The sequence below is a fragment of the Arcticibacter eurypsychrophilus genome, assembly GCF_001730525.1.
Taxonomy (GTDB): domain Bacteria; phylum Bacteroidota; class Bacteroidia; order Sphingobacteriales; family Sphingobacteriaceae; genus Arcticibacter; species Arcticibacter eurypsychrophilus.
Genome location: NZ_MDFN01000035.1, coordinates 1 through 51,683, shown reverse-complemented (window position 1 = coordinate 51,683; position 51,683 = coordinate 1). Strand labels below are relative to the sequence as shown.

General features: G+C 40.3%; 36 protein-coding genes. 5 read left to right on the top strand and 31 right to left on the bottom strand.

Translation table 11 applies throughout. The features are described from left to right. Positions 1-509 precede the first annotated feature (509 nt). The 4 genes from BFL47_RS16745 to BFL47_RS16730 form a co-directional block, all read right to left on the bottom strand. The gene (locus BFL47_RS16745; RefSeq protein ID WP_069660945.1) at positions 510-842 is read right to left on the bottom strand and encodes a heavy-metal-associated domain-containing protein; all 333 of its coding nucleotides are present in this window, start codon (positions 840-842) and stop codon (positions 510-512) included. A 188-nt stretch (positions 843-1,030) separates the two neighbouring features. After that, positions 1,031-1,246 carry a hypothetical protein gene (locus BFL47_RS19845; protein WP_069660944.1) on the bottom strand — a complete coding sequence of 72 codons (216 nt, stop codon included), beginning with the start codon at positions 1,244-1,246 and terminating at the stop codon, positions 1,031-1,033. Positions 1,247-1,581: 335 nt separating this feature from the next. After that, positions 1,582-2,565 (bottom strand): hypothetical protein, encoded by a 984-nt coding sequence (locus tag BFL47_RS16735; protein ID WP_069660943.1) that lies wholly within the window; start codon positions 2,563-2,565, stop codon positions 1,582-1,584. A gap of 268 nt (positions 2,566-2,833) precedes the next feature. Then, positions 2,834-3,607 (bottom strand): trypsin-like serine peptidase, encoded by a 774-nt coding sequence (locus tag BFL47_RS16730; RefSeq protein ID WP_069660942.1) that lies wholly within the window; start codon positions 3,605-3,607, stop codon positions 2,834-2,836. 140 nt (positions 3,608-3,747) lie between these two features. On the opposite strand from BFL47_RS16730, the gene BFL47_RS16725 reads away from it, so the two are divergent. Continuing rightward, positions 3,748-4,878, top strand: coding sequence for a metallophosphoesterase family protein (locus BFL47_RS16725; protein ID WP_069660941.1), 1,131 nt, complete (start codon positions 3,748-3,750; stop codon positions 4,876-4,878). 2 nt (positions 4,879-4,880) lie between these two features. Here the strand turns inward: BFL47_RS16725 and BFL47_RS16720 are convergent, their stop codons facing one another. From BFL47_RS16720 to BFL47_RS16625, 20 genes are all read right to left on the bottom strand, one after another. Next, positions 4,881-6,950, bottom strand: coding sequence for a beta-galactosidase trimerization domain-containing protein (locus tag BFL47_RS16720; RefSeq protein ID WP_069660940.1), 2,070 nt, complete (start codon positions 6,948-6,950; stop codon positions 4,881-4,883). An 18-nt stretch (positions 6,951-6,968) separates the two neighbouring features. Further along, complete coding sequence (gene rhaM, locus BFL47_RS16715) at positions 6,969-7,283, bottom strand: L-rhamnose mutarotase (protein ID WP_069660939.1); 315 nt, start codon at positions 7,281-7,283, stop codon at positions 6,969-6,971. Positions 7,284-7,285: 2 nt separating this feature from the next. Beyond that, positions 7,286-10,297 carry a glycoside hydrolase family 2 protein gene (locus BFL47_RS16710; protein ID WP_069660938.1) on the bottom strand — a complete coding sequence of 1,004 codons (3,012 nt, stop codon included), beginning with the start codon at positions 10,295-10,297 and terminating at the stop codon, positions 7,286-7,288. A gap of 6 nt (positions 10,298-10,303) precedes the next feature. Next, on the bottom strand, positions 10,304-12,769 hold the full coding sequence (locus BFL47_RS16705) for a glycoside hydrolase family 31 protein (protein WP_069660937.1): 2,466 nt from the start codon (positions 12,767-12,769) through the stop codon (positions 10,304-10,306). A gap of 50 nt (positions 12,770-12,819) precedes the next feature. Beyond that, positions 12,820-13,968, bottom strand: a complete 1,149-nt coding sequence (locus tag BFL47_RS16700; protein WP_069660936.1) for a glycoside hydrolase family 88/105 protein — start codon at positions 13,966-13,968, stop codon at positions 12,820-12,822. 210 nt (positions 13,969-14,178) lie between these two features. Continuing rightward, positions 14,179-14,946: a rhamnogalacturonan acetylesterase gene (locus BFL47_RS16695; protein ID WP_069660935.1), complete on the bottom strand. Its 768-nt coding sequence runs from the start codon at positions 14,944-14,946 to the stop codon at positions 14,179-14,181. A gap of 126 nt (positions 14,947-15,072) precedes the next feature. Continuing rightward, complete coding sequence (locus tag BFL47_RS16690; protein ID WP_069660934.1) at positions 15,073-16,935, bottom strand: rhamnogalacturonan lyase; 1,863 nt, start codon at positions 16,933-16,935, stop codon at positions 15,073-15,075. Between the two features lie 86 nt (positions 16,936-17,021). Then, positions 17,022-19,178 carry a hypothetical protein gene (locus BFL47_RS16685; RefSeq protein ID WP_069660933.1) on the bottom strand — a complete coding sequence of 719 codons (2,157 nt, stop codon included), beginning with the start codon at positions 19,176-19,178 and terminating at the stop codon, positions 17,022-17,024. A gap of 96 nt (positions 19,179-19,274) precedes the next feature. Further along, on the bottom strand, positions 19,275-20,345 hold the full coding sequence (locus BFL47_RS16680) for a glycoside hydrolase family protein (RefSeq protein ID WP_069660932.1): 1,071 nt from the start codon (positions 20,343-20,345) through the stop codon (positions 19,275-19,277). 18 nt (positions 20,346-20,363) lie between these two features. Beyond that, on the bottom strand, positions 20,364-20,543 hold the full coding sequence (locus tag BFL47_RS16675; protein WP_069660931.1) for a hypothetical protein: 180 nt from the start codon (positions 20,541-20,543) through the stop codon (positions 20,364-20,366). A 24-nt stretch (positions 20,544-20,567) separates the two neighbouring features. Then, positions 20,568-23,447, bottom strand: a complete 2,880-nt coding sequence (locus BFL47_RS16670) for a glycoside hydrolase family 2 protein (RefSeq protein WP_069660930.1) — start codon at positions 23,445-23,447, stop codon at positions 20,568-20,570. An 18-nt stretch (positions 23,448-23,465) separates the two neighbouring features. Continuing rightward, positions 23,466-24,488: a family 43 glycosylhydrolase gene (locus BFL47_RS16665; protein ID WP_139125856.1), complete on the bottom strand. Its 1,023-nt coding sequence runs from the start codon at positions 24,486-24,488 to the stop codon at positions 23,466-23,468. A gap of 109 nt (positions 24,489-24,597) precedes the next feature. Then, the gene (locus tag BFL47_RS16660) at positions 24,598-26,133 is read right to left on the bottom strand and encodes a rhamnogalacturonidase (protein ID WP_069660946.1); all 1,536 of its coding nucleotides are present in this window, start codon (positions 26,131-26,133) and stop codon (positions 24,598-24,600) included. Positions 26,134-26,137: 4 nt separating this feature from the next. Then, positions 26,138-27,442 (bottom strand): rhamnogalacturonan acetylesterase, encoded by a 1,305-nt coding sequence (locus tag BFL47_RS16655; protein ID WP_069660929.1) that lies wholly within the window; start codon positions 27,440-27,442, stop codon positions 26,138-26,140. 18 nt (positions 27,443-27,460) lie between these two features. Beyond that, positions 27,461-29,878: a glycoside hydrolase family 95 protein gene (locus BFL47_RS16650; RefSeq protein ID WP_069660928.1), complete on the bottom strand. Its 2,418-nt coding sequence runs from the start codon at positions 29,876-29,878 to the stop codon at positions 27,461-27,463. A gap of 9 nt (positions 29,879-29,887) precedes the next feature. Next, complete coding sequence (locus BFL47_RS16645; RefSeq protein ID WP_069660927.1) at positions 29,888-31,234, bottom strand: glycoside hydrolase family 88/105 protein; 1,347 nt, start codon at positions 31,232-31,234, stop codon at positions 29,888-29,890. Positions 31,235-31,710: 476 nt separating this feature from the next. Continuing rightward, a complete protein-coding gene (locus BFL47_RS16640) occupies positions 31,711-33,240 on the bottom strand; it encodes a RagB/SusD family nutrient uptake outer membrane protein (protein ID WP_069660926.1) in 1,530 nt (509 codons plus the stop codon). Between the two features lie 22 nt (positions 33,241-33,262). Then, a complete protein-coding gene (locus BFL47_RS16635; RefSeq protein WP_069660925.1) occupies positions 33,263-36,451 on the bottom strand; it encodes a SusC/RagA family TonB-linked outer membrane protein in 3,189 nt (1,062 codons plus the stop codon). 383 nt (positions 36,452-36,834) lie between these two features. Then, positions 36,835-38,517, bottom strand: a complete 1,683-nt coding sequence (locus BFL47_RS16630) for an IPT/TIG domain-containing protein (RefSeq protein ID WP_069660924.1) — start codon at positions 38,515-38,517, stop codon at positions 36,835-36,837. 14 nt (positions 38,518-38,531) lie between these two features. Further along, positions 38,532-39,284 (bottom strand): hypothetical protein, encoded by a 753-nt coding sequence (locus tag BFL47_RS16625; protein ID WP_069660923.1) that lies wholly within the window; start codon positions 39,282-39,284, stop codon positions 38,532-38,534. A 370-nt stretch (positions 39,285-39,654) separates the two neighbouring features. On the opposite strand from BFL47_RS16625, the gene BFL47_RS16620 reads away from it, so the two are divergent. Further along, a complete protein-coding gene (locus tag BFL47_RS16620) occupies positions 39,655-40,785 on the top strand; it encodes an alpha/beta hydrolase (RefSeq protein WP_069660922.1) in 1,131 nt (376 codons plus the stop codon). Positions 40,786-40,931: 146 nt separating this feature from the next. Here the strand turns inward: BFL47_RS16620 and BFL47_RS16615 are convergent, their stop codons facing one another. Next, positions 40,932-42,098 carry a helix-turn-helix domain-containing protein gene (locus tag BFL47_RS16615; RefSeq protein WP_069660921.1) on the bottom strand — a complete coding sequence of 389 codons (1,167 nt, stop codon included), beginning with the start codon at positions 42,096-42,098 and terminating at the stop codon, positions 40,932-40,934. Between the two features lie 267 nt (positions 42,099-42,365). Here BFL47_RS16615 and BFL47_RS16610 point away from each other — a divergent pair, with 267 nt between their 5' ends. Then, the gene (locus tag BFL47_RS16610) at positions 42,366-42,620 is read left to right on the top strand and encodes a hypothetical protein (protein ID WP_069660920.1); all 255 of its coding nucleotides are present in this window, start codon (positions 42,366-42,368) and stop codon (positions 42,618-42,620) included. On the opposite strand, the gene BFL47_RS16605 is transcribed toward BFL47_RS16610, so the two are convergent. The 6 genes from BFL47_RS16605 to BFL47_RS16580 form a co-directional block, all read right to left on the bottom strand. Continuing rightward, positions 42,610-43,665 (bottom strand): glycosyltransferase, encoded by a 1,056-nt coding sequence (locus BFL47_RS16605; RefSeq protein ID WP_069660919.1) that lies wholly within the window; start codon positions 43,663-43,665, stop codon positions 42,610-42,612. The two genes, BFL47_RS16610 and BFL47_RS16605, sit on opposite strands and share 11 nt — an antisense overlap. Before the next feature lie 7 nt (positions 43,666-43,672). Further along, the gene (locus BFL47_RS16600; protein ID WP_069660918.1) at positions 43,673-44,800 is read right to left on the bottom strand and encodes a polysaccharide pyruvyl transferase family protein; all 1,128 of its coding nucleotides are present in this window, start codon (positions 44,798-44,800) and stop codon (positions 43,673-43,675) included. Between the two features lie 194 nt (positions 44,801-44,994). Next, positions 44,995-45,255: a hypothetical protein gene (locus tag BFL47_RS16595; RefSeq protein WP_069660917.1), complete on the bottom strand. Its 261-nt coding sequence runs from the start codon at positions 45,253-45,255 to the stop codon at positions 44,995-44,997. Positions 45,256-46,764: 1,509 nt separating this feature from the next. After that, positions 46,765-47,400, bottom strand: coding sequence for a DUF6266 family protein (locus BFL47_RS16590; protein WP_069660916.1), 636 nt, complete (start codon positions 47,398-47,400; stop codon positions 46,765-46,767). Positions 47,401-47,914: 514 nt separating this feature from the next. Continuing rightward, a complete protein-coding gene (locus BFL47_RS16585; RefSeq protein ID WP_069660915.1) occupies positions 47,915-48,481 on the bottom strand; it encodes a WcaF family extracellular polysaccharide biosynthesis acetyltransferase in 567 nt (188 codons plus the stop codon). A gap of 119 nt (positions 48,482-48,600) precedes the next feature. Further along, positions 48,601-48,867, bottom strand: coding sequence for a hypothetical protein (locus BFL47_RS16580; protein ID WP_069660914.1), 267 nt, complete (start codon positions 48,865-48,867; stop codon positions 48,601-48,603). Between the two features lie 232 nt (positions 48,868-49,099). Here BFL47_RS16580 and BFL47_RS16575 point away from each other — a divergent pair, with 232 nt between their 5' ends. Together BFL47_RS16575 and BFL47_RS16570 are read left to right on the top strand one after the other, a co-directional pair. Then, positions 49,100-49,927 carry a polysaccharide lyase gene (locus tag BFL47_RS16575; RefSeq protein ID WP_069660913.1) on the top strand — a complete coding sequence of 276 codons (828 nt, stop codon included), beginning with the start codon at positions 49,100-49,102 and terminating at the stop codon, positions 49,925-49,927. A 116-nt stretch (positions 49,928-50,043) separates the two neighbouring features. Beyond that, positions 50,044-51,606 (top strand): capsule assembly Wzi family protein, encoded by a 1,563-nt coding sequence (locus tag BFL47_RS16570; protein ID WP_069660912.1) that lies wholly within the window; start codon positions 50,044-50,046, stop codon positions 51,604-51,606. The last annotated feature ends 77 nt before the right edge of the window (positions 51,607-51,683 follow it).

Below are 51,683 nucleotides of genomic sequence, written 5' to 3'. Positions count from 1 at the left end.
TCCTGCAATATGGGTTGGTAGGGCGGATACGGCACAACGCACTTCAGACATAACCGCCGATCAAAAGTGAGTAATTAAAGAGATAGAGCCAAACTGTGATACGACAAAAAATAAATATACGTTCATGGCTATTTCTTATCCCTATTTTGGTAATCAGCCGGCCTTGAACGACTCCATTTAAAGTCGGATCACGAAAGTACACCTAACTAAAAAATCCTCCCTCCTCTATAAAAGAATTAACGAAAGTCATTATGGATGACTACCTTAAATTCAAGAAAGAACGTTATGCCGTGGTCGCACCTACGAATTTATAAGTACCACCAAGGTATTAACTAACGGACCATTACTAAGCACTTTCCAATTTGATAGTTACATGTATAACGGTGGCGCACATGGTGCATCGTTAACCACCTTCATCAATTGGGACAATAAAGCTATGAGGAATTTAATTTAAGATGAATGCAACCTCCCATAACAGAAAATTAATTCAAATCCGTAACCATTTAACTTTAAATTACTCCAGGTTCATGATCTATTCCAAAAGGCTTTTCATGCCTTTCGGTATGAGTGTCGGTAAAACTATGAGTGCGCTGTATGTCGGGAGTATCTTCGTTAACACCATTTCCATCACCATGCGAGTTCAAAATGGTATAGCTTCCGGCCTTATGAATCTGGGCTTGCAATACATTCGTATCAATGGATTCGTTCAAAGTAAGTAGAACCCCTTGCGGCTTCAGTTTAACTTCTGCCTCTACAACATCCGGCAATTCCATCAATGCTTTCTTTACATTTTCAACACAGTCGTCACAACTCATTCCAGTTATTTCATAATACTTTTTCATCTTGCTTATTTTTATATTTACCAATTTTTATTCTATTATCAAGAAAATATCATATCAACCTGTAATACAGGTTGATATATCGACCAATAATAAAAGTTTGCAAAAGCCCTGTTGATCATTCAATAGGGGTAATATTTATTATAACTATTCATGCAACATCCATGCCATGAAAAAACGAGGAAAAAAATTCACTGTGCAAGCAAAATAAGTACAGTTATTCGATTTTTATACTGATGCGTCCGTTTTATTTCTGTTCTGGGAACAAACTGTCCTTTATTCAGTTCTTTTTGCGTGACTAAAGCAATCCACTGTACATCTTTTACATCACGCTTACCGTCAGGAAGCTGCCGAATAAAATATGGGTAGACCAACTTAACATTAAAATCAAGGTCCAATCCCGCCAAACGGAGATCAAATAGATGCTGGTGCTTTCCATAGCTACCCTCCCAACGTTTAGTTTAACGAACAAATCCCGTAGTCAATCAAACTGAAGCAACCTCCTCCGCTAAAAACGCCATTCTTGGCGGCAGTAGATAATCCAAATCTATTATCAAAGTTTGAAGAGCACCAAATCAAAGCCCGATCATTTCACCATTCTATTGACATTATTGAAAGAAAAAAAAATGGGGGCAAGAGTAGTTGGGAACGCAAAGTAAGGGCATACTTCAATAGCGTTATAGTTCAATAGAAATGAGAATTTATAACTTTCCAGGCATTCTAGTCGCAAAGTTATAAATCATTATTTCGCGAATGAAGTACGTTTGCCCAGTGTAATACCCGAATTCGTTTCCTTAAGCCTTGTTTCTATATTGACCTTTTTTGGTATCTTACTTGCCGTACTTAGATGCAGGTTTATCCGCTCACCAAGTTTTAGCATCAATGCATTCCCAACATATCCCATATGATGCAGGTTCCCCTGCTCTACCGGATAACTTGCAGCACATTGATTCACAGCTACTTTCGGACGATCTGAGGCAGCCGTACTTTGAAATGCTCCGATAAGCGCGCAGGGACTAAAAGCCTTAGAATTAATTAATATCGCTTCCTCATCCAGTCCAATTGCGCTATAAACCAGCAAGGACATGCTCAACATCAGTATGCTCGAAGGACTTGCAATGCTGTCAAAACTAACAACCTGCTCATCCAGCGTTTCATAACTTCCAAAGTCAACATCCTTCACTTCCAGGTGTTCGTAATATTCTTCCCGGAAGTTAAATGCCACCAGCATCAGGCGAACCCGGTATTTCAGCTTTCCTGCGGATAGCCCTTTAGGCCTTTTGATGCCGCTTTGGGTATTTAAACTCCCCAGTTTAACACGTACACGACCATCCAGGTCCTGCTCCACCTGATGACTCATCTGAAGCACTTCCGACAGCTTGCTGTCCACATTAAACTCCATGCCGTTTAAATGACTCAGGTCTGCATCATGCAGATCGCGTTCCCCAACACTTCCACTAAAACTATTACGGATGCTGCGGTATACCAACTGGGTACTGCGGCTCACAGCCGTTCCATCCCGGTGCAGATAAGCAGGCTCAAATGCCTGACGGATAACCGCGGCCGTAGAACTCGATAAACCGAATTCTGTGGAGGTTTTGATACTTTCCTGGGTCTGTTTAAATTTCGCGGGTTTTCCCTGAATAATGTTCTTATCCCGATACGTACGGTAGACGACCGACCCTGCGGTTCCCCGTACTCTTCCTTTATTGTCAATTGTGGCCATAATATATTTGTTATTCGGGTAAGGTAATCATTTCAAGAACCTTAGCAGCGAAATTTCTCTTATATTTTGGGGTAAAAAAGAGAAAGCGGCTCTAAACAATCTGGAGGGGGATTACAAAATATCCTGCATACTCATTGAAAATCAAACGATAAACAAACAGTTTATAACCTATGATAAGTCCCATAAATCAACTTGCAAGTCGGACTTATCATGGCACCAACGCTGGTTCTTATCAGGAGATATGACAATAATGCCATAACTATACCTATTAATTCAAATATATCCCATGTGCCCTGCACCATTCATTGATCTGTTTTTTTATCTGAGGAGTAATTGGCGTTCCTATATTACAAACGTTTGGTTTATCAAAACCACCAGTATGTATAGCAATCAACTGATTGGCATTGGTATATATAGGCGATCCACTTGAGCCATCCAGCGTATAAAAATCATACCGCAGAAGCCGATCTAAAAAGTAATAGTTCTTCGTTTTGTCAGTCCACAATTTCATCCCGGTGATCGGGTCGGGATAACCGGACATAAAAACTTCCCTCGTTGGTTTAGCCGCAGCATAACTGGTTAGTTTGAAATACCCACCTGCATACTGGTATAAAGAAGCATCCGGAAGAATGATAATTCCATAATCATCCTCAAAAGTCGGTGCGCTATTGTAAGATGGAAGTACATATATATTTTTATACATCGCTGTTGCGAAATGCTGTTGAGCCCGATAGGTGTTATTAGTAGTATACCCTACTGTAACTGTCATTTTTGCAACTGGATCAAACCGATTTGTGAGGTTATGACCTGCCGTAATGAGCACCCTGGGGTGAATAAAGGCGGCTGTGGCATTGTACCGATCATTCCATAACCACGCTTTTCTACGGATATCCAGTTGAACGACCTTTAACAGTTCTTTATTTAATTGTCCCGATTGGATTTGAACTCTGCGATTTTTACTCACTTGTTCATTACATTCCTGAGCGCCTACAGGGGAAGCAATAAATAGAATATAGCAAACGATAAGGTAAATGTTCTTCATGAATAAGTTCTTCCCCACCCTTACTTAACGTATTTTTACTTGCGCTGTTTATAACGAATCGAATTAAACATGGAAAAACAGCTATTCTTTCTAATTCGGTTAATTTTGCAGTACATTTAAACGGACAAATACTTGTTATCATGCCCCATCCTGATCAACTCATACGGACTACACCGATTTTTAAATTAAACCAACCTGACGACAGCTACAAATTCCAGCCACTACCTATACCTTCTGGAAAATATCCATACCGATTAAATCTGGATACCATTCTAAAAGAAACGAATAATCAGAAGATGGTATTTCACATGGTTGGGGATACGGGTACGATCCGCAGTCATGATTTCCAAAAAGTGGTGGCTGATAAAATGATCAGTCAGTTTGAGGATTTAAAGGATGAAAACGATCAACCTCAGTTCCTCTATCATTTGGGCGATATTGTGTATAATTTTGGAGAGTCGAACTTATATGCAAAGCAATTTTTTGAGCCTTATTCGAAATATCCGGCTCCAATAGTGGCTATTGCCGGAAATCATGATAGTGATGTAAACGTAGAAAACCCTCATCCTTATAACAGTCTGGAACCTTTTAAACAGGTATTTTGTGATACCAAGCCACACCAAATTCCATTTTCAGGGGGTGATCCACGAAAAAGCATGACGCAACCCAACATTTACTGGACGTTGGAAAGTCCTCTTGCTACGATTATTGGATTACACAGCAATGTGACCAAATATGGGATTATTACGGAAGCGCAAAAGGAATGGTTTATTGAAGAATTGAAACATGCAGCTCAGTTTACTGATAAAGCTTTGTTGGTTTGTTTGCACCATGCACCCTACTCTTCTGATACCAATCATGGATCAAGTCAGCCAATGATTGAGTTTCTTAAAAATGCTTTTCAGGAAGCTAATGTGATGCCAGACCTGGTTTTCAGCGGCCATGTACATAATTACCAGCGGTTTATTAAAAAATACGAGAACGGAAAAGAGCTAACATTCGTGGTTGCAGGGGCTGGTGGGTATGATGAATTACATCCTATAGCACAGCCTGATAACATGGCTTACTCAGATGTGAGTCCCCTATTTCAAAATATTGAGCTGCAGAATTATTGCTTTGCACATCATGGATTTTTAAAAATAACGATTGTTAAAGAAAACACAGGTCTCATTGTGCAAGGAGATTATTATAGTATTCCGCATGAGGACCCTGATGATATAAGCTTGCCTATGTCACATTTTGAATCTTTTGAGGTAAAAATCGCGCGCTAAGATCAGCTTACATCTAAATCCCATTTCAAGACCATTGTTTCCTCCGAATGGATCTCTATTTCATTCTGGGCTGATACCCGGCCGTTTTGATCTGCATAAATGATAAGTGGGTCCTTTGAGAGATTATTGGTTTTTAGTTTGATCCAGCGGATAGTTGTCGATTTATTGATAATTACAAAAAGGTAAGAATTTCCGGAACGCATGGTTTTCATGATTACATCCTGTTGGATATGATCAAATAATGCAGGCTGATTTTTTAATAAAGGAGCGAGTTCCTGGTACAACAGATCGGTTAATGCTGTATAATCATTCGTGATTCTTGCTCCCATCCCGATTAAACTGGGAATCCATAATACCTCTCCTTTGCCATAGGCATTCCAGGAAGCAATCACTTGATTTCCGGATCTGTTTGAAGAAACAATCACTTCATTTTCATGCCCTTTCAGGGAAGCAATCACTTCATTTTCGTATGTATTTTGGGAAGCTACGGCTTCGTTTACAGAGGTTCCCATAACTTTTGCAGTCGTTAAATTCAGTGTTCCCTGCCAAAGATGGGCCTTGAGTTTTAGGTCCGGACTGCTCAGATGAAGATCAAACAAAGGTGCTACTACTTTAAATTCCTTTATTTCTCCGCCAAACAATTCTTTGAAAGGAAAACCTGCTCTCAACAAGCAGTAGGCATTTTCGTCATAATAGCCAGTCAGACCTTCTACAATGAGTTTACCACCCTGTGATACAAACCTGTGGATCTTTTCCCAATACCTGGAGGGGACACTGATTTGATGTGCTAAAATAATGGCCTGTTTGGAGTAGTCATCCTGGTCGAAATCAAACTCGCTCATTTCTTTAAAAGAGGCATGGATCCCCATATCGCTCAGTGCTTCAAAATAGCTCAGTGCCGATTTGATTACGCCACCTATTGACCTGCCTTCATGTAGGTCTCCTGGTATTTGGAGCTTCTGCTCGATCCACATGGATTCGCGGGTATAAACGACATGAATTCCAGAATCAATAGGATTGGCTCCGGCAAATAGTGTGTGATTGGCTGTTATGGTATTTGCTACTGCTGATGCGGCTAGTAGGCGGTCTGATGGCTGATCCTGAAAGTCTAACATGGCCCATTCACCAGCTTCAAATCCGGATAAACGGGGGTTCAGGCACCAGAAAATGGAGCCTTTACTTCCTGAACCGATGGTGGTCCAGAGCCACTGGGCTGTTTCGAAACGAGTAGGACACATGGGCGAAATGCCGCTATACGTATTATTTCCTCCCTGCAGTTCCGTCATCATCCAGGGGATGACGCCACCTGCACCCGAGCGTAACATTTCACTATTTGCGGACATCGCCAGCGCGTATTTCTGCCTTGTAAAATACCCGTAATGCCAGCTGGCATGAGCGGAACCTCCTAAACTGCTTAAGAAGTTACGCCATTGCGGGAAGTCATATTCGGCCGCATTTTTAAAGATCGCATGGTTATTGACATGGATGGGACGTTCGGAATCGTAGCGTCTGATTTCATCTATTAACCATTTCAAAAACCATGAATTGTATTCGAGCAGGAACCGCTGCTCTTCAAAGTTAAAATGGGTATATCCTTTGCTGTTGTATTGAGCAGGAGTTTGTTGCGCTTTCCAAGTAACGAACCGGTCCTGAGTAAAGGTATCATCGGGCAGTTCGCCTGATCCGGGTTCATTAATCGGCACCCAACCGTATAATGCAGGGAAGGCACTGAAATGAGTAACCAGATGTTTGATATAATCGGCTATCTGATGGAGGTTTTCTTCGGTTTTAGGAAACTTAAATCCCCCTACATCATCGAAGGTTGTGGCAGGAAACAAGTTAGCATAGATCGCAATTCCATACTTTTCTCCGGCAAGGAACGCTTTGTCAAACAGGCTAAAATCCCAACTGCCATCCGGTTGATGCATGTAATTTTCAAACATCCGGATACGCGTAATGCTCAGTCCAAGATCTTTCATCTGCCTGAACCAGGTATCAATTTCCTGATCGGTTTGTCCGGGTTCTATAAATATTTCTGCGCCGATTTCAGGAGCGGTCAACAAACTATCCATGGATACAAATTAGGAATTTTAATCCATATGAAATACTTTTAAAAGTGGAATACTTATCGGTGAATGGTCGGCATGGGTATCCATGATATCGGCCATATAGGTCCACCACTTTTGTACAATTGCTGTGGTACCAAGATCCTGCGAGGACTGGCCTTCCTGCTGGAGTTGTACTGCAAAAAGGGTATCTGTTTCTTCGTCCAGGAAAATGGTATAATCGCTTACACCATTTTCCTTTAACAATTTTTTGAGTTCCGGCCATATTTCATCATGGCGTTTTTTATATTCATCTTTGAAGCCAGGCTTCAGTTTCATCTTAAAAGCAACTTTATCCATTACTATTTTTGTTTTATATCGTTTACCAGTAACCCCGAATTTTCAGCTACACGTTCATAGATCTCCAACTCGACAATGCTGAAGGTTCCTTTAGATTTACTATCATCCCTGCTTACACCATCATCCAGTTTTTTACCTGTGATCTCTACTCCGACAGCGGCATTGTTAGTTTCAGTCGTTGCCTTATACATTTCAATCTTCAGAGTTTTTCCCGTTTGAGGTTTAAATTTAGCTGTGAAGTAACCCAGACTTCTTTGTGTAGAATCCCTAAACACTTCTTTTCCATCAATCGTAATCCGGATAGGATAACTGCGGGAACGGAAGTTATTCACCTTCATAGTCACCTCAGATATTGGAGCTGATCGTTCAAGCGTATAATTGACCCATGCGGTAGAAAGCTGACCATCATTTACCCAGTCAGACAGTTCATTATCATCATAACTTGCACCAGCCTGATCATTATTAGCACCGGCAGCAGCGCTTGTAATTTTTACAGCAACGCGGGACACCTTGTAAGATGGAGATAAAGGAGTAGGTCCCCTTTTCAAGTAGGATGACAAGCCATAAGAGGGCAATTGAAGTGAGAGTCCGTCCGTCTGTTTCACCGGTTTAGAGGCGAAAGCGATGGTTGCACTCTTTAGGCCTTCGGCATTGGCACTAACAACGATCTTTCCGGCTTTTGTATTTGAACGGATGATGACACGGTTCACGCCACCTTCTACCGGCAGACTCTTGGCAAGAATATAGTTCTCAGGTCCTTGAGCAATTCCACCACGCCATTCTGCGGCACCTTCTAATTTGAAGTTAATCATGTTTAAAGCGGTTGGGCAACGATTGCCTTTTGCATCAACTACCTCTACATCAACCAGGGCCATATCTGCACCATCTGCTTGAAGTCCAATAGGGCTCTGATGCAGTGTTAAACGTATTCCGTTTGGTTTACCTGCTGTCTTGATTTCTTCTGCACACAATTTCTTACCCTGTGCGTCATAAGCCACAGCAGATAACGTACCTGGTTGCCATTGAATATTTTTAAAGGTATATAGGAAGCGGCTACTTTGTTCGCCAAATCCCTTTGATTCGTTATTTATAAAAAGCTCCACTTTCTCGCCACTTGAAATGACATGAATATCTTTTTTTGTTTCTGGCTGATAGTTCCAATGACCAATAATATGAATGCGGGGGTTTTCAATATCGACCCATCCATCCCACATCACTTGATGAGCATAGTATCCATCTTTTAAGATGCGCATGGCATCTACTTCGCCACTCCTACGGTAATTTTCTGCCCCTCTGAAATGGGTGTTGGAATCAGAAAAGATAATGTTTACGCCACCTGCGCTAGAGCGTTCACCTGTACCGGGACGTTCTCTCCAATAGTCATACCAACGTGCCACATTTTCCATAGCGTGGGTATCCTGGTTGCGGTTGTAGATACTTGCGTCCGCTCCCTTGTATAAAGGACCCTCTCCATTTTTGTGAAAAGGGGGTGAAAACTCATCCCAATATTTACGGAGTCCTTCATCTCTGGAATACTCCATTGCCCACATAGGGATATGAGCACTTTTATTGATGTATAACATTTCGCCACCGTATTCGGCTACTTTGCTATTCAGCATTTCCCTTGAACCTATGGCTCTTCCTCCATTGGGATCGTATTGATCCCTGATATCTTTCATGGCTTGCATATGTGGCTCGGAGATAGACTCATTGCCACACTCATAAAATAGGATACTTGGATTGTTGCGGTTATAAATTATGGCATCACGCATCAACCTTGTACGCTGATCCCATCGTACACCTTCTACATCTTTTTCAGCGTCACCTGCCTGCATAGATTGAATTAAACCCAAACGGTCGCATGATTCGACATCCTGCTTCCAAGGGGTGATGTGCATCCAGCGAACCAGGTTAGCATTACTTTCGAGCATCAGCTGATTGCTGAAATCACTCATCCAGGCGGGAACAGACATGCCGACAGCTGGCCATTCATTGCTCGTACGTTGTGCATACCCTTTCATTTGAAGTACACGGTCGTTTAAGGTAACCATTCCCTTGGTGAATTCGGTTTTGCGAAAGCCTGTTTTGGTTTGTACCACATCTACCGGTTTACCATCCACTTTTAACGTGGTTGATACGGTGTATAAATAGCCGTATCCCCAACTCCAGAAGTTTAGATTGTCTATCTTAGCGCTCGCTTTTACGATCTTAGTTTCCTGAGGTGCAAGGGTGGTTGCTTCGGAATTAAATACTTGAATAGTTTTGCCTTGCATGTCTACAACAGCCACTTCAAAGGTAAAGGTCTTCGGTGTAGTATATTCGTTTTTAACTTCTGACTCAGCAGTAACAGTGGCCGATTTAGCAGTTATATTGTAGTCTTTAGCATAGATATAGGTTCCTGTGGTCTTTAACATGGAGTACAACGGGAGGGTTTGAAAGAGCTTGCCGGCAGTATGGAGGAATACATTTTTGGGAATACCACCATAGTTTGCATTGAAGTTTTTATTGCTCCACTGAAAGGTGGAATTTGTTGCCACCTCTCTATAATCCCATGAATTGTCAATGCGGACAGAGAGCACATTCTCTTGAAAGCCATATTTCATTTGATCTGTAATATCAAAGCCAAAGGCCATTACACCATTTTCATGTTTTCCGATAAACTTTCCATTGAGGTAGAAATCGCCCGCCTGTTTAATTCCTTCAAATTCAAGAAAAACCTTTTGTCCGGTGTATTCTTTGGGAAGTTTAAAATGTTTCCGATACCAGACGATGCCGGTAGTATGCAGGTCAATAGCCACTTTAAAGGCGTCATCCTCATTGAAGGCATGAGGCAGAGAAATGGATTTCCATTGTGAATCGTCAAATTGAATGCTTCCCGCATCTTTCTGGTCGCCTACAAAGAGCTTCCATCCTGAATTAAAATTATACTTCATGCGCTGGGCAAAAACTTGGTTAAATCCTGAGGCTAAGCCTGAAATCAGAATAAATAGTGTTACAATTTTTAATCGGTTCATTAGAAGTTATTTAACACCTACTGCTATGGATATACTTTCTTTGTTCGTTGTATTGGCTTTCAACCAAAGGATGTTTTCTTTAACATCGTAATACCAGCCAGCTGCCTTTTGTAAGGCATCAGCACTGGATGCTTCCTTCAATATTAGTCCATTTTCAGTGATCGAGGATGGGCCTTTTGCATTATCCCAATGTATTTTGGCTAGGTATTGATGCATTGAAGGTGCAAATTTTCCAACTGGTTTATCAATAGTTAGTTTGAAGGAACTCTGAAGCAAAGATGCCGTTATTTTAGTCAGTGCATGAACATCCTGCTGATACTTTAAACTTACACCATCGTCTTCATAAAAGTTAAATTCTGAATTTGCGGAAGGGAAGATATCAAGCGTGATTACATCCACCGCTTTTTCAGCAAAATAACTCATTTCGGGTTGCATTGGAATAATGGCTCCCGCTTTAACGAATAAAGGAATCGTATCCAGAGGCGCTACAACATGTACGTATTCTTTACCATTGTATTTTTTTCCGGTCCAGTAGTCAAACCAGGTTCCTTCAGGGAGATATACACTTCGGGTAACGGCCCCTTTGGTTGTGACCGGACATACCATCATATCTGTACCAAACATATACTGATCGCCTATGTCATACACATTTTCATCATTTTGATGTTCCAATACCAGCGCGCGCATAAGAGGCAGACCGGTTTTATAGCTGACATAAAAGTTGCTGTAGATGTAAGGAATTAAACGGTAACGGAGCAGATCGTACTTTTTAAAGTTGGCAAGAGCTTGCTCACCGTAGTTCCAAGGTTCTTTATATCCGGGATGATCCATACCGAATACCATGGCTACGGGGCTGAACATGCCAAACTGTACCCAACGAATATATAATTCGGGGTCTGCTGCACGTTCAAATCCACCCATGCAATGAGACCAGTAACTTACACCGGATAAACCAATATTTAATCCTGCTTTAATAACAGGAGCGAAATATTGCCATTCGCTAGGCCAGTCACCAGCAAAAATATAAGGGTATCGTTGGATCCCGGCATAACCTTCGCGCGTTTGGTTAAGTCCACGTACTTTATTAAACTCTTGGAACTTCTCATAAGGGGCTTTCGCGTAGGCGATTGGAAACACATTATGAAGTTTCTGAGCCACCTTATCGGTAGGACCAGTCTTATTACTTTCATTAGCAAGGCCACCAAAAGCGCTGCCTTCATCTGTTTTGAGGAACATAGCTCCCTGGGAAGCCACTTTCATTACCCCATTATTCCACCACCAGTTTACTGACTTCTGATCAAAAAAGTTAACGAATTCACCTTTGCTATTTGGTTCGGGATATACAAAACCTTTCTTCCTCGCCTGATCCAGAAGGTCAAGTTTAATTCCATTGTCTAAACGAGGACGTAAATGCAGACCAACCATCTTATAATTCATGGCATATACACTGTCGAACATTTTCTTGGGATCTTTGAACGAATCTCTCCATTCAAAAGAGGTAGCCCCGTTGCCTCCAACTTTTCCAAAGATCCGCCAGGTAGAATCCAGCCATAAGAGATCAGCTGGAATTCCGAGTTCTCTAAACTTCTTCGCTAATGCGACCACATAGTTTTGAGAAGTTAGTTTATCGTGTCCCCATGTCCCCCCACTATACGTACCGACATGTAAGCCAAGGGCATATTGAGGAAGCAATGGAGGTTTTCCGGTTAGGCTGGTATATTGAGCAAGAATAGTAGGAAAATCTGGACCATACATGAAATAGTAATCCAGTTCGCCATCGACGGCTTTAAAGCTGTACCTATCATTTTGTGATAATCCCATGTCCCATTCTGTAGCAAAGGAGTTATGCAGGAAAATACCATACCCTCTGGTACTCATAAAAAAGGGCACAGGGGAATAATTTGCTTCCTGAATATTGTATGCACCGATGGCATGAGGTCTCCCTTTGCCCCTGCCTACATTAAGACGTATCTTTTTATTCCGTTGATCGGTAAAATCCATCCGCTCGCCAAAGCCAAAGAAATGTTCATCTGGCAACATCTGTTTGGTAGAAATAACTGCGTTTGCCTCTGTTGTTGCTCCACCGTTAACGGCAGACTCTGAAGAAAGCATCTTTCCTTCTTTAGTCAGTACATCAATGCGAAAGGGTGTTTTGTAAACTTTTATATCTAAACTGGCTGTTTGAATAAGGAAATGGTCGCTTTTTTCGGCTGTTTGTAAAGGAAATGCGGCCCAGTTATATTTGATAACCATCCAGGGTTCATTTTCCTCAAATACTCTGCTCCAACTGGTTCGTACTCTAAACATAGAGGGCGTGCAAAACTCCAGTTTTATATCGGCATTTTGATTGGAGAAATATACCGTTTGCCCTTGTTTTTTGAAACCGGATCGATAGTTTCCTATGGAGGTCTGCGCCGAGGCAGTCGCCATTAATGCAATTACTAAAAATATTGTACTCAATAATTTAGACATGGTTATTATCTGGAGAAAAGAAGGGCCGTTAGAAGACCCTTCTTTTTATATTATTTCAATTTGTAAACCTCGCTTCCGGCCAGAAGAAAGCATCCTAAACCATAATCTTCGAAATCGGGTTTGGAGGTATAACTTACAGGCTGACCGTCTTTAGGTTCTTTTCCTGTACCCTGAAGATACCCGATAAATCCATCGGAATGAATGGCTTCTTTTGCCATTGCATTCCATGCATGGATCACAACAGGAAGATATATTTCCCGGCTGAGTATTCCATTATTGATGCCCCATGCCATACCATAGGCAAATAAAGCTGTTCCTGAAGTTTCTTTTCCACCAAAATTGGTTGAATCGTGTAGACTTACGTTCCAGAAACCGTCTGACCGCTGGATAGGAAGCAATGCCTTCACCATGTCTTTGTAATCCTGCATATATTCATTATAGTGAGGATCAGATTTAGGAAGTTGTTGTAATGTGCGTACCAGTGCTGCTACAACCCATCCGTTCCCTCTGGACCAGTAACAATCTTCCCCATTGGGTTCCTTATATGGTGGCACAAAGTCCTTGTCTCTCCACCATAATTTGTCTGCCTGGTTGTATAGCCCGTTTCCACCATGTTTGTATTTGGAGTAGCTGTATATTTCATACATCTTATCAAAGTACTTGGTGTCTTTGTATACCACGCCTAAACGGGTAAACACCGGCATCGCCATCTGAAGGGCATCGATCCAGTGCCAGTCGTCCACTTTGGGACTGTTCACCATGTGATCTATAGATGATTTTATCTTGGCAATACGTTCAGGTTTGGGGTCGATCATATAAAGATCAATATAGGTCTGTCCGCAAGTCTGGTCATCGGCGTTATGTGTAGTATCGCCGGTTCTTAATCCCCAATTATGCTTTTCTCCAAATTGAACTGCATAATCATAGTATTTTTTTTGCTTGTCAACCCTGTAAAGTTCCATAAGTCCTTCATAATACACGCCACGGGTCCAGATATTACTGGGTCTTGTTTTGTTCGTTACAATTTCCTTCCCTGCATCAGGCCATTTTTTCATAAAGTATTCATTGGCAAGACGCATTTTTTTGAGCACCTGTTTTTTCTTAGGCAGTTGCTGTGCAGATAAGTTCAAGGATAAGAATCCCAAAAACAGAATTGCGGTGATTGATTTTGTAAGAAAATCAGACGTGTATTTAATCATATGATGAAGAATTGGTTCATTTATAACAGGGGTTTAATCTGGGATAAATAGGTTTCTGGGACTATTTTACTATTATTTTTCCCCATTTGCAACCTGTAGCATCCTGTTTTGACTTAACATATTGCCTCAATTGTCTCCAATGGCATATTTATTTCAATCAGGTGGTGTAAAATTACGGTTACTGTGGGGAATTGATACTGCTTCCCTTCGTTATTTACGATAGGCGTTTAATGAAATTTTTCTTTGTTTTTTTAATCCTTTGACAACAGATTCAGCATTAATTTTTGCTCCTATGGAATCGGTATGTGTATGATCAGATGGAAACAAGGCTTTTACTTTCACCGGACCCATTTTATCATATTTATCTGCAGTTATTGCGTTCAGGTCAATAAAACAGGCACCTTCTTGTTGTGCTACCTCTTTAGCCCATTTTCCGTAATCGTTGTTGGCACGAATGACTTTATTATCTTTCCATTCATTTCTGGGGATCATAGAAAGCACAATTGGAATGGCACCTTTCGCTTTTGCATCATGAATAAATTGGCGGATGTACCAACCGTAGGTATGTACGGTTTCGGGCTTACCATCAGGCCAGATGAGTTCTTTTGTTTCTTCTCCGGTTCCTTTTAATACCCCTCTGTATCCGGCTTTGTTGGTATCAGGGGTACTTCCTTCATTATGTCCGAATTGCATCATAACATAATCTCCCGGTTTAAGCATGGAATCTACCTTTGCCCAACGGCCCTCTTTTATGAATGTTCGGGTACTTCTGCCTGCCATAGCATGATTGGTGACATTGATTTTTGTTGTATCGAAAAGCTCAGCGATTGCTGTCCCCCAACCCATATAAGATGGATTTGTATTCCTTACCGTTGAGTCTCCAATAATAAATAACGTTGGTTTCTCTTTATTTATAAAGGCAAGGGATACTGCAAATAAAACAATCAGCAGGAATATTGATCTCTTTTTATTGAACATTTTTTAATATTTTATCTAGTATTTATTATTTATTCAAACTGGACCTTAACTAAAATCTACATTTCCACCAGTAACACTTTCCGCATTCGTTGGACACCAAGGAAGTTATTATTGAATTCATTGTCGCTATTTGTGAGTCAGAATAATATTAGGTTTTGGCGCTTTTTGCATGCCTGTTCCAAGGAGAAAACTGGTATGTGGTGGTTGATTATACCCTACATTCTGCCAGGCAACACTTAAACGGTATTGCGGATCATGCATCAGGGTATACAGCCGGTGCTCAGTAGGGATAGTTGTGGTAAAAATTCGAAGTTCCTTATTATCCTGGGTACGGAATATAACTTCCTCTCTCCAGTCACCAAAAAGATCAGCACTTAATACGGGATTGGATTTTGTCCCGTTATTCGAAACGCACCCCTCAGCTGTAAAGATTCTTCCCTTTTTATACTTATCGATATAGTTTCCATTCAGAAGCTCCCGGGACAAGTCACCGTCCCACCAGATCAGGAAGTTAGTGGAGGAAGGATTTTCTCCTATGCGCGTTCCTTTCATATTGAATAAACCGTTTGAGCCGGACCACCACATCTCTGCACCAGGATTCTCAGGATCAATATCATCAGCAACTCCTCTGCCTACGTCCTGATCCATGGAACCTTTCCAATAGATCTCCCCAGTTTTAGCATTATATAATGCTACACCAGCTCCTTTGGTACGTTCTTCTATTTCATGGACACCAAAGACTTCAAGTCCAGGCTTGGAGGGATCGAGATCGGTAACATGCAAGGCATCACCATGCCTTAATCCGGTCGAAAACAGCCCTTTACCATTATCGTCAACCACCATAGATCCATATATGATCTCATCTTTACCATCCTGATCTACATCTGCGACACTTACCGTATGGTACCCTTGTCCGGAGAAAGGATTATCTGCATTTTTGGAATCAAACACCCAGCGTGATGTGAGTTTACCATCTCTCCAATCCCATGCGGCTAATACGCTACGACCATAATAGCCACGACACATCACCACACTAGGCAGTTTGCCATCGAGATAAGCGATACAAGCAGTAAAACGATCTACACGATTTCCGTTATTGTCTGTTCCACCGTTTCCGCCATGTCCTCCCCAACCAGCTGTTGGATATCGGGACGGAATATAATCCGTAGTAGCAAGAATTTCACCTGTTTGTCCGCTAAAAATGGTAAAATATTCAGGTCCATCCAAGATTTTGCCATCTTTATTCCGGTAATCTTTCGTTGAATCGCCAATAACTTTACCCTTTGCATCAACTGTTCCATCGGCAGTTTTACATGCGAATTCCGCTTTTCCATCTCCGTCCAGATCATAAACCATAAACTGGGTATAATGAGCTCCTTCTCTGATATTCTTCCCCAGATTTATAGACCACAATAGTGTTCCATCCATCTTATAAGCCTGAAAAATCGGAGGATCTGTAAAACCTTTGAAACTATTATCCGCTCCTTTTCCGGTTTGATGCAGCACAATTTCGTAATCACCATCACCGTCCAGGTCAGCCGTAGAGGCATCATTGGGGCTATAACCAAGAGGGGTTTGTAGAGGGATAGAAAGATACTGCTGAACCGCTGAGTTGGCAGGCAAAGTAAAAGATTTACTTGCTACACCCTCTGCCCCATTAAGCACAGGCTTTATAAAATAGTCGTTTTGCTGTTTGGTATCAACTGTTTCATCTACATAATTTGTACTTACTAAAATTGGCTCCTTATTAATCTTGATTGGTGCCTTAGCCGCAGATGAACGGTATAAGTTGAAGGATATATCCTCCTGATCGGTGCCAAACAAGCGCCACCCGATATAAACTTTCCCTTCCCCCTGGTTAACAGCTATTAGCCCACGGCTTAGATTTTCCATCACTCTTTGGGAGTAAATTCTCTCTGTACTGATGAGCAATAAGGCTAGTGCTAGAGATAGGCGATAAAAATACTTTACATTTCGTATTGGTGTCATTTACGTTCGATGATTTATTTCAGTTTTTTTTAATGGGCACTTGAAAGGATCTGTTTTATGGGTGTAAAGGTATTAGACTAGCTTTTTTAGGGCATTTTTTTGAATCCTTCAGCACGTACTTTCCATTTCCCGTTTTTAGGAAAGCCTTGTTCTTGAAGGGTGCTTCCATCCCAACCTCCGGCCATCATTGCTACGGCAGCCAGCACGCCACCGTTTCCGGGAAGGTAAATACGTAATCGTCCGTCCTGATAGTTATGTCCATTCTTCAGATAAGTGTTTGTTTTGACATTCATAAACAAAGCATCGATCGCTTTATCGGGGTGTCCAAGACGTTCTGCAGTCATAGCTGTCATCGGAAAATCCCATCCCCAGGTATCATCCCAGGACCATACCTTATTCACAAGATCAAATGTACGCTGCATAGTTGCTTTATCTAGCTTTTCTGATGCGGGTACCATACCCAGAGCACCTAAAACAGAAGGGTGGTCAATGCGCCAGCGTGGGTTCGTATAACTGTCCTTTGCACTTTCTGTTGATAAATAAACCCCATTCAATGTGGGTAAGGGAGATAATTTAACCAGTATTTTATCCCATTCTGTATTCCGGGGCATCCCTAAGCGTTCACGCCATTTCTGTGCAGTTTTTAAAGCCCAATCCCAATAAGCAACCTCATACGTTGGGTTGAACGTGTCTTTTGCCGGAAAACATTCCTGTGCAGGAATAACTCCTTTTCCCAATGTATAGCGGTCATTTTCCTTGTCATAGGTTGGGAAAGAGGCCATAAAATCGGCTGTTGCAAAAACAAGATCTTTATATTTATTCAGGATTGCAGTATCCTCTTTATCCCTGAAACACAACTCAGCCAGATAGATAAAGTGAGGTTGTTGCCAGATTAGGAAGGCTGCGACAGAGGAAGGACTTTCATTTCCTTCGTTATCAGTCATCTTTTGCCAACGTACACCCTTATAACCCTGACGCTCGGCAAGTAACTTTGCTTTATCTTCCACTTTGGCGTAATAGCCCAAGCTTTTTTCCATTAAATCAACCCGGTTCCATAAAGCAAAGTGAACTGCATGCCACCAATGCATTTCCAGATGTGGCTTTCCAAACCAGCTGTTAAAGGTTAGGCCTGTCTCCTGTGGAGGATAATTACCGGCACATTGCATTTTAGTCAGGTATTGAGAAAGCACCACACGGCGTTCCAGTTCTTTTGCCCTTGGATCAGTACTTCCCGCAAAATCAATTGCTGCACCTCTTGACCAAAAAGCTTTCCATTGCTGCTGATTTTCAATTCTTGTTGCAGCAAAAGCAGGCAAAGAGGAAGGTGATACCACTTCGGGCGTAAAAAGACAACTTAGTTCAAATACACTAGTACTTTTATCAGGTGTAACAGTAAAATAATGTGGAGTAGTGTTTTTTATAAGAGAGGCCTTGTTGAGCCATTTTAAAGAAACAAAATAATTAGACCCTTGCAATTGATGCTGGATGGAAGCTCCATCACCGCTTTGGTTCAGGATTGTAGAGGAATGGCTCTCTGGACTATTCCAGTTATTCCCCCCATCTGCAAACTCACCTGTCGGATAAGGAAAGCGAAGTCTTATTTTTAATCTCCCCATTTGGATCAGCTTCGAGGTTACCCGTACCGCAACCAGATCCTGCTCCTGATGAGAAACAGTGACAACATCCACCGGGATTCCCTCTACAGTAAAATGACTGATCAATTCGCCTGTCCATAAATTCAATTTCTGATTTATGCCCTTGACATCAGTGACCTTAATTAAAGATCCGTCTTTCTTGTATATATCGAATCCAAGGTTCCCCAATTGTAAACGATGGGAGTTTTGTCTGAACCAATTAGAGGCATTCCTGTTTCTTAAGGGTTCGGACCATTGGACAGCATAAGTAGCCTTATGTCCATTGAACGTATATTCTTTCAGCGTTTCTTCAAATTTATAACCAATAGTATCTTTAAAGCTATCCCAGCCCCATTCCGATTGGGTACCTAAACATACACCTTTTTCATACGAGTCCGGAAAGGTCTGTAATCCGGTTACATCAGCCGTAAAAGCAAATTTTCCGTTTCCCAGGGAAAGTGATGATAAGGAATCAACACTGGTATTGATTACATCATGGCGCGATACTACTGCCTGGCGGTTTATGGGTTGAGCATGGGCAGAAAACCCTGACATAAGGACAAAAAAAGTTGATACTAATGCCGGTATTTTCTTAAACTGTATTTTCATTCCAACTAATTTATATTATACAAAGTACTGTGTTTAATTCTTGTTCAATTTCTCACAAAAAAAATTAAAAGCATGAGCTAAAGGCTTTCCTCTCCATTAATTTATTTTAAAAATAAATGACGATGCGGTTGAATATTTGCCACCTTGAGCAGCGGTAAACAGATAAGCTAGTTTATTATCGATGAACAGGATTTGGGGCCTTTCCAATCTCCCGTAACGGGTTAAATTAGATGGAACGGGAGCCTCCTGAATATATTCTTTAAGAGGTTTATAGGCTATCAGTGGCTCATCCCATTTAATTCCATTTTCTGATTTCAAATAAAGACCTACTTCCTGACTATAAACGCCCATATCTCTGGCGAGCATATTAAACTTGCCGTTCTCCCGCCATACAAATGCATCCTCAAACTGCCTGTTATTTCCTTTTTTTGAAAAATCAATAACTGGGTTATTGTGGTATTTTAAATAAGGACCTTCCAGTTTATCTGCAATGGCCAGACCATATTTGCGGTTACCTCTAATTTTAGGGTCTTTCGAATTCACATAATCGGCTGTATTCCACGATTTATAATACAACCAATACTGTCCATTAGGGTGTTTTACAAAAGCAGGATTGGTCGTACAATGGTCATCCCATTCGCCCGCTGCCCCTGGTTCAAGTAAAGGCTGATCCGGTCGTTTCCAGGGTCCGTTTACAGATTTAGCAGTAGCTAACCCAATTCGTTTGGTATTCGTTTTACCATTGGAATTTCCCATAAAGAACAGGCAATAGAGCCCGTCTACATAAGTAATATGGGGATTATGACAAGTCGTTGCATCCCAAAAGCCTGCACCCCGTGGGTTAAGTACGGTTTCTAAATAATTGAATGGACCTTCAGGCCGATCCGCTATAGCATGGGCTATTTCACTGCTGTTTATCCAACCTCCCATTCCCTTTGACTTAGGCCAACGGGAAAAAAACACATGAACCTTTCCATCTTCACCCATTATCGGGCTGTTACACCAAACAAACCAGTCCTCCATTTCAAGTGCCCGTCCAATAGGTTTCAGCCGCTTTGCGAATGCAGACACATGATCTTCTTCCAATAATCCAGCATTTGCTAACCCAGGCAAGAGACTTAGTGCTGTCATGTAAGCCAGATTTGAAATAAAATTCCTACGTTCCATCTGATTAACGTTTATTTATTAGCTACCTGAATATTTAATTTCTTGCATTTTCTGCGAGTTTTTTATCTCCAAAACAGACTGATCTGTTGGTTTGAAGTTAACCCGATCAAAGGTCCAGCCATTTGCATAGGAAAGAGATCCTGAGGTATTTGCGATGATTTCCATATTTCCCAAATGAAAGTTTTCAATATGTTTCATTTTATAGAATCGTAACTATTTCTATTACTTTATTTTTTCGTCAGTCAAAATATTCTCCTTCGGCATAATGAACTGATTATTGTCCGTAGCCGGTTTTGGAATTCCAAAATAGAAGTAAAGTGTCCTTTTCGTTGTACCATTGATCTTATTCGGTTCGCTTAACGGACCTAAAGAAGCGGTGTTATAATTAACATTTAAGGCAAGTTTTCCTGCAACCGGAGGTATCTTATCAAGAAAGGAGATATCACCTGAAGGAAGGGATGGAGTTGGCCTTGGACCCGATAGCGCATAAAAGGCAAACAACCGCACGAAAAGGTCATTATCCCTACTGGCGATAGTGAATTTACCTTGCACCGTATTCATTTCCATCCATGCGATATCCGCGTAATAACCTTCAAATTCAGGATAGATCCATGGAGCACTTCCCGTTTGTGTATTGTTATTTCTATTTTCCCAGACGTCGTAGGTTACGCCCTGAAGCCTATTTTTCCACACACGATAAGGTCCTTTACCTAACCATTTTGCCCCCAAAACATAATTTTCAGGATAGCTAAAACTTACACCGGCAAAGGGATAGGTTCCACTAAGCGTATACTCATAAGTCATCTCCAGCCATCCGCTACCGAACATTTTCCATCTGACATATTTCATATCACCAGTATATGAGGCTTCCACGACATAGCCGTCATTCTCCTTATACTGTTTCATTCCCGCAAAAACAGCGTTTCCGCTAACAAGAATAGGTCCGTTACCAAAAGATAATTTTGCACTGAAGTCATTAGCCAGATCCATCAGTTTTCCAGTCTTTTTATTAAAAAAAACAGAAATACCATTTGCTTTTAGCGTGATGATACTATCAGATTCGGTCATATTTACCGCGTCACTACCTGCTGTAATTAAAATACTATCCAGCAGTTGGGTATTCGTTTTTATTTTCCAAACCCATTTATACAGTTCATTTTTGAACGGATCATATGCGCAAAGGGTAAGGGCGTCATACTTTTTCCAATCGGATGGCAAGTTTAATTTTAAATTACCCTTCGCTACTGGTGCAATCGAAGGTGCAGCCGCAGCGCCACTTTTCACAGTAGTATATCCATTGACCTTATCTCCCGGATTATTAAAATTAACCAGTTCCCACCTAAACGTACATTGATTTACATTGGTAAAATGATACCGGTTTTCAATTGGTATTTCACCTTTAAAATTTGCTGGCAGCTCTTTTAATGTAATTTTTACCGGGGAATAAATCTCGCGAATGGCATTAAAACTTCCTTCCTTCTCCCGGTGAGGACCAACAAGACCATCCGGAGCATTGACCCCATTTACATCAATAATATTATTTTGATCCGTACGCACAATTCCTTCGTCTACCAAATCCCAGATAAAGCCACCTGCACCTTTTTTAGAATTCCAATGAAGATCCCAGAAATCTGATAATGCCGCTGCTCCTCCCCCATCATCCTGAGCATGAAGAAATTCAGTAGTCATATAAATATTTGTATCGGCCAGTATTTTTCGTGTACTATAATAATCCTCATAATGATTACAATCAATACCATTAAATGCATTACCCGGACGGTGATGTGCATGAATCACAGGCCGGTTGGAAAGATCATATTTCCCATAGTCGTCATCCAGATCAAAATTATGACCTCCTTCATTACCGTTACTCCAAAAAATAATAGATGGATGATTCATATCCCGAATCACCATTTCCTTAACCAAAGGCATACCCACTTTAGTACTATATGCTTTTTGCCATCCTGCCAGCTCATCAAGGACATACAATCCCAATGAATCACAATAATTAAGAAAGGTTTGATCCGGAGGATAATGGGAACAACGAATCGCATTCATATTCATTTCCTTGATCAGTTTCACATCATCCAAATCTATCTTGGGATTAATAGAACGACCAGTTTCGGGCCACCATACATGGCGGTTAACCCCTTTCATTTTAATCTTTGTTCCATTTACATAAATCCCGTCACCCTTTCGTACTTCAATAGTTCTGAAACCAAATTTATTTGTAGTCTGGTATACCGTTTTTCCTGCATTTAGTACCGATACATTCACCTTGTACAGATTAGGAGTTTCTGCAGTCCAGGCTAAAGGCTTATTTACTTTAGTTTTCAGGTTAATTACAGAGTCATTCCCCTGTGTGGCTGCTTGAGCTGTTCCTACAACTTTCCCTTTTGAATCAACTATCTCCGCCAATATTTCTCTTCCGGATGGTATATTTTTAAGGAAAACATTCATCGCAAAGGAACCATCTGCCTTTGCATCTATTGCAGTATAATCAATATGTTCCTGAGGATAAACTTCCAGATACACCGGACGAAATATTCCTCCAAAGATCCAATAGTCAGCTAATCGTTCTGCATTATTGACCGAGTTATCAGCGGACATTTTGCTTACAGTGACCTCCAGTTTATTGGGCTTATTATATAAAAGTTTATCTCCTATGTTATATTTAAAACGATAAAAAGCCCCCTGATGAATCGCCCCGGCTGACTGACCATTTATCTTCACTTCAGTATCCGTCATTGATCCTTCAAAAACGATAAACACCTCTTTCCCCCGCCAGTTTGAAGGAATAGTAAACTCATGTTTATAAATTCCTTTTTCATCAGCAAAACGGAAGTTCTTGCCATATGTTACATAATCACGACCGTAATTATATGCTCCAAAACCTTGTTGCTCCCATTGTGAAGGCACCTGTATCTTTGACCAGACGCCACTATTTCTTCCACCGGTACACCAGAAATCCCAGGCTACTGTATGCTCATTATCTGTTCCTGAAAGATATTGTATTTCTTTTTTTATGGCGGATTGTGCCCAGCCCTGAAACACAAAAAATGTCATCAGTACGATTGTGAATAGTCCTTTTTTAAAACTCATTATTTATTCAATTGATGTTTACTTCTTTTTTAAATTAACATATACAGGCTTATCCCGGTCACACGTGATAAAACCGTCCTTATTGTACTCCAGTTCTGCAACATAAATCAGACTGCGACGCGAATCAATAGAATTCTCAGGTGCAGGTTTTGCTTTCGACCGGCCCGGGTGTGTAAAATAATAGACAAACGCCCGGTCCCCTTGAATCACAACATCTGCATGTCCACCGATTGCCTGATCTTCCAATCCTTTACCAGGAAATTCAAGAAGACGCTCCGGCTGTTTAGTCCACTTCAACAGGTCATTCGAATAATACAATCCCATTCCAGCCCAATTATCTACCAGCATCCAATACTTACCCTTCCAATAAAAGACTTTTGGCCCCTCACCTCCACGGTCGGATACGGCTTTACCTTTAGTCTCCCAATTATTCAGGTCTTTGCTATCCGCATAATAAATTGACTTACTGTCTCTTTCGTTGTTATACCACATTCTCCAGGTAGCATCAGGCCTTTTAATTACGCAGGCATCTATTACCTTGTCTGATGCTAACTTTAAAGTGCTGACATAATCCCAATTCAACAAGTCCTTACTCGTCAGATGAATAATATCCCGGGGATGTCCCCAGTCCTTAAATACGCCAGGAACATAGGTTAAATACATATGATAAGTCCCTTCATGCTCAATTACTTCAGGAGCCCAATGCGTATAATCAGGTGTAGGACGATATTTAATATTTGCAGTATCTCTGTATTTCCAGGTTGCACCCCCGTCTTTCGATTCAGCAATTCCTATTCGTGTTCCATGTACCCAGGTTACACCTGTTGCCAGAGTATCACTGGCTCTTCTGTTCGTATAAAACAGAAACCATTTCTTTTCTTTTTTATTCCAAATCACCACAGGATCTGCAGCACCATCATAAATAGGATCCCTGAACAAGGGCTTGTTTGCCAGTTTTCCTACATGCTGCTGAGCAGAAAGAGATTCCATACCGAACAATCCAAATAAGGCAAGAACAAATACACTCATTAACTTTTTCATTTATTGGATGTAAAAGAAGGTTTAATATATTTTAAGGGAGTCAATGATACGGGACCAACTATTTCAACCATTCTGTTTCCTTTAAATACGCTGCTCATCATGCTGATTCTTAAAACCGTTTAGACTTTGTCGCTTTTAAAGACCTGTCTTTTATATTTTTACTACTCCTAAGTGTAAAATCCTGTACATCCTGAAGATTAAAAAGTGATGCCTGACCAGCCTTAGCCGCTTTCAGATTATTAATTGCGATCCCTTTGACGTCCACTAAAACAAAGGCAGAGCGAGTTTCCTTTCCAAGAAAACTTACTTGAATATCATTCATCTCGATATTCTTCACATGGCGGATAAAAAATCCGTAAGCAGGAAGCACTCCAAACTTTTCAGGCTCCGGATACATCTTTTCAATTTCAGGTACATTAACCTGAATTTTTGACTCAGCAGAATCAATCTGTCGATAATAAATATTGATATTACTTAATTTAACATCTTCGATATCATGCCCCGGAATGCCGCTAATAATAGAGGCAAAATGTGAATCGGCATTATAAACCGTCACATTACTGATTAGTATGCGACGAAGTTCACCAACAGGAGTCCCTTCCGGACCACGCATACGCGAACCCAAACGAAGAAACAGAGGAGAATTCACAATATCACGCATCGTAATATTGCTGATGGTCACATCTTCCAGCAAACCACCGTCAACCGTTTCCAAGGCCAATCCCCTACAATATTCAAAAACACAATTAGAAATCGTAATATTTTTAAACCCTCCGTTTGATTCTGTTCCAAATTTTATCCGGCCAGTAGGACCTTCATGATCAGGAACCAAATGAGCCTCTTTCCTTTGGTAAGTGCCATCGATGAACGTTCCCCGGTCATAACCGCTAACCTGACAATTGGTAATTGTTACGTTTTGTGTTGGCTTGGAATAACCAAGTGCATACGAACTTTTTAAACAGATCCCATCATCCCATGGCGAATTTATAGTACAATTTGAAATCCGAACATTAAAACAGCAATCCACATCAATGCCATCCCGGTTAGTATCCATCTTTAAATTATCAATGGTCATGTTATCCACTCCCGTTGCTAATATTCCAAAATGACCTCCATAAAGAAGCGTAAAATCTTTCAGAATCACATTCCGGCATAACTTCAGCGCAATCGCCTTATTGCCCATTCCACTTTCAGGAAAACTGCCTCTGGTCAAACCCTTTCCATAAATAGTACCAGGACCGAGGATAGAAATATTTTCCAGATTCTCTCCCCAGATCAGGCTATTATGCCAATGACTGTGTCCGAAATCCTGAAACTTATCCGAAACCGACGGCTCAGCCACATCATAACCTTTTCCATCTGCCGCTAAGAGTGTAGCCCCTTGATCCAAATACAACGAAATATTACTTTTAAGATGGATGGAATTACTCAAGTAGGTACCCGCTGGAACATATACCGTACCACCACCAGCCGAAGCTGCTTTGTCAATTGCCGAATTAATAGCAATATGATCCAGATTTATGCCGTCCCCCTTTGCTCCAAAATCCTTTACATTATACGTTACAGGCGTCGCAGCAAACGAACCTTGTAGCAGGAACAGCAGTACAGCGAATACAGGGAGACTTTTCCAAAATGATCCTTTCATGCCGTTAATTTCCATCAGGTTTTACCAAACTAGCTTTAGGACTAACCGGCCAGCTAAAAGTTTGAAATGCATCTGGTTGAGCAGGATTAAATACTGGTAGCTCCACCAGGTATTTGGCTAAACCAAGCTTATTATCCTTGATACCCTGCACAATAATCTTTGCGATCTCATAAGCGCCATACGGATTGAAATGGGTATTATCATTCAAATTCTGTTCCGGGTAAATCACGAAAGCTTTTTTAGAACCCTCTACACCCAGCGTTTCATACATTATAGTAGAAAGAGAAGTTAAATCAATCAAAGCAACATTTTCATCCAGTGCTACCTTTTTCGCAGCATCAGGATAATCACCATGAGAATTCATCATCAAACCCGCTTCATTGAATGACCTTCTTGCAGTTGGCGTAACAATCACTAAAGTTCCACCCTTACCCTTTACCTCTTTTGCAAATACATGCAACCGTTCAGAATATGATTTATAAGGACCATCATTCAGGCCTTTTTCTTTTTCATCATTATGACCAAACTCCACAAAAACATAATCACCAGGCTTCATAATGCTTAAAATCTTTTCCAACCGTTTACTGCCAATGAAACTACCCAGAGACAACCCTGATTCAGCATGATTAGAAATAGCCACACCCGGTTTAAAAAAACGAGGTATCATTTGTCCCCAGGAAGCCCAGGGCTCTTCATCCTGATTCACCACCGTAGAGTTTCCTGCCAGAAAAACAGTAATCTGATCTTCAACCTTACTGATTTCTATCGCATCAACCGCAGTTTTAAGATCGAATTCCAAAGTCAGTTTATCATCCCAATCCAGCTTAGTGAGCTCTCTTGGCTTTAACCCAACCACTCCATTCCCTTTTATCTGACGATCCTTAATATTGACAATGAAAGTTTTAGTAACAAATTTTCCTGGAGCGGTTTGCACATTTTCCAGCATCAAACGACGGGACTCCGCTTTGATGGTCGTACTACTCCCCCCTTTTAAATCACCTAGCGTTATCGTCACTTTATAATTCCCTTCCGGAACTTTTACCGAAAAGTAAAAAGGTTTCTCAGCAGTAATAAAATCGCCCTTTAACAAATCTTTGCCCTTTCTGTCTATGGCCACTGGTACCGATTCCAGATCAAAACCATACCCTGAAGCAGAAGAATACACGTTCGCAGGAGTAACCCGGGTGTATCCACTAGCGGCTTTACCCGTTCCAAAGTCAAATTTAAACGACGTCTGCACTACCTGACCATACACGTTCACTCCTGTAAGAAAGGCGATTAAAAAAGCCAAGCCCTGAATACTTTTCATTTCTTTATTTATACAAATTTAATTTACAACCAACTCGTAAGTCTGACCCTTACTTGTATTAAACGTAGTAAGATACTGCGTCTCATTATATAATTTAGCAGTTGAACTTACCGCTTTAAAATCCTTAAGCACTACCTTTTGATTCGTTCTTAACTTGCAAACATTACCCATTTTTGAAGTAATCAAAGCCTTCGTCAGCTTTCCATTTTTCCAAAATAGCTCCACTTCAAAAGCACCCCTTGCAATCAATCCCTTCACATGTCCTTCCGCCCATTTAGAAGGCAAAGCAGGCAATAACTGAATTTCCGAAAGGTGACTCTGCAACAGCATTTCAGCAATTCCTGATGTAGCACCAAAGTTCCCGTCTATCTGAAAAGGAGGATGTGTGTCAAAAAGGTTATTCATCGTAGAGCCTTTCAATAACTCCTGATATACCTTATAAGCATGATCACCATCAAGCAAACGAGCCCAGAAGTTAATTTTCCAAGCCTTACTCCAGCCTGTACCTTCATCCCCTCGAATCTCCAGGGTCTTACGACTAGCATCCGCAAACTTAGGATCAATTAAAGGCGAAATCTCACGTCCGGGATGCAAGCCAAATAAATGAGAAACATGGCGATGTTGCGGATCCTGATCTTCCCAATCGCCGTTCCATTCTACCAGATTTCCCTTTTTACCAATTTTCAAAGGACTCAACTTACTCCGTTTTTGCTCCAGCATTGATGCATAATCACGATCAATACCCAATACTTTACTCGCCTCAATAATATTGGTAAACAAATCCCAGATGATCTCCATATCCATTGCCGAAGCAATCGTTACCGTCCCCTGCGTACCATCAGGCATGATATATACATTTTCAGGTGAAGTTGATGGAGCCGTTACCAGGTAACCGTCTTTTTCAACCAGCCAATCCAGACAAAAATCAGCAGCCCCTTTCATTAAAGGATAAGCAGTCTCTTTCAAATATTTTTTATCCCCTGTAAAACGATAATGCTCATACAAATGCTGACTCAACCAGGGACTTCCCAACGACCAGTTTGCCCATTTAGGATCACCCGAACCTTCACCAACAGGATTAGTCTGAGCCCAGATATCCGAATTATGATGCACAACCCAGCCCTTCATATTATAATAATTCTTCGCTGTAGCTGTACCATTTACCGCCAGATGTTTAATATGCGTAATCAAAGGCTCAGTCAGCTCCGAAAGATTAGTCATTTCTGCCGGCCAGTAATTCATCTGCAAATTAATGTTGGTTGTAAAATTACTTCTCCAGGGAGGGCTAAGCTGATTATTCCAAATTCCCTGTAAATTGGCAGGAATACCACCCGGGCGCGAACATGAGATCAACAGATACCGTCCAAACTGAAAATACAATTCTTCCAGTGCCACGTCATCCTTACCCGCTTTATATTCCAGCAAACGCTGGTCTATCGGTAAATTGAGGGCAGGGAGATTAGTCAATGAAAGATTTAACCGGTTAAAATAGTGTTGGTAATCTTTAATATGTGCCGCCAAAAGCGTCGTATAATTCTTATTTAGCGCCGCATGTAAATCACGTACCGCGTTCTTTTGTTCATCCTTCCCATCCTTATCCGGGTAACGATCAAAGCCATTATAACTTGTTGCCGCAGAAACATAAAGCGTCGCTTCCGTTGCGCTGGAAATCACTAATAAACTATCCGTGTTACTAATTATTCCATCAGGAGAAAGTGCTTTTACTCTGAATTGAAACCGCATTCCATCCTGATGAAGGCTGTCCGAATAAACTACCGGTTTAGGATTTCTTCGCTCATCACTCCCTGTTCTCGCTTTACCCGTTAATACCAGCTCTTTATTGGCCGTTACCATTTTCTTATATTCCAACGCATGATTCACCCCCACAGAAAAATTTAATGTTTTAGCTTTACTCGCTTTCAAATGGATGATAATCACCTGGTCAGGTGCCGATGAAAATAATTCTCTCGTATATTCAACACCATCAGCCGTAAAACGAGTAGTCGATGTTGCATTCGAAATATTAAGATCACGGTAATATTTGGTAGGCGTACCCTTAAACAATTGTTTAATGATGATATCACCCAATGGCTGATACATCTCCGTATTCGGACCTTGTATTTTCTTCAATAATTTAACAGCTTGCCCAATACTGTCCTTAAATAAGGCATCCCGCACAGGCTGCAGATATTTAGGCGCATCCGGATTAGGGTTTAGATCCACCGGTCCGCCGGTCCACAAAGTCTCTTCATTCAGCTGGATCAGTTCTTCCCCGGGTCTGCCAAATATCATCGCACCCAAACGACCATTACCAATTGGTAGCGCTTCATTCCAGTCTTTAGCTGGCTGGTTATACCAAAGCACCAGATTCTTCTGCTGTGCAAATGTCACCTGCGCGAAAAATAACAGGAAAATCAAAAACCGTATATGTTTCATGCGTCTGTCTTATTTAAGAAATTGAACTGCACTATCGTTAATCACATAAGGATGATCCTGAAGCAAGCGGAACATCTCTGCGCCAGCCATCAATGCAGGACCATATCCATGGGCAGCAAAATTGTTTACTGGTCTGTAATAATAAAAAGCAGGATCAAAACCCATCCCCGTTCCTACACAAGTCCCTTCCACCTGACCCTTATCGTTCACTTTCGAGCTTACTGCATTCCAGGCCAGCAGTGCCACAGGGCCATATGCTTTCGCATCAATCCAACCTTTATTAATCGCACGGGCTATGCAATAACTATAAATCGCAGTAGCTGATGTTTCCAGATAACTATCATTTTTATTTAAAAGCTGATGCCAGAAACCCGTTCCATGTTGCAGTGCAGTCAGACCTTTAATATGCGCAATCAGCTCATCCATGATCTCTTTTCTACCCGGATAATTTTCAGGAAGCACATCCAGAATCTCTATTTTAGTCAATAAAGCCCAGCCATTAGCCCTAGCCCAATGAAACTGAGGGTGAGGCTCCATGTCCTGAACCCAGCCATGCATATATAATCCATTGCTCTTGTTGAACATCCGTTTTGAATAAAGCTGGAACTGTTTTACCGCTTCTTCATAGTATTTTTCATCTCCTGTCAGTTTGCCCATTTGCACTAATGCAGGAAGACTCATATATAAATCATCCAGCCACAACGTATTGGGTTGTGGACGATTCCGTGCTAAAGTACCATCAGTCAGACGGAATTCTTTAGTCATGATGTAGTTGAGATAGTTGTCGATCAGGGGACGTATATTAGCCTTAAGCTTCCCTGTAGCATACGTTTTAATCAGTGCAGCACTCATCGAACCTGCATCATCTAAAGCATGAGGCTCCAGAACAGACCGCACTGGTGATGCCGCCTTAGGATCCTTTTTATACAGTGGAAGGTAATTTGAAGTCACATCAGCTAAGAAACTAATCCGGTTCACCGAGTAATCAAGAAATTTTTTATCCCCTGTCACCTCAGCAGCTAACAGCATTCCGGTGTAAGTAATTCCCCATTCATAGCTGATCAGCCTAAAATCTCCCTGTTTGAATTGATCATTGGCACCTGCATTTTTAAAATTAGCAACCGGGACACCTGTAGACTTATTAACCAGTTGAAATGGTGTAGCCTGATCCAGGTAAGCATACATCCTATCCAGCACCACTTTAATGTCCTGAGGTTTCGTCTCTCCATAAAGAACCGGATAATTCGGCTTTAACAGATGAAGCGGACTCGTTACATCGTTCGCAGGCTTCTTTGGCTGTGCCATAGACATGACACTGGTTAATAAAAAAATACAACTGATAATAAAAGCTTTCATTTTTAGGGTTGGTTAATAGTTTTAGGAAGGCCTAATCTAACTAGATTTAACTTGATATGTGTCCTGCAGCATCCTGCTTGATGCACTGAACAGGCCGTTAGCGACTAAAGATACAGATATGTTACATCTCAGATCGTTAATACTGTTAATTCGGGTATCACTATCCAATACCTTTTCCCTAATAATAGCGCAATAAGCTCCCTTAACCAAAAAGGATAATTCCTCTTATCTAATGTTGTGTACCGTTTGTAATTTTCCATAATTTAAGCTTTACCTTTTTGCTGATCAAATATAATAAAGGCCTTGTTGAAGCACAATTGTAAAGCCGAAATTTCCAAACTCTTCTCATCCAGGTAACATTTTGCAAAAAAAAACTTCTTTAAACCTGACTATCCCAAAAAGAGAGAACGACCCCTTGAATGAAAAGGGTCGTTCTCTTATTGCTTCCTGCCATCAGGAAAGAAGTGAAATTTATATTAATAGCCTAAGTTTTGGTCCCAGTTGCTTCTATTGTTCATCTCAGCCTGAGGAATAGGCAATAATAAATCCTTAACTGCTGGAGCTAGTCCATTCAACTTCGAATGATACCTAACAGTAAAGGCTTTTAAGGTGCCAACTGCTTCAGCTTCACCCCATCTTACCAAATCAAAATACCTTCTGCCCTCTCCTATAAATTCCAACTTACGTTCGCGCTTGATATCATCCATAGTAGGATTTGCCGTTAAGGCTGGAAGTCCGGCACGAACCCTGATCTTGTCTACATATTGTTTTGCCTGAGATGCCTTACTATCTTTAATTAAGGCTTCAGCATACAGTAAAATTACATCAGCATCACGGATGATAGGGAAATTACGTGGATAATCGTTCCAAAACAAAATTTTTGAATTTGTTTTATCCTTTTCCAAAAATTTAGTGATGATGCTTTTCTTTACAACAATAGTGGTATCAGCTCCCTTTGCAGTTTTTGCATACGTATTATAGGCCGTATCAATGCTGCCTGCCAAACGAAGATCCTTATTTGCACGCATTTCTTTAACCAGCACACTGTCAACTCGTAAATCCTGCCCCTGCTGACTGTAAGTACTAAAAGCCCAGTCAGGGAATGGAGTACCCGAAGAAGAAGAGCTGGTTATATAACCCGGTAAACTTGATCCCAGTCCCGCTGCATTTGAAGCAAATTGAACAGAAAAAAGATCATATTTATTCTCGTTTGCTAACGTAAACAGACCTGCGTAAGTAGGACTAAAACGTGCTTCAACCCCTGTAATTATACTGGCATATATAGCCTCTGCTTTCGCATTTGCTGTTGCATCATTACTTGGATATCCAGCCATCGTCATATATACTTGTCCCAATAAAGCCTTTGCAGCTAAACTACCTACCCTTCCAGATTGGGCAAGAGTATACACATCAGCCAGGTTAGCAGAAGCATATTCTAAATCTGATATAATCTGGGTATAAATTTCAGCGATAGATGCCCTGGGCAAAGCTATTGCATCGGCACTTTCTATCGGAGCGGTTGTTAATGCCACAGGACCAAATGATCGAACCAATTCTGAGTAAGCATAAGCTCGTAAAAAGCTTGCCTCTGCACGATAACGCATATATTCACCCTCTTTGGTAAAATACAATAGGTTATTCGCTTCTTTAATAATTTGATACATCCTTAAAAAGATCGAATTTACCGTACCCGAATTCGGTGTTATTAAGTATTTTCGTAAATCAAGCTGATCATTTTGAGCAGAAGTTTCACCGGCAATATAGAGAATATCGGCACGGTTTTCAGATGCCAGATAAAAGTACTCTGTTGGAAAATCAGTATTCGTACCATTACGCCCCAGTCGGGCATATATCCCAATCGCAGCTTGATTAACCTCTATTTCACTTGAGTAAAAAGCACTAGCACTATTATTAGCTATGGGTGCAATATCCAAATCTTTTACGCAAGACTGCAAAGTAATTGCTACCGTAAGGATTAGAAATGTACATTTTGATAAAACTTTCATATTTTCTTGTTCTATATATAATTTAGAAAGTTGCGTTTAAACCGAATGAAATTGTTCTGGCTTGAGGATATGATCCCCAATCTGAGTTATCCTGAGTTGCTGCTTCCGGAGAGTATCCTGGGTAATAGCTATCCCACATGTAAACATTATCGCAAGAAGCATATAACCGAAGACTTTTGATGATCTTTTTAACCGGTACATTATATCCGATAGCGATATTTTTAAGGCGGATATAGCTGGCGTCATATAACCAGTTCGTATCATACTGACTGGTTACAGCGGAGAAAAATGCAGGAACTTTCCCATCTCCGGGCTCTTCTTCAGACCAATATGCTTTGTTCAACCAACTATCCATGTAATTATACCTTGGATCATTGGTTGCCCTGTTCCATCCCCTTGAACCAATAGACAATAAGTCACCGCCTACACGACCCTGTACAAGAACAGTCAAATCCCATTTCTTGTAGGCAAAAGTATTCGTTAAGCCAAACTCAAATTTAGCCTGATAATTACCAGCCACTCCATAATCGTTAGCATCGATTTTACCATCTCTATTGGCATCTTTATACTTAGTGTCCCCAGGTTTTTGTCCCTGGTAAATCGGAATTTTTGCAGTGAACGTCTTTCTGTCTGCAGAAATATCAAAATCAGCATCCCGCAGAACACCTGTAGCTTCAAGTAAATAATAGGAATTGATCGGTGAACCTACCCGTTGAATAACCGTATTTCCCTGACCAAATTTAATGTCAGCATTATCACCGGTAAGTGCTGTAATCTTATTGCGGTTTATAGACACATTTGCAGATGTATTCCATTTAAATTGACCAATTAAATTAGCCGAATTCAGTTGGATTTCAAATCCCTTATTATCTACACTTCCTATGTTGCTATACATGGTCGAAAAACCGGTCACTAATGAAACGGGCGCCTTAAGCAACAAGTCAGTTGTCTTTTTATAATATACATCAGCCGACATCGAAATACGATCTCGTAATATCCCTAAATCAAAACCTAAGTTATAACTATCCGATTTTTCCCAACGCAATTTTGAATTGGCAATAGAACCGATCACATAACCATAGCCAGTACTCTGTGCATCTCCTAAAGGATAATTAAGCGCACCAAGTAAAGAAAGAAATTCAGAGTTTCCAATACGGTCATTTCCTGCCTGTCCCCAACTTAACCTCACTTTAGCTGTACTGATCCAGTTGATATCTTTTATGAATGATTCTTCGTTGGCATTCCATGCAGTAGAAATAGCAGGAAACCATCCCCAACGATTATCAGGACTGAATTTTGATGAACCGTCACGTCTCAATGAAGCGGCGAATAAATATTTCGATTTATAGTTGTATTGAAACCTTCCGAAATAAGAAATCAATGCATTGCTTGATCCTGTTATCGTATTGTAGTTGGTAACCTTTCCACTTCCTAAATTGAACACCCAACTTTTGTCATTTGCAAAACCTGTCTGGCCCTGATCAGTTGTTTCTTCAGTAAATTTCTCTTCAGATAAACCCGCTAAAAAATCAAGTGAATGATCTCCAAAGGTCTTTACATAACTTAAAGTACCCTGAGCTAGTAAATTATTGTTTGATAATGTAGTCTTTCTTGAAGAAGATAGAGACCCTGGTGTCGCTGTATTCCAAGTCCCCTGAATCCATGTTGGGTTATATATCCTGTTCGTATTTCCACGGTAGTTCCATCCCACCAAACCATTCAGATTCAATCCATCCAGAATGTTTATCGTAGTAGTAAAGGACGTATTCAATCGGGTATCCCTAATTAAACGATCATTGTAAACAGCCTGAACATAAGGACTTACATTATTCGCTCCAGGTCCCCATCCATCATAAAACTTATAAGGATCGGCTCCTGCCATTCTTCCTGAACCTGCTAATACCCATCCAGGATAAGACAAGGCACGTGATACCGAGTTATCCTTACCGTCTACATTGGCACCTTTTGTTATGCCTACTGAAGGAGCAAGTGTAAGACCAATTTTAATCCTTTTGCTCATCTGAGCTTCAATATTAGAACGGAATGAATACCGATCAAATGACGAACCTTCAACAAGGCCCTCCTGACTAAATGCACCTCCTGATAACGAATAGTTGATCGTTTCAGTAGCACCTGATGCGCTTAACTGAATATCAGTTACAGGAGCTGTGCGAAAAAGCTCATCTTGCCAATCTATCGGCTCAATAGCATCAGTTCCCCAGTACGGATCATATAAGCCATACGTAGTACGGCCATCTAATATATTAGCTCTTGTCAGATATGGATTTTTCGGATTGGTGATAGATGCTTTTCGTGCATAATCCAATCTTTCATCCTGAGTAGCCGATGCACTTAAGCCTGTAGTAGCAACCCATTGATGATCTAGCCATTTTTTGCCAAAGGCAATCCATTCATCCGAACTCATTACATTCACTTTACGTTCAGCCTGAGCTAAAGCAGTGTAAGCAGAAACAGAGAAAACCGGTTTACCAGTTTTGCCACGTTTTGTAGTAACCAAAACAACACCGTTTGATCCTCTGGATCCGTATATTGCGGCAGATGCAGCATCTTTTAAAACATCAATAGATTGAATATCAGAAGGATTAATACCTGATAAATTATCTAAAGTCACCCCATCAACTACATATAAAGGAGCAGTCGAGCCATTAATAGAAGCAGCACCACGCACATTGACAGTGATGTCACTTCCCGGAGCACCTGAAGTACTACGAACACTTACACCAGCAACTTGTCCCTGTAACGCCTGCTCTACACGTGTAATCGGCCGTTCTGCTATTGACTCAGCAGTTATCTTTGATATGGAGCCAGTTACGTTACTTCTTTTTTGTGTACCATAACCAATCACTACCACTTCGTCTAGTTGCTTGTTGCTAGATCCCATGACCACATTAATTACAGTTTGATCGGTACTAGGAATCTGCTTTGTATCATATCCGATAGAAGTAAAAACCAACACAGCACCTGTTGCTGCTTTGATTACGTATTTACCATCAACACCAGTTGAAACACCTACTTTGGTGCCCTTAACCATTACGGATACACCTGGTAAAGCTCCTTGCGAATCACTTACCTGTCCGGTAATATTCCGGTCTTGTGAGAAGACGTTTACATTGAACAATGTAATTAACAGAAGAAGAGAAAGACTTTTGCTCTTCCATAAAAATTGTAAAGAATTCTTTACTATATTCATATAATTAGGTATTAAAAAGGCTTGGGAGAAGCCAAACAAACAATTAACCCAATGCAAACGTAGCCGGAAACCTATGCAGAGGCAACCTGTACCATCCTGCATGTCCGACCAGCACGCCCAACGAGAAATCATTTCTTTAACAGAGTCAGCTAAATTATTTCATTTCTTTAGCTAGTAGCCCAATAAAATAGAAGATTAACAATTATATTACACTAAGTATGACTAATGTTACTTAATAAATCGGGTCAAAATCAGGTCGACATACTAATGAAGGGAAAAAAGACAAAAAAAAACGCCAGCATTTAATAAATGCTGGCGTCTGATATAGTACCTGATATCCTAAATATGGATATGATCACAAGAACATCTTATTCAGTGTTACCTCAATTTGAAGTTATTGTAAAATTATCATCAGTCACAATCGTCACTCCATTTGCAACCACACTAATTTTCATCGCCCCCGGAATCATATTCGAAGGCGCAGCAACCTTAATCTCCGTTGAGGTACTGCTAAGTAAATTACCTGCTACTGTCCCAAATTTAACAGCATTATTATATGTATACTGATCAAATCCCCGCCCGGTGATAGTTACGACCGTACCAGCAACCCCGGACTTGGGAAAGAAAGATGTAATTTCCGGACCAATCATGGTGAATTCATTCGCACTCTCCAGTTTCTGATCACTGATTTGCACATAGATCTTCACTTTACCACTGGGAACACCACCGGGAACAAAAACTTTCAAATTGGTAGAAGAAGTTGCGTTCGCACTGGTAGACATGGAACCAAACCAGACATTATAATACCCCCCAGTTTGAAAAGTACCCTTAATGTTTACCTCAGTTCCTGCAACGCCTGATAGAGGAGCAAAAGTGCTGATAGAAGGAGCAATAACCGTAAATTTCTGAGGAGCGGTTACCGTATGCGGACCCGATTTCATAGTAAAACTATAATCGCCTGCCGGCATCACCGGAACATTGAAAGTAAGCTTTGTAGAGGATGAACCGGATGGATACAAAACCGTGGTCCCCAGACTGACAGATGGATTTGACGAATTATAACCATAATTCCAGGGAAAATCGCTCCCATTAACCTCAAAGTAAGTACCTGATAAACCAGAAGTCACCGAAAGTGAGCTGATTACCGGAGGAGTAAGCACAAACTCACCCGGTAAAATCACTGTTTTCCCATTCATCACATACGACACTTTTGAATTCACAGTCGTAACCGTTGCCGGAATAATAGCTCTAAATGGAGATGAGTTATAATTTATAGAGCCTTCTGTTGAACCAAAGAACATCCTGATGTCTGAATTATAATAATAATTCCCCGGAAGATTATCCCCCGTAAAACCGACCAACGTCCCTATAGGGCCTGTTTTAGGCGCAAAATCTTTAATATTCGCCTGGATGATAAAGCCATTTCCGAACGATGACCGCTGTCCATTAATATTCAACTGGAGCGGAATCTGTGTTCCATGTGCACCTGCAATTCCAGAAGGAACTTCCACCACAATTTTAGTATCAGAAGCCTCCGTAACCTTTCCTTTAATGCCACTAAACAGCACTTCAGCCTGGTCAGCAGAGGTAGTATAAAATTTGCCGGTCAGAATTACAAGATCACCCGACTTACCCATTGCCGGACTAACACTAGTGGTCGTAATTTGAGGCAGCACAACAGAAAGAAGCTTTCCAAAAGCTGTTCCTTTTGCATTAGTAAGATAAGCCCGAACATACAAGTTATTCGAATAATACGGATTCGCATTTACCAGGCTAGTCAGCTCCTTTGTAAATTCACCTTCCGGCGCATCTTTACCCAAAGAGACTTTGGTACCCTCCGTTTCGGTGATATTGCCATTAAAGCTATATACGAATCCGTAATCCAATACCGCAAGATCTCCAGAAGCAACAATATTCCCTTTTAGTGTGATAAGCACCGGCGATAGCGCAGTAACTGATAGGGTTTGAATCTCGGGATTGACGGAACCCTCCTTTTTACAACTTTGTAACTGAATAAACAGGATTAGAATCAGTACCCGGCAGGTTATGTTAAATATTTTTTTCATGTGATCAGATGCGTTTAAAATGTATACCCTAACCTGATGCCATTCATCAAACTGGGACCAAAGTCAAGGTGGCTATTATCAGAAGTCGTATTCACCACCGCACCCGATGTAGTTCCTGAAATATTCACTTCTACATCCTTCCAGTTGGTTTTCTCCATGCCGAAGCCAAACTCATAACCAAAGAAAAAATGACGCGCTATATAATAATCGAATCCAGTAATTAGGTTGACCCCATAACGGACATACGCTTTAGGCTGAATCTGTGCCACATAATTTGTACTCGTTCCCGTATAATACATTTCATACCAGCCATTCTTTACGTCAGTTGTCGATCCGTTATCATTGATCTCCTGACTGGCAGAACCATTTGTAAGCGATACTTCCGCACCCACGTAAGGCGACAATCTCCTGGTACCTGCAAAATGTTTTTCCAAGCCGAGATTAATACCCATCGTTGTACTTTTCTTGTTGTTTTTATAAAAATAACTTGTCGTACCGTAGGGCTGACTGATGTTATAAATAGAATCCTCTTTACTGATATTAAAGCCAAGGCGAAGCGCAACACCTGCAGAAATAAAATAGCGGAACTTAATCTGGTTCAGCGAATTATTCAGATTCACCGCCCCATTAAAGGGATTAATATTCAGCTCGGTAGTCAGGTTCCCAGCTTGCGGTTTAAAAAAAATAATTGAATCAGATTTTGAAGATTGGGCATAAGAGGCCATATAAAACAGCACAACTGCCAGGATAAGGATAGGTTTTTTCATAATTATTTAACTCGCCGTAAATATAAACAAACAGACGAGAAAGCAACATGGCAAATGATACTTTTCTTATGTAATACAAATCTTCGGGTTAACTTAAGGATTGTATAAGACCAACAGTACACAACCTGATAAAGTCCCCTATTAATTAAAAACAACGGCGCCCGTTAATAGTTGTAATACTAACATTTACCCAAAAAAAGAAAGCAATTACGATGTCCAAAAAAGATCAATAAAAAAACACCCTGTATAAAATAGCAGGGTGTTTTTTATTGATCAATATGAATTCATCTGTTAACACTCATGAACCCGTTTAAGTAACCACAAATAATAAAAAAAAGTTTCTATATATCTTCAAAAAATCATTTACCAAATGAAAACAAAACAATTAATTTATGCAGTAATGGCCGGAATGGTTACACTAGCAGCTTGTAATTCAAAAGGCAAGGGCAGCAATGCAGACAGTACAGACGTCGCTGCCGACACCTCTGCAAATGCCACAGGATCAATCAACGACATCAAACCAAAAGAAAACGTTCCAGCCTGGGCACCTACTATCAAACCGCAAATGCAAGCCGTTATTGAAAAGCTGGTTAGTTATGGCGACAAACCTATTCCTGAACTTACAGCATTACAGGCACGAAAAAATCATACGCCAACCGATGCCGTTAAGGATCTGATTACAGAATACAAAATCACTGTGCCACCCGCAAATATCGATACCATGGGTAAAGATATCGATGTAGCAGGCGGTAAAATCCACTTACGGATCTATACCCCAAAGACTAAAGGGCCATTTCCAGTGGTGGTATACTACCATGGAGGCGGATTTGTGATCGCTGATCTGGATGTATATGATGCCTCAGCAAAAGTCCTGGCTGATAAAATTGGTGCCGTAGTGGTATCCGTAGCCTACCGTCTGGGACCCGAATTCAAGTTTCCTACCGCCCATAACGATGCGTATGCCGCATATAAATGGGTAGTCGACAACACCGCATCCATCCAGGGCGACCCGAAACGCATTGCCATAGCAGGCGAGAGTGCAGGAGGAAATCTTGCTGTAGCCACCAGCATAGCAGCACGCGATAAAAAGATCAGCGTACCCATTCATGTCCTGGCCGTCTATCCAATCGCCGGATCTGATATGAACACCCCATCCTATATTAAAAATGCCGCTGCAAAACCATTGGATAAACCAATGATGATGTGGTTTGTGAAGAATTACCTGAACAATATGGGCGAAGGAAAAGATACCCGAATTAACCTGGTAGCCGCTAATTTGAAAGGTTTGCCTCCTACAACCATCATCACAGCAGAAATAGATCCCCTGCAAAGTGATGGCATGAATTTAGCCGATAAACTGAAAGCCGCAGGCGTAAAAGTAGACAGCAAAAATTACGATGGAGTAACCCATGAGTTCTTCGGAATGGGTGCTGTAGTACCCGAAGCTATGGACGCCGAGATGTACGCAGTAGATCAGCTTAAAAAAGCGTTCGGTCTCTAGATATAAACAATAAAATAGTTCAATGCGCTGTACAGGGCTGGAGCAATCCGGCCCTTTTTCATTCCAGATTCTAACGCGCGAGAATGTAAAATCTAGCCGAACACGCATCAGACTGGTATCTTTTAAAATTCAACGTCAATGTTTAGTTATACATCATCCTTTACTTCGGCCAGTGTTGCTGCATAGGCACCCGGACTAAGTCCTGTTTTTTTCTTAAACGCCGCATAAAAAGCGGTGCGCGATGAAAAGCCCGATTCGCCAGCCAGTCCTTCCATGGTGAGCTGAATCCATGTCGGATCATTCTTCATCCTTTCCATGACATGCATCACGCGGTAATTATTAATAAAGTCGTTGAAGTTTTGCTTATAATGATTGTTCAGAAGTACCGAAAGCGCTTGCACAGGAATTTTCACTGCCAGGGCAATATCATTCAGCGTCAGTCTTTTGATGAGATAAGGCAGATCCGAATCCAGGTGGGCCTCCAAACGCTCGCAATGATCCACCTGAGGAACATAAAGCTCCTTTTTAACTTCCACTAATACGTGATGCCCCCCCAAGGTCCGGCCATACAAAAACTCCGGTTTAAAATTGAGGTAGTAGCTCACCATCGAAAAGCCAAGCACCAGCAAAACACCCATCAGTTGAGCCACAACAAGCAGCCAGGGCAAGCGCGTGGCCTGCCACTCAAAAAAGAACGCAATAGTAATTGCCAGGTTACCTGCATAAATGAGCGTTTCGGCCATAGACAGCACCACGATCCATTGCCTGCTGAATTTCAATTTAGAAGCCAGCACAAAATAGACGACCATACGCCACTGAAAAAACAAATACACGAGACTTTGAATCACCCGCAGATACTGATGCGTGATCGCCGGAACAAAACCCGAACCCAAATCCAACGCACGAACCTGTTTGATTTGAATAAGCTCTATTTCGGCCATTTTATCCGCAGCACTCATCCCGAATACATACTTGCTGATATCTATAATAGTCAGCAGGAAAGGAATCAGGTGGAGATAATCCCAACGATTGCGTTTCTGCTGCTTATAAAACGAGCAACGGATATAGAGATAGATTAAGGGCGGCACCAGGTAATAGAACGGACTTCCAATGCGAAACATAAAAGGAAAGTGGATCAGGTTTTTTGACACCACTACGATATAGACAATGGCATACCAGCTCAAAATCAAGAAAGCAATGCCAAGAAACGTCCGGGACAAGTAATTATTACTTTTTTTGACAATAAAGATCAGGGCAACCAGCACAAATGAAAAAAGGGCTCCGGGAAGAACCCATCCATTCAAATAAATCATAATTTTCGTTGTGGTTAAAAGTACTCATTTGAGCGCGCTTTTACCAACATTAATTATAATCTCCGCAAACATCCGGCTACTGCATCCACCGCACAAGCCTAATTAAATTGCTTGCGTCTTGGTTAAATATAAAAAGATACAGAATTAACACCGAATCCGGCAATAAACCTGCCCACTACCCCTCTTTCTTGTACCAAATACCTTATTCCGAACAGATGTATGTTTCAACATCTATACTAATCTATCCTATTCCATTAGGTTTGCCGGATGAAAATATTCAGTATTTTATTCCTGAGCTCCTCCATAATCGTTTTTATTTGTGCATTAGGTCAGGTTCCCGCAAACAGCGACTATGAACTCCATACCCTTGCTGCCTCCGTAATCATTTTTATAACCGTAGGCTATTACGTATCCAAATACCTAAGCCGGATAGCTGCTATTAAAGTTAAACCGGGTAATCAAGTACCTATTCAAACTAACAGCCCGCGACTCAATAAATATCGAAATCTATTTAAAATTTAGCATACTCCGCCATCAACAAGTGAATCACTTTGTCTTTATTATTCTGCACCATCACATCTTCATAAATTCGCTCTCCATATTCTTCAAAGATATCATTCGCCGTTTTCTTCATTTGTATTGCCCCGCCGATCACTTCCGTCAGCGCATCAAAATGTTCCAGATCAGAAGTATAGGTATACGACAAAATATTTTCCTGGTTCTGCATATCCAGAATCGTACCTATCCGCGGACAAATCACTGTTTTCTTATAGGAAAAAGCCAGGATTACCGAGCCGGAGTTTAAACTGCTGCGCATATCATAAGGCATCACCAGCAGATCACATTGCGCAATATAACAAGGGAGCATTTCATCCGGAATAAAATTCAAATCAAGATGAACATTGACATTATTCTTCGCATAATTAACCAGCAAAAGCTGATAATCAACATTTTGAGGCTGCCCCGCAATGGTCAGATAAACATCATGGTCAAACTGGCTGATCACATCAATCAACAATTCGATGTTTTTGTACGGTTTAACCGCCCCCAGAAAGAGCAATTTCAGCACCTTGCTCTCTGTTGAATGATCGCAGGAAAGATCAATGGCCCCGTACACGCCAATATAATCCGGATGAGGAATATACCTGATCTTAGCAACCGCACGCTTACTGATATTTTGCAAAATCACTTCCGATACCCGGCTATGGATAATAATCGTATTAGACAATTTAACCAGCGTATAGATCAGCGTCTTTTTATAAAACATCATGGATTTATCATGCGGCATTTTATTGTGCATGGTCCAGATCACCTTTTTCCCAAACACCCGGAGGGTAATCAACTTCATCATCCGCTTGAAAAATACCGAAAACATAGCAAAGCGCGTAGGCTCATTCAAATTCTCAAACCAATTCAAATGAACAACCTTAACCTTTTTAAAAGCTGTAAATCCGGAAAAAACATGGCTTAGGGAATAGATCTTTACCCCTTTAGCTTTGAGAAGCGAGGTGATGATTTCGGAATATTTATTTTGTCGTGTGCTTTCAGGATAAAATGAAATTTTCATTCAATAGTTATTTTAATGCGCCATCTAAAAATTCATGTGCCACATGTCTCCAATCCGCAATCTGATTATTTACATAATCCCAATCCGTATCCAGCTTCATCAGATCGTCCATTTTTGTTCGATCAAACCCGAACATCATGTGCTGCTCCAGGTTAAATTTAGTAATCAGACTGGTAATCCGTTCATTCATGCCTTCCTTGGCACCAGTATTAGGAAGAATAATAAATTTCTTATTAAAAATAATGCAAAACACCATACCATGAAAGGAGTTGGTCATAATGAAATCCGATTCGGCAATCAAACCCAGCCATTCCGGAATAGAGGGGAAACGATTACCAGAAGTATCCCCATTTGCACTAGCATGCTGCACCTCGACACCCGGCATGTCCCGGATATACGAAAGATAAGCCTCCTTATCCTTGATGGCACTATTTCCCAGCGTGTAAATAAATACTTTTTTACTTTCCGGTCTAAAATTACCCCTGGGCACAGGAAGTAAATTCAACCAATCCTGTTTGGCAAATAACAGCGTCGGGTCGGGCACCCATACCGGATTTTTATAGCCCGCATCTGTACAAATAGAGAGGCTACTTTTTTCCCTGACACTCACCGCATTAAAGTGACTCAGTTGGCGCTCAAACAATTGAGCCGTTTCCGGAGAAAGTTCCCTTTGCCCAATACTCGCCGCATAAGCAATTCTTTTGATGGATGATTTCCCAAAGGGCAGAAAAAAGGGCTCTGCAGGTACTTTAAAGGTATTATTCCACACCTGGTCGCTACCGCAGATGTAGGCATCCGCCTGGGGAGGATTATCTTTCAATTCGGCCAAAGAAGTATATGAACGCGGACTAAATTTCAAATATTGTTTCTTGAAGGGGGTAAAGCCACGATCTGGCTCAGGACTTCCAGCCTTAGTAACTTCTAAGTTCAAGTCAAAATGGTCATTTAAGTATAAGATTACTTTAAACTTCAAACGACTTAAAGCAGATTTTTTCTTAGCAGAAGGAATACGATAAAAGCGAATAAAAAAGACGTCATGTCCTTTTTGTCTGAGATAAGTTTTTAGTGCAAATGCCTGTAATAGTTGTCCGTAATTGTTCTGGCTTTCCCAGAAAGTCATGATTCCAATTTTCATTTATCTCATTTTAACATCGTTTTCCGTTTACTACAAGCAACATCATTTAAATTGTTTGATTGAAGTCGAAACGGATTTCAAACAGATCAGGTACCAAGACAAATATAGCCGTTCTAAATTGCACGGCATGCACAATTTAAACACAAAAATGGTCATTACAGGCTTTAAATGCACACTTTGGGAACATAATCAAACTATTTAATACTCTCATAGAATTTATGCCCACAGAAGTGGCATTCGAATCTTTTTAAAGAAAACCAGAAGAAAAAAGTGTCTACATATTTGGGATTAGGAATATTGCAGCCTGTGTAACACTGGCATTTAGGACACATAAACAAAGGGCTCAAATCCGTATCCGCTTCTTTCACCAATCGTCCCTTCGCGTCAATAATATGCACACCAATTTTATCCTGATCAGTTTTAGAAGGTGTTCCTTCATGTAGGCGTTCTATCATAATGAGTAAATTAAGACAGAACAAAACTAAACACAAGCATTTGCTATTTCATGCGAAGGCACAGATTGAACACGTATCGTGATAATTTGTAATATACTGTATTACACTGTCCGGTTCCTTCATCATTCTTCACATAATTTTTCAGAATCAGGTAATATATCTTGTTGAAATGAGCACAGAAATAGGAGTGTTTCAATAGTTATGCGTTAAACCTATCCACAAACCGGAATTCAGACACCGTATATAAAGTTTACTCATTCATAATTTTGACAATAATTATAGATTTTGCATCACCAGACACAACCTTTTATTGTGAATTTCATAAAATTATATATGAATTCAGGTGTCGAAACAACAAATTCACAATTGTGATAAAAAACACCACATTCTGTATAAAAAACGGACAAAAAACCGTGCAATCATGAGCAACATTGAGTATATTTAAACATATTACGAAACATCAACAAGCATAAAAAACATTATGACCTCACACGTTACTTGCCCAAAATGTAAGTCAGTCACCGATTACAGAATAGCTCGATCATCTTTTATCAAATTACTTTTATCCTCGTTAAAAGTTAAAAGATTCTGGTGTCCCAATTGCCGCAATAAATTTTACACCTACAGCAGATAAGACCATCCATAGCTTAAAATTAAATTAAACCTTAACCAGCAAAATCTCTTACCAGCAAACCGGCACAATCCGAAATAACCGTCTTATAAAAAATCTCAGAACTGAATTACATAGAATGCCGAATGCACTCAGGGAGTCAAGAGCTACTTGATACTGATATAAAATTTTTTACCGCAAAAATTACATTTAAATCTTCTTAAAGAGAACCAGTAAAAAAAGGTATCAATAAACTTAGGATTAGGAATTGTACAACCCGTGTATCCACCACATCGGGGGCACAAAAACAACGGACTCTCATCCGTGTCCGCTTTTTTAATTAATCTACCGGAAGCGTCAATGACATGCACATAGCTAAAATACTAAAAAAAAAACAAGCAGCGGCATCCTGAAGTATGAATTAAACTTTAATTGCGAATAATGATGAAAAACTTGTTGTTACAATGCGTGCATTTAAAACGATGCAAGGACAGCCAAAAGAAATACTGATCAATTAATTTAGGATTAGAAATCCTGTACCCCGTGTATAAATGACATTTAGGACATACATGCTGAGGATTATCAGGAGCTTCTTCCCTATTTCTTCTTTTTGACGTAAATTCAAGAACCCTATCCTTTCTCATAGTGCTGATTTATTAAAATATGAGATATAATCCATTTAGGAGAGGATTGTTTCAGTGAGGAATTTATGATAAGAAAAGGTATTTCCATTCGATCTATTTAATAGACGAAGATACCACTATATCATGGCAACCGAAGCTTAAATTTCCCAGCATAGTATGAAAATTCGGGAATAATACCAATTCTTGAACAATAACAAAAAAACCCGCCCTTTCCAGGACGAGCTCTTTAACAAAAACATAAGCAAAACGCTATCCCTACATAATAGACAGTGCCCCGGCATACGAAGTCAAGGAGTTTTTATCCTCCTTTGAGGTCATGTACACATACCCGTGAATGGTACAGCTACTCCAGTTTGATGGAATTTCCACCTGAGCAGTATTCAAACTACGAAGTACACCCTCATGCACAACCACTTCCTTATCCTCTTCACAGTATAACACGACAGTTGCCTCATCAGTCAGCGCTTGCGCATTACCACTAATCGCATCCCAGGTAACAGTCAAAACACCATCACCATCAGCAACAATCTTACAGCCGGTTGCTTTGCTGACGCCAGAACCCTTGCTGAAAATCATTTTGCTAAAATCCAATACAGGTTCTGTATCGGTACCGGCAAAGGCATCCTTGTTTGCGGTAAATGCCAGGTTAAAAGCAGTCGCCCGACGAGTATCCTCATTCTTGAATCCCTGGTTGATCACGCTCTTAACCAATGTTAAAAACTGGATGAGCAACCTGAACTTTTCACGAATTAACAGCTGTTTAGCCGTAGCCGGTTTAGAAGACTGTTTAGGAAGTCCCCGCATGTAATCGATGTCGCGCCAGTTACTACCGACTACGCTACCTACTTTTCCTGAGAATGCGCCCAGTACGCCTTGATTAAATTGTGCCATTATGTATATATGTATTAAATTGTTAACATCAGTGACCAGCAATACTGCTGCGTCCTCCTGATGAAACAAACGTACACACAAGGCATAACTTGAACGATTGTGGAGGCAAATCTTCTTAACTCTTCTCAAATACGTACCGATAATGCTAAATGTCCGCTTTCTTGAATTATCTACCTTCAACGTCAATAAAATGAACACAGCCATGACATAAAATTGAAGGGCTGTCCTTAATTTACCACAATATGTAGAATTATTACACACATTGTGCAAATAGTGTGCAATAATTGTGGTATTTTTACACACTATGATGATATATTCCTTCACACCAAAATTGCGCCAAAGTCCGTCAACGTGCAAATGTCCAAAATGCAAATCTGTATCCGACTACCGAATCCATAGACAAGAATACATGAAGCCCTTTTCACTTTGGTTTAAAGTAAAGCGATTTTGGTGCCCCAATTGTAGAAATAAGTATTATACTTTCAAAAAGTATGAGGTTAATTTAGTAAGCGAATTAAACATCAATCCATCTGTCTTTCACCAAATTTAAGGGGTTACCTTTATAAATTCCATTGTCTTTCAGGTTAACAGTCACAATAGATCCGGCAGTCACAACGGTATCCACCCCTACCGTCACGCCTGCTGCAACAAAACAACAAGCACCAATCCAGCAACCATCTTTCAAAACGATCGGGCCATTACGATAAGGCATAGAAATACTGCGGTAATCATGATTACCACCACATAGAAGGACACGCTGGGAAATACATACATTGTTTCCAATAGAAAGCTTTTCGAAATTTAAGAGCGAAACTTCTTCGCCAATCCATACATGATCGCCAATCTCCAGTTTCCATGGAAAATGAATATTTACCCTTGGCTTAATTACGAGACCAATCCCAATCTTCGCACCAAACTTTCTAAGAATAATTGTTTTAAAGCGATTAGGATAAGGTAAAGCAGAAAGGAAAAAGCAGACCTTAATCAAGTACCAGGTTATTTCTTTAACCCTGGAAGCTCCTCGATCCAGATTTTCGGAAGGGTCAAACTGCGCCAATCTTACTTTAGATGTATATTCCATGTGAACCAAGTTAATTAACTTAGCACTTCTTAAACAATAAGTCTGTAAAATGGATCGTTTAGATACAGAACTATACAGTATGTCATATACATTTCGCAAAAGGCCTAGCTAGCTTGTTTCTAAATTGGATGAGTCCTTTCAGGCACTTTAAAATCAACAGTTTGTTTCTCATTTTGAAATTCCTTCGCTGAAATATCGGGGGAGTATTCCTCTTCAAAAAAGGTAAGATGACTTGAATTAATGAAAAACTTGAAGAATATCGCAGCAACTATAAATACCACAAGACTTGTTAAGGGATATAATATAAGAGCAACAAGACAAGATGTAGTAACCGTTACAGCAATGGCCGAAATTAAAAAAACAGTGTTTTGAAATAAAGATCTCATGTTGCTTATAATTTAGTTGTTCACAATTAATTAATAACAAACATAAGTGCTGTTGCTCAGATAATTATGGAAAAATCAATTACGTATATAGATTGTAAATATTTATGTATAAGACTGAGAATAAAACAGGAACCTTACATTTAAATTGCACAATGTAATATATATCACTTAAAACTGGAATCCCAAGCCCTTTACTAAAAGATATTTAAGACTTAAGTTTGAAAAAAATTTGATGCCTTACTTTTTTTGCTTACTTCTTACTTTTATTGCACCTGCTTTATCCAAAACTGAAGAGCCATACAAAAGGTCACATATCCTATTTGATTGCGATTTTGAAGAATTAGATTGCTTAACCATGTGGAATAACCAAGAAAAAGCTTTCAAATATTCCATATTAAAAAGTGACTCCATAACAAAAACTGGAAAATTTTCTGTTCGCATGGAACTAAATAAAACAGCCCCGACTGTAACCTGTTATCAACGTGCTGAATTAACATTAAAACCCGAATTACAAGCAAAAAATGAAAGGTGGTACGGATTAAGCGTCTTTTTTTCAAAACATTATATTCCTGATAATCAAGGTGAAAGTATTTTACAATGGGTTGGATCTCCAGATTTTGATTTAGGTGAAAATTTCAGGGCTGCAACAATATCTTGCCAATCTCGAAATGGAAACTTATACCTTATTGTACAATGGGCAAAAGGCCTAGTTAACATCAAATCAGATGGAAAAAAAGAAATTGACTTAGGAGCGTATACTCCTAATTCTTGGAATGATTTAGTGTTTCACATCAAATCAACCTGGGAAGAGGATGGTTTAATAGAAGTTTGGAAAAATAAAGTGTTGGTTGCTACCTATAAAGGGCCTAACTGCACTAATGACAAAAAAGGATCCTATATGAAATTGGGATTATGGAAAGATTTTTGGTCATTAAATATAACTTCCCAAAAAACTATCTTTTATGATGAAATACGGATCGGCGATGATCAAGCCTCCTATTATGATGTTGCTCCAGGTCCACCCTGCGCTAAGAGCGATTATTGCATTAGCTTTTTCTAAATGGATTATTCGTAAAATTTCATATATATTTACGTTATAATATTAAAAGTATACATTTCTACACATCTATTGAATTTCTAATAATAGCAAGACTAGATAATTAAATTTTATCACAAATGAAAAAGAAGGTTCTAGCTAAAGGTATCGCAGGCCAGGACGGTGCCTATCTTACCAAGATATTAATACTTCTTCTCAGCTTTACTATATCAGCCTTACAGGCACAGGAAAAACCTATAGTCAAATTTGAAATAGAAGCACAAGCAATCGGAACAACCAATAATGTTGTTCCTTTTTGGCTGAGATCAAATCAATATGGAAGCATTCCATCTGATGGTGTATCAGGCAGCTTTATCGGTCGAGCACGAAAAGAATATGATAGTACAAAAGTAAGATCATTTGATTGGGGAGCTGGATTAGAAGGACGTGTCAATGGCGGTAAAAACTCCAAACTGCTTCTCATAGAAGGTTATGCCAAAGTAAAAGCAGGTATCTTTCAGATTAAAGCCGGTCGAACAAAGGATGTTATGGGTTTAAATGGTGATAGCTCTCTAACATCTGGTAATTTCTCGGTATCTGGAAACGCACTAGGGATTCCTAAAGTTGAAATATCAATACCCAATTATTATAGTATACCAATTTGGGATGGATTAATATCCTTTAAGGGAAGCTTTTCTCATGGCTGGCTTGGAAAAACAAAAATACTAGATACTATTCGAGCAATACCTCCTAATCCTTATAAATACGGTGTTCCCGACAGATTTCCCAATACTTTTTATCATCAAAAATCCTTTTATGGTCGCCTAGGAAAACCGGATTGGAATTTAAAGCTTTATGGGGGTTTCAATCATCAAGTTTTTTGGGGGAATGAAAGGCAATCAATGGGTGAGAATTTTGAACTATCCACATTAGAAACCTTTTTTTATGTCGCAACTGGTAAAGCTTATGTAGAAAAAACTATTCCAAGTTCTAAAATAGGTAATCAATTAGGTTCTATTGATGTCGGAATCGAGTATGATTTCAAAAATATAACAATGTTGATATACCGACAGAATCTCTATGATGTAGGCGCATTATCTAAACTTGCTAATATTAGTGATGGATTAAATGGGATCAGCCTAAAAAATAAATCATACCATGTCCTTTCTAATGGTGTTCAATGGAAAACGCTATTATTGGAGTTTTTGTATACTAAAAACCAAGCAGGAGAATCCTGGTCTAAGATGACCAAATCAGGGGATGAAGATTATTATAATAATTACTATTATACTAATGGCTGGTCTTACAATAGTTTAGGACTGGGGACACCTTTTATTACTACCAAAAGCGCTGCAAAACCAGGTCAGGCATCAATTGGAAGTGATTATTTTATCAACAATCGAGTAGTTGCATTTCATGCAGGCATTGAAGGATCAATTAAGAAATTTGAAATTATTAGTAAACTCTCCTTTTCTAAAAACTATGGGACATTTGGGACTAGTCCTGAAGGACACTCTACAGGTATCATTAGAAGTCCTAATACCACCAATTTATTTAAAACAGTAAATCAATTTTCGGCATACTTAGAAACACATCGCTCTCTTTCAAATGGCGTAAGTATTGGATTAGCAGCAGCTATTGATCAAGGAAATCTACTTTATAATTCCGGGGGATTAGTTTTAAAAGTTTCAAAATCTTTTTAAATGTAACACTACCTTATCTTAAAGTGTGGTAGTGTTACATTTAAATGATTCTAAATCAATTTCATCAGATACTGTCC

Bases quoted from the DNA above. Each gene is read 5' to 3' on its own strand.
- BFL47_RS16745 (WP_069660945.1), bottom strand. From the start codon at position 842: ATGAAAAAGTATTATGAAATAACTGGAATGAGTTGTGACGACTGTGTT.
- BFL47_RS16735 (WP_069660943.1), bottom strand. From the start codon at position 2,565: ATGGCCACAATTGACAATAAAGGAAGAGTACGGGGAACCGCAGGGTCG.
- BFL47_RS16730 (WP_069660942.1), bottom strand. From the start codon at position 3,607: ATGAAGAACATTTACCTTATCGTTTGCTATATTCTATTTATTGCTTCC.
- BFL47_RS16725 (WP_069660941.1), top strand. From the start codon at position 3,748: ATGCCCCATCCTGATCAACTCATACGGACTACACCGATTTTTAAATTA.
- BFL47_RS16720 (WP_069660940.1), bottom strand. From the start codon at position 6,950: ATGGATAGTTTGTTGACCGCTCCTGAAATCGGCGCAGAAATATTTATA.
- rhaM (WP_069660939.1), bottom strand. From the start codon at position 7,283: ATGGATAAAGTTGCTTTTAAGATGAAACTGAAGCCTGGCTTCAAAGAT.
- BFL47_RS16710 (WP_069660938.1), bottom strand. From the start codon at position 10,297: ATGAACCGATTAAAAATTGTAACACTATTTATTCTGATTTCAGGCTTA.
- BFL47_RS16705 (WP_069660937.1), bottom strand. From the start codon at position 12,769: ATGTCTAAATTATTGAGTACAATATTTTTAGTAATTGCATTAATGGCG.
- BFL47_RS16700 (WP_069660936.1), bottom strand. From the start codon at position 13,968: ATGATTAAATACACGTCTGATTTTCTTACAAAATCAATCACCGCAATT.
- BFL47_RS16695 (WP_069660935.1), bottom strand. From the start codon at position 14,946: ATGTTCAATAAAAAGAGATCAATATTCCTGCTGATTGTTTTATTTGCA.
- BFL47_RS16690 (WP_069660934.1), bottom strand. From the start codon at position 16,935: ATGACACCAATACGAAATGTAAAGTATTTTTATCGCCTATCTCTAGCA.
- BFL47_RS16685 (WP_069660933.1), bottom strand. From the start codon at position 19,178: ATGAAAATACAGTTTAAGAAAATACCGGCATTAGTATCAACTTTTTTT.
- BFL47_RS16680 (WP_069660932.1), bottom strand. From the start codon at position 20,345: ATGGAACGTAGGAATTTTATTTCAAATCTGGCTTACATGACAGCACTA.
- BFL47_RS16675 (WP_069660931.1), bottom strand. From the start codon at position 20,543: ATGAAACATATTGAAAACTTTCATTTGGGAAATATGGAAATCATCGCA.
- BFL47_RS16670 (WP_069660930.1), bottom strand. From the start codon at position 23,447: ATGAGTTTTAAAAAAGGACTATTCACAATCGTACTGATGACATTTTTT.
- BFL47_RS16665 (WP_139125856.1), bottom strand. From the start codon at position 24,488: ATGAAAAAGTTAATGAGTGTATTTGTTCTTGCCTTATTTGGATTGTTC.
- BFL47_RS16660 (WP_069660946.1), bottom strand. From the start codon at position 26,133: ATGAAAGGATCATTTTGGAAAAGTCTCCCTGTATTCGCTGTACTGCTG.
- BFL47_RS16655 (WP_069660929.1), bottom strand. From the start codon at position 27,442: ATGAAAAGTATTCAGGGCTTGGCTTTTTTAATCGCCTTTCTTACAGGA.
- BFL47_RS16650 (WP_069660928.1), bottom strand. From the start codon at position 29,878: ATGAAACATATACGGTTTTTGATTTTCCTGTTATTTTTCGCGCAGGTG.
- BFL47_RS16645 (WP_069660927.1), bottom strand. From the start codon at position 31,234: ATGAAAGCTTTTATTATCAGTTGTATTTTTTTATTAACCAGTGTCATG.
- BFL47_RS16640 (WP_069660926.1), bottom strand. From the start codon at position 33,240: ATGAAAGTTTTATCAAAATGTACATTTCTAATCCTTACGGTAGCAATT.
- BFL47_RS16635 (WP_069660925.1), bottom strand. From the start codon at position 36,451: ATGAATATAGTAAAGAATTCTTTACAATTTTTATGGAAGAGCAAAAGT.
- BFL47_RS16630 (WP_069660924.1), bottom strand. From the start codon at position 38,517: ATGAAAAAAATATTTAACATAACCTGCCGGGTACTGATTCTAATCCTG.
- BFL47_RS16625 (WP_069660923.1), bottom strand. From the start codon at position 39,284: ATGAAAAAACCTATCCTTATCCTGGCAGTTGTGCTGTTTTATATGGCC.
- BFL47_RS16620 (WP_069660922.1), top strand. From the start codon at position 39,655: ATGAAAACAAAACAATTAATTTATGCAGTAATGGCCGGAATGGTTACA.
- BFL47_RS16615 (WP_069660921.1), bottom strand. From the start codon at position 42,098: ATGATTTATTTGAATGGATGGGTTCTTCCCGGAGCCCTTTTTTCATTT.
- BFL47_RS16610 (WP_069660920.1), top strand. From the start codon at position 42,366: ATGAAAATATTCAGTATTTTATTCCTGAGCTCCTCCATAATCGTTTTT.
- BFL47_RS16605 (WP_069660919.1), bottom strand. From the start codon at position 43,665: ATGAAAATTTCATTTTATCCTGAAAGCACACGACAAAATAAATATTCC.
- BFL47_RS16600 (WP_069660918.1), bottom strand. From the start codon at position 44,800: ATGAAAATTGGAATCATGACTTTCTGGGAAAGCCAGAACAATTACGGA.
- BFL47_RS16595 (WP_069660917.1), bottom strand. From the start codon at position 45,255: ATGATAGAACGCCTACATGAAGGAACACCTTCTAAAACTGATCAGGAT.
- BFL47_RS16590 (WP_069660916.1), bottom strand. From the start codon at position 47,400: ATGGCACAATTTAATCAAGGCGTACTGGGCGCATTCTCAGGAAAAGTA.
- BFL47_RS16585 (WP_069660915.1), bottom strand. From the start codon at position 48,481: ATGGAATATACATCTAAAGTAAGATTGGCGCAGTTTGACCCTTCCGAA.
- BFL47_RS16580 (WP_069660914.1), bottom strand. From the start codon at position 48,867: ATGAGATCTTTATTTCAAAACACTGTTTTTTTAATTTCGGCCATTGCT.
- BFL47_RS16575 (WP_069660913.1), top strand. From the start codon at position 49,100: ATGCCTTACTTTTTTTGCTTACTTCTTACTTTTATTGCACCTGCTTTA.
- BFL47_RS16570 (WP_069660912.1), top strand. From the start codon at position 50,044: ATGAAAAAGAAGGTTCTAGCTAAAGGTATCGCAGGCCAGGACGGTGCC.